A 46842-nucleotide genomic window follows, 5' to 3' on the forward strand; every position below is an offset into this window, starting at 1 on the left:
AGTGCCAGAACGTGGCCCAGCCTTCGTTCATCACCTGGGTCTGACGCTGTGGATAAAAATATTGCGCGATCTTGCGCACGATCCGCACGATTTCCCGCTGCCACGGTTCCAGTAGCGGCGCGTGTTTTTCGATGAAGTACAGGATGTTTTCCTGAGGTTCAGCGGGGAAGCGTGCATTGTCCTTGTCGCTGTACTTGTCCGCGCCTTTGGGAATGGTGCGCCACAGGTCGTTGATCTGTTTCTGCAGATGCTCTTCCCGATCCTTTTGCCGACGCCGTTCTTCTTCCGCGGAAATCGGATAAGGGCGTTTGTAGCGGTCGACGCCGTAGTTCATCAACGCGTGGCAGGAGTCGAGCAAGTCCTCCACGGCGTCGATGCCGTGGCGTTCCTCGCACTGCATGATGTACTGCTTGGCGAACACCAGGTAATCGATGATCGAACTGGCGTCAGTCCAGGTGCGGAACAGGTAATTGCCTTTGAAAAAGCTGTTGTGCCCATAGCAGGCATGCGCCACGACCAATGCCTGCATACAGATGGTGTTTTCTTCCATCAGGTAAGCAATACACGGATCGGAGTTGATCACGATCTCGTAGGCCAGCCCCATCTGCCCACGGCTGTAGGATTTTTCGGTGCTGAGGAAGTGCTTGCCGTAGGACCAATGGTGATAGCCCAACGGCATCCCGACAGAAGCGTAGGCGTCCATCATCTGTTCAGCGGTGATCACTTCGATCTGGTTAGGGTAAGTATCGAGGGCATACCGAGCCGCCAGGCGACTGATTTCCTTGTCGTAGGCCTGGATCAGCTCGAACGTCCATTCGGAGCCGGTGGAAATGGGTTGGCGCTTCTGCTCTTTGGCGGTCATGTCACTAACCTGCGCTGGAAGAGTTCACGGAAGACCGGGTAGATATCCCCGGCCGAGACCAGTTGCTGCTGGGCAAAAGTGTCAGAGAAGGCTTCGGCGATGCGTTCGTACTCGAACCACAGGGCCTGATGTTCGCGCGGGGTGATCTCAACGTAAGTGTAGTACTGCACGAACGGCATGATCTGGTTGATCAGAATGTCGCGGCAGATCGGTGAATCGTCGTTCCAGTTATCGCCGTCGGACGCCTGGGCGGCGTAGATATTCCATTCATTGCTCGGATAGCGCTCGGCCATGATCTCCTGCATCAGCTTCAAGGCACTGGAGACGATGGTGCCGCCGGTTTCGCGTGAATAGAAGAACTCTTCTTCATCCACTTCCCGGGCGCTGGTGTGGTGGCGGATGAACACGACGTCGATCTTGTCGTAGTTACGCTTGAGAAACAGGTACAGCAGGATGAAAAAGCGCTTGGCGATGTCCTTCGTCGCCTGGGTCATGGAGCCGGACACGTCCATCAGGCAGAACATCACGGCCTTCGAGCTGGGGTTGGGCTGCTTGATCAACAGGTTGTACTTGAGGTCGAACGTATCAAGAAACGGCACGCGATGAATCCGTGCGCTGAGTTTTTCTATTTCGGCTTCTATTTTCTGGATATCGCCGAAATTGTCCGGTTCTTCCTGCTTGAGTCGCAGCAGTTCCTCTTTGGCTTCACGCAGCTTGGCGCGGCTGCTGCCGGACAGGGCAATGCGCCGTGCATGGGCCGAGCGCAAGGTGCGAATGATGTTGATGCGCGATGGGTTGCCTTCGTTGCTGATCCCTGCGCGTACCGTTTTGAAGGTGTCGGTACCGGTCAGGTTGCGTTTGACCAGGTTCGGCAGCTCGAGGTCCTCGAACATGAATTCGAGGAATTCCTCCTGGGTGATCTGGAAGACAAACTCGTCCATCCCTTCGCCCGAGTTGCCTGCCTTGCCGGGGCCTCTGCCACCGCCCCCTCCGGGCGGGCGGGCAATGTGCTCGCCGCTGGTGAATTCCTTGTTGCCGGGGTGCACGACGGTTTGCTTGCCGCCACGGCCATGGTGAAGCACCGGCTCGTCGATATCGCGGCCGGGAATGCTGATCTGTTCGCCGTGTTCCATGTCGGTAATGGAGCGCCGGCTGACCGCCTCTTCGACAGCCTTTTTGATGTGATCACGGTAACGTCGCAGAAACCGCTGACGGTTCACCGTGCTCTTGTTCTTGCCATTGAGACGTCGGTCGATCACATAGCTCATAGGGCCCTCCGGGCGGCTTCAAGTTGTGAGCTACAAGCTGCAAGTAGAAGCTGCCCGGATATCAGGGCTTACGCGCTTTTTCTTGCCGCTTGTAGCTTATGGCTTGCCGCTGCGTCATTGCGATTTCCGGACCCGTAGGTACCATTCGGAAAGAAGCCGTACCTGTTTGTCGGTGTAGCCGCGCTCGACCATCCGTGTGACGAAGTCGTTGTGCTTCTGCTGGTCCTCTTTGCTGGCCTTGGCGTTGAAGCTGATGACCGGCAGCAGGTCCTCGGTGTTCGAGAACATTTTCTTCTCGATAACCACCCGCAGTTTTTCGTAACTGAGCCAGGTCGGGTTCTTGCCGTTGTTGTTGGCCCGGGCGCGCAGGACGAAGTTGACGATTTCGTTGCGGAAATCCTTCGGATTGCTGATGCCGGCCGGTTTTTCGATTTTCTCCAGTTCTTCGTTCAGGGCCACTCGGTTGAGGATTTCGCCGGTTTCCGGGTCGCGGTATTCCTGGTCCTGGATCCAGAAGTCGGCGTACAGCACGTAGCGATCGAAGATGTTCTGGCCGTATTCGCTGTACGATTCGAGGTAGGCGGTCTGGATCTCCTTGCCGATGAACTCGATGTAGCGCGGTGCCAGGTATTCCTTGAGGAAGCGCAGGTAGCGTTCGCGGGTTTCGGCCTGGAACTGTTCCTGTTCGATCTGTTGTTCCAGCACGTACAGCAAGTGCACCGGGTTGGCGGCGATTTCGTGCGGATCGAAGTTGAAGACCTTCGACAGGATCTTGAACGCGAATCGGGTCGAGAGACCGTTCATGCCTTCGTCGACACCGGCGTTGTCGCGGTATTCCTGGATCGACTTGGCCTTCGGATCAGTGTCCTTGAGGTTTTCACCGTCATACACGCGCATTTTCGAGTAGATGTTCGAGTTTTCCGGCTCCTTGAGGCGAGAGAGCACGGTGAACTGGGCGAGCATCTTCAAGGTATCGGGCGCGCAATGGGCCTTGGCCAGGGAACTGTTGAACAGCAGTTTGTCGTAGATCTTCACTTCGTCGCTGACCCGCAGGCAGTACGGTACTTTGACGATGTAGATCCGGTCGATGAACGCTTCGTTGTTCTTGTTGTTGCGGAAGGTGTGCCATTCCGATTCGTTGGAGTGGGCCAGCAGGATCCCGGTAAACGGAATCGCGCCGAGGCCTTCGGTACTGTTGTAGTTGCCTTCCTGGGTAGCCGTCAGCAATGGGTGCAGCACCTTGATCGGCGCCTTGAACATTTCGACGAATTCCATCAGGCCCTGGTTGGCCCGGCACAGTGCGCCCGAGTAGCTATAAGCGTCGGCGTCGTTCTGTGGGTATTCCTCCAGTTTGCGGATATCGACCTTGCCCACCAGTGCCGAGATGTCCTGGTTGTTCTCGTCTCCCGGCTCGGTTTTGGCCACGGCGATCTGATTGAGAATCGACGGATAGAGTTTCACTACGCGGAACTGGCTGATATCGCCGCCGAACTCGGCCAGGCGCTTGGTGGCCCATGGCGACATGATGGTGTTGAGGTAGCGCCGCGGAATGCCGAAGTCTTCTTCGAGGATCGCGCCATCTTCAGTGGCGTTGAACAGACCGAGGGGCGACTCGAATACCGGTGAGCCCTTGATCGCGTAGAAGGGCACTTTCTCGATCAGTTGTTTCAGCTTCTCGGCCAGGGACGATTTACCGCCACCGACGGGGCCGAGCAGATAGAGGATTTGTTTCTTCTCTTCCAGGCCCTGAGCCGCATGGCGGAAATACGACACGATCTGGTCGATGCATTCTTCCATCCCGTGGAAGTCTTCAAAGGCCGGATAGCGGCGGATCACCTTGTTGGAAAAGATTCGCGACAGTCTCGAGTTGGTCGAGGTGTCGAGCAGCTCCGGTTCTCCGATGGCCAGCAATAGACGCTCGGCTGCGGAGGCGTAGGCGCTGCGGTCCTGTTTGCACAGCTCAAGATACTCTTGCAGCGAGAGTTCTTCCTGGCGTGTGGACTCGAAGCGTTGTTGGAAGTGGCTAAAGATACTCATGACGTCACCTCGCTCGATACGTGGAGCCGACGCCGGATCACTCAGTCGATGCTGGCAGCAACCGAACAGGCGGTCGCTGTTTACCCCCCAGAACTCTAACGGAGCTGACTACTCCGAAAGCTACTCCCGATGACCCGCGCGCCGGTGTACCGGCTCTCCCCTGTTTTGGATGGCCTGCGCTTAAGGATAGTTGCTAATTCGGGAGGTAAAGGCGAGATACGCAATTAGTTGTGGCAGACCGTTCGTCTGCCACCGCGCGAGCCCACGGGGGGCGGGGGCTCGCAGGTTACAAAAAAATTATTCGGAGGTACCTTGCGCGGTTTCCTCAGGATACGTCGTACGCCACAGCTCAAAACCGCCGTCCATGCTGTAGACGTCGGAGAAGCCCTGGCTGATGAGGTAGGCGGCGGCACCCTGGCTGGAATTGCCGTGGTAGCAGACCACAACGGTCGGCGCGTCCAGGTCTGCACCCTGAATAAAGGCATGCAGGGAATGATTGTCCAGATGCTTCGAGCCGCTGATGTGCAGCGCGGCATAGGTTTGCGGATCGCGGACGTCGACCACCACTGCGCCTTGTTCGCGCAGGGCTTGTGCCTGTTCCGGGGGGATACGTTTGAATTCGCTCATGGCGGGCTCCTGTGGCTCGGCTGATAGCGCAGCCTAGCGCGGGGCGCTGGCTGGGGTTTGTTCGGTAAGGGGGGGAGTGACGGCGGGTTCACTGTGGCCCTGATCGTTGCATTGGCACTGCAGGCGCTCGAAGGTGTCGACGTTCATCAGGGTCATGGCTCCACCCCAGACACAACCGGTGTCGAGCGCGAAGATCCCCGGTTCGTCACAGTTGCCTTCGAGGGCCGCCCAGTGGCCGAAGATGATCTTCAGGCCCTTGGTCTTGCGTTCCTTGTACGTGAACCATGGCTTGTAGCCTGGTAGCGCTGTGCCGACGCCTTCCTTGCTCTTGAGGTCGAGTTTGCCCTCGCTGGTGCAGAAACGCATGCGGGTGAAATAGTTGGTGATGACGCGCAGGCGGGTCACGCCCTTGAGGTCGCTATCCCATTTTACCGGTTCGTTGCCGTACATGCCGTCGAGGTACGGGGCGATGCGGTTGTCGTCGCGCAGGGCCTCTTCAACTTCGGCGGCGCACTTCAAGGCTTTGCGCAATGACCACTGCGGTGGAATGCCGGCGTGCACCAGTGCGATATCGCGCTGTTCGTCGTAGTGCATGAGCTTTTGCTGGCGCAGCCACTCCAGCAGCTCCGCGCAATCTGGCGCTTCGAGGATCTCGCGCAGGGTGTCGGCTTTCTTCAGGCGTTCAATGTTGTACCCGGCGGCCAGCAGGTGCAGGTCATGGTTGCCCAGTACGCACACCAGCGATTCACGAATGCCATAGAGAAAGCGCAAGGTTGCCAGCGACTGCGGGCCGCGGTTGACCAGGTCGCCCACCAGCCAGAGACGATCCTTGGCCGGATCGAAAGCGACTTGCTCAAGCAGGCATTGCAGGGGCTCGAGGCAGCCCTGCAAGTCACCAACGACGTACGTTGCCATTAGTGCAAGGCTCCGGGCACCGCCAGGCGGAATGGAGCGATGACGGCGTCGAAATGCTTACCGTCGCCGGCAATCATCTGATAGGTGCCTTGCATGGTGCCGACCTTGGTGGTCATGACCGTGCCGCTGCTGTAGGTGTGGTTTTCGCCGACCAGGATCAGCGGCTGCAAGCCTACGACGCCCGCACCCTTGACCTCCTCGACATGCCCGTCACCGTCGGTGATGACCCAGTGCCGCGACAACAGTGTGGCCGGTAGCTTGCCGTTGTTGTGCACGGTAATGGTGTACGCAAAAGCAAAGCGGTTTTGCTCGGGTTGCGATTGTTCTGCCAGATAGCGGGTGACGACGCTGACGTCGACCTGATAAAGAGGATCGGACATGCAAGAGGCCTTAAAAACGAAGCGGGACGCGGGGCGTAGCTGATGGAGTTCAGTCTAGGCCAAGTACCGGGTAGTAAACCAGACATCGCGTCTGGCGTCCTACCCGATAACGCTCGTCACCTGTCAGTCGGCGGCGGGCGGGTTCAGGGCTTGCTCGCTGAGCTTGTCGGCCAGGCGCACGAAGGCGGCCAGGTCGAGTTGCTCGGGACGCAGGCTGCCATCGACGCCGGCGGCTTCGATCTCGGCATTGCTCAGCAGCAACTTGAGGGTGTTGCGCAGGGTCTTGCGGCGCTGGTTGAAGGCTTCGCGAACGACGCGCTCCAGCAATTTGTGGTCTTTGGCCGGATGCGGCAGTACCGCGTGAGGCACCAGGCGCACGATGGCCGAATCAACCTTGGGCGGCGGGTTGAACGCGCCCGGGCCGACGTTGAACAGATGTTCGACCCGGCAGTGGTACTGAACCATGATCGACAGGCGGCCCCAGTCACCGCCGCCAGGACCCGCCGCCATGCGCTCGACCACTTCTTTTTGCAGCATGAAGTGCATGTCGCGGATCAGGCTGGCGTTATGCAGCAGGTGAAAAATCAGCGGTGTAGAGATGTTGTACGGCAGGTTACCGACCACGCGCAGGCTGCCCGGCGCAGCATTCAGGCTGGTGAAGTCGAACTTCAGCGCATCACCCTGATGCAGGCTGAAGTTGCTTCGACTGGCGAACTGCTGATTGAGGATCGGGACCAGGTCCTTGTCCAGCTCCACCACGTCCAGTTGTGCGCCGCTGTTGAGCAGGCCTTGAGTCAGGGCACCCTGGCCCGGGCCGATTTCCAGTACGCGGTCTTCGGCCTTGGCATGGATGGAGCGCAGGATTCGGTCGATAACACCTGCATCGTGCAGGAAGTTCTGGCCAAAGCGTTTGCGCGCCTTGTGTTGGTAATGCTCGGTCATAAACGGGTCTCGGCCATCTGGTAGGCGGTTTCCAGGGCGACTTGCAGGCTGCCGGTGTCGATTTTTCCGCTGCCGGCCAGGTCCAGGGCGGTGCCGTGGTCGACCGAGGTGCGGATGATCGGCAAGCCGAGGGTCACATTGACTGCCGCGCCGAAGCCTTTGTATTTCAGCACGGGCAGGCCCTGGTCGTGGTACATCGCCAGCACTGCGTCGCAGTGCTCCAGATATTTGGGGGTAAACAGAGTGTCGGCGGGCAGGGGGCCACGAAGGTCCATGCCTTCACCGCGCAGGCGCTCTAATGTAGGTTCGATGATGTCGATTTCTTCATGGCCCAGGTGTCCGCCTTCACCGGCGTGCGGGTTAAGCCCGCAGACCAGGATGCGTGGCTGGGCGATGCCGAATTTTTCTTGCAGGTCGGCGTACAGAATTCGTGTGACCCGCTCCAGGCGCTCCGGTGTGATCGCATCGGCAATCTCGCGAAGGGGCAGGTGCGTGGTGACCAGCGCTACCCGCAGTCCACGCGTGGCCAGCATCATCACCACTTGGGCTGTATGGGTCAGGTCAGCGAGGAATTCCGTGTGGCCGGAAAAGGCGATCCCGGATTCGTTGATCACACCCTTGTGCACGGGGGCGGTGATCATTCCGGCGAAGTGCCCGTCCAGGCAGCCCTGACCGGCACGGGTCAGGGTTTCCAGGACGAAAGCGGCATTGGCCTTGTCCAGATGGCCGGCGATGACCGGCGCATTGAGCGGTGTGTCCCAGACATACAAACTGTTCGCAGGCGCAGGCACATCCGGCCAGCTGTCCGGCGTTACCGGCAGCAGATCGACAACCACACCCAGCTGCGCGGCCCGCTCAAGGAGCAGGTCGCGGCTGGTAATGGCAATCAGGGGATGTGGCTGGGCGTGCGAGGCGAGCAGCAGGCACAGGTCGGGACCTATGCCGGCCGGTTCGCCGGGTGTCAGCGCGAAACGCTTGGGTTTCACTGCGCTGCCTGGCTTGCACCAGGGAGTTTGATTTCTACGTACGCTTCGTCACGGATCTGACGCAGCCAGGTTTGCAGCTCTTCGTCGTATTTGCGGTTACGCAGTACGGTCATCGCCTGTTGCTCGCGAGCCTGGGCGGTGCTGTCGGTGGCGCGGCGGCCCAGCACTTCCAGAACATGCCAGCCGTATTGGGTTCTGAATGGCTTGGACAGCTGACCTTGCGGGGTCTTGGCCATCACTTCGCGGAACTCGGGCACCAGTGCGTTCGGGTCGATCCAGTTCAGGTCGCCGCCGTTGAGGGCAGAACCCGGATCTTCGGAGTAGCTTTTCGCCAGTTCGCTGAAGTCTTCACCGGCTTCGATACGGGAGTAGAGCGACTCGGCCAGGGCCTTGGTTTTCGCTTCGTCGCGAATCGGGCTTGGTTTGACCAGGATGTGGCGCACGTGCACCTCATCTCGCGTCTGGGTTGCACCGCCACGCTTGTCGAGAATCTTCAGGATGATGAAGCCACCCGGTGTGCGCATTGGCTGGGTAACTTCGCCCACCGACATGGTGCTCAACATGCGATCAAATGGAGGTGGCAATTGAGCGGCTTTACGCCAGCCCATGTCGCCGCCTTCCAGTGCAGTTTCGCTGGCAGACTTGGCGATGGCCAACTGACCGAAGTCAGCGCCTTGCTTGAGTTGCTGGTAAATCGCGTCAGCCTGTTTGGCAGCATTCTGAATCGCGTCGGAGTTGGCACTTTCCGGCGTAGGAATCAGGATGTTGGCCAGACGGAACTCCTCAGACAATTGCATCTTGCCAAGGTCGGAGGCGAGGAAGTTCTTCACTTCCTGTTCAGACACCTGGATGCGCTCGGCCACACGGCGTTGACGCACACGGCTGATGACCATTTCACGGCGAATCTGTTCACGGGCGTCGTCGTAAGACAGACCGTCGTGAGCCAGCGCGGCACGGAATTGATCGACCGACATGTTGTTACGCTGGGCAATGGTGCCCACCGCCTGGTTCAGTTCTTCATCGGTAATGCGGATGCCCGAACGTTCGCCGATCTGCAATTGCAGGTTTTCGACGATCAGACGCTCAAGCACCTGCTGCTCCAGCACGCTGGCTGGCGGCACGGCGGAGCCACGCTTGGCAATGGTTGCCTGAACTTCATGAACGCGTTGGTCCAGTTGGCTCTGCATGACCACGTCGTTGTCGACGATAGCCACCACTTTATCGATGGACTGTACGGCGGCATTAGCCGCGGTACCCAGGAACAGCGCGCCCAGCAGCAGCGGGCGCAGACAATCAGAAAGCTTGGTCTTCACGTTCACGATAACCTTGGATGCCTTTGTCGAGGAAGCTCTCTACTTTGGCGCCGGTGAGGCCGCCGAGACCTTTCAGAACGATTTGTAGGAAGACGCCATGGTCGCCTTTTTCGTTTTCCGGAGCTTGTTGGCTGAACTCGTCGTAATCAACGAAGTAACGGTTGATCACGCGCAGCTTCCAGCAGCAGTTGTCGTACTCGAAACCACCGAAGGCTTCCAGGGTCCGGTCGCGGTTGTAGTCATACTGCCAGCGGCTGATGAGGTTCCATTGCGGTACGATCGGCCAGATCACGGAGAAGTCGTGCTGCTGGATTTTGTAGTAATCCTTCACGTAGTTAGGCGTGCCAGGGGTGCCGTAGTCGCCGCCAAACTGCCATTGACCGGTGTTCTGGTTGTAGATCACCTGATCGTTACGATAGCGATAGCCGGCGTTGATGACCTTGTTCGGGTTGTCTTCAGGCTGGTAGTGGAACATCGCGCTACCCGAGCGAGGGCTGCGGCTGTCCGGGTCCCAGTTGTAGTCGGCTGTGGTGCGCCAGTCGCGGTTCCAGCGGTATTCGTATTCCAGTGCATATGGTGAAACATTGGCTTGTGCATCGGCGCGGGTTTTTGGATTGATACCCGGCAACTGGACTTCGCGGTCCTTGAAGTACATGGCCTGACCAATGCTGATGCGTTGGCGTTCGAAGCCGTCGTCTTCGATCCAGCGGTTAGTGATGCCCAGCGACAGTTTGTTCTCATCGCCGACACGGTCGGTGCCAGAGAAGCGGTTGTCACGGAACAGCGACGCATAGTTGAAGGTGTATTCGCTGGTATCGAATACCGGAATATCTTCCTGGTTCTCCTCGGGGACGTAGAGATAGAACAGGCGCGGTTCAAGGGTCTGGCGATAATTTTTGCCGAACCATTGGGTATTACGATCGAAGTACAGGCCGCTATCGATGCTGGCAATCGGCACGCCCATATTTTGGTTGCTGCCGAAGTTGCCATTGAAATTTTTGGTCCCGGCGGCAGCTGCGGCTTGATCCTGAGCGACGATTTGACCTTTGCCAATACTGTCCAGATCCAGTTGGTACTGGGTGTATTGATACTTGAGCGACGGTTTCAGGAAGCCATAAGTCCAGTTCAGCGGCAGGCTGACAACCGGCGCCAGGTTGAGGCGATCACCGGTGGCACGGGCCAGGCCTTGAATATTAGTGTCCAGGCGCGGGGACACATTGCCGTCCTGGTCAGTGTACGTGCCGTTTTTCAAGTCCCGATCAAACCGCACGACTTCGGTCTTATACGAAAAATCCAGCCCGCCCGGGTGATACGGCAGAGAGCCATTGAAGTTGATCTGCGGCAAGCGGTCGTATGGCGTAATGTTCGACACGGACGCCAGCTGATAAGCGTAAGCGCTCAACGATGCCGTGTAGTTATCGCCGCGATACACCGCTGCGCCCGACTGGTTAACGTAATCAGTGTGTTTCACACCAATCTGGTCTGTCTGCAGATCCTGGAAGTAGTAAGGGTCACTGATCTTGGTGTAATCGACCTGCGTGTAAACGCGAGAATCCAGACCGCCCTTGTGCTGCCAGTTATACATGTAGCGTTCTTTCTGGAAGTCGGTCTGCTTGTCGCGCTCATCGCTTTCGTCGTTGAGGTACGCCCCACCGAACTGACCTTCGCTGGACTTGGTCAGGTAGCGGAATTCGCCTTCCATCAACAAGCCATGCTTTTCCATGTAACGCGGGTACAACGTGGCATCGTAGTTCGGTGCCAGGTTGAAGTAATACGGGGTGACCAGCATGAAGCCGGTATCGCTGCCGGTGCCGATGGTCGGCGGCAGGAAGCCCGACTGGCGACGGTCGTCGATCGGGAAGTAGATGTACGGCGTGTACAGGACAGGAATGTCCTTGACCCGCAGTGTCACGTTGGTCGCGGTGCCGAAGCCGGTCGCCGGGTTCAGGGTGATGTTGTTACCCTTGAGCTGCCAGGCGTTGCTGTTCGGTTCGCACGTGGTGTACGTACCATCCTTGAGGCGGATGATCGCGTTTTCGGCACGCTTGGCGTACAGCGCGTTACCGCGGATACGGGATTTGTGCATCACGTATTCGGCGTTGTCGACCTTGGCTTCACCGGTGTCGAGCTGCACGTCGGCGTGGTCGCCGACGATCAGTGCGCCGTTGTCGCGGATGCGTACGTCGCCAGTGAGTTCGGCGCGGCTTTCGGCCTGATACAGGCTGGCCTCGTCGGACTCGACCTGCATGCTGCCCTGACGCAATACGACGTCACCGGCCAGTGTGCCGATCTGATCTTCGGTGTTGTAGCGCGAGGCCTTGGCGCCGATAAAGGTCGGTGCGTCACTTTTATTCGTCTTGTCATTCATGCCAGGACGAATCGGTTCGATATAGGAACCAGAGCAATAAGGACCGGTTTCGGCCAGTTGCGCGGCAGTGAGGTTCTCGCGTGGAACCCAGTCGAGGTGACTGTAGTCTGCACTACGCGACTTCATGCCGCGGCCCTTGGACTCGGTAACGAGTACAGGCTTGGCTTCGGTGCTTTCGCTGGAACCGCTCTCAGCTGCCGCTTCGCCAGTGGCGGAGACGGCGCTGCCCTCATGGACAGGGCGCGGTGGCAATGCCGCCGCGGGCGATTTTGGCGCACAGTTCCAGGCACCCGAAGCAGAGACTGAGCAGTCATACTGTTCCGCGGCGACCACGAATGAAGTGGCTAGGGGTTGCAGGGCCAGCAGACTGCCGGTAACCAACAACGGAAATTTTTTACGAAACGCGGGGGATTTCAATGCCATCTTATTAGTCCGGGCTTCCTGCGTGCCATCTGCCCGCGGTGTGGGCCGCACGCCTCTCGATGGTCTGAAAAAGATGCTGGATAATAAAGCATGACCCGCTTGACGGCTAGCGCCGTCGGAGACCCTTGCAATGCCTGACCAAGATGTACGTTTGCAACACCTGAAAGTTTGGCTCGATGAGCAGTTGGCGATTCTCTTTGCAGAACAGGGCTGGGGCGCCGTACCCCCGGCCACGTTGACCGCGGCCAGTAGCGACGCGAGTTTTCGGCGCTATTTCCGCTGGGAAGGCGAGGGCAAAAGTTTCATTGTGATGGACGCGCCACCGCCCCAGGAAAACTGCAAACCCTTCGTGGATATCGCTTTTTTGCTGGCGAAATCCGGAATAAATGTGCCGAAAATTTATGCCGAAGACCTCGAGCGCGGTTTTCTTTTGCTCAATGACCTGGGCAACAAGACTTATCTCGACGTGATCGACAGCGAAAATGCCGACGATTTGTTCAACGATGCCCTGCAAGCACTGCTGGCTTTTCAGCAGTTGCCGATGGTTGCGCCATTGCCGAGTTATGACGTCGCACTGTTGCGTCGCGAGCTGGAACTGTTCCCGGACTGGTACGTGAAACACGCGTTGGGCATCGAGTTCGACGCGGCGCAGAAAATGCTTTGGCAAAACGTCACCGATCTGTTGATCGACAGCGCCCTGGCCCAGCCCAAAGTCTTGGTGCATCGCGACTATATGCCACGCAACCTGATGCTCAGCGAACCGAATCCGGGCGTACTGGATTTCCAGGACGCGGTGTACGGTCCTGTGACCTACGACGTGACCTGCCTGTTCAAGGACGCCTTCCTCAGCTGGCCTGAAGAGCGTGTGCGTGGCTGGCTCGAAACTTACTGGCAGCAAGCCGGCGCCCTCGATATTCCGGTTCAGCCGGACTTCGAAGAGTTCCTGCGAGCCAGCGACCTGATGGGCGTGCAGCGTCATCTGAAAGTCATCGGCATCTTCGCCCGCATCTGCCATCGCGACGGCAAGCCGCGCTACCTCGCCGACGTGCCGCGCTTCTTTGCCTATATAGATGCCGTGATCGCCCGCCGTCCTGAACTGGCCGAGCTGGATGTGTTGCTGCTGAGTCTGCGTGCCGGAGCGAATGCATGAAGGCAATGATTCTGGCGGCCGGCAAGGGCGAGCGCATGCGCCCGTTGACCCTGACCACCCCCAAACCGCTGGTTCGCGCCGGCGGCGTGCCATTGATCGAGTACCACCTGCGCGCCCTCGCGGCGGCCGGGTTCACCGAGATCGTGATCAACCACGCCTGGCTCGGTCAGCAGATCGAAGATTATCTGGGCGACGGTTCGCGCTATGGCGTCAGCATTCAGTACTCGCCGGAAGGCGAGCCCCTGGAAACCGGCGGCGGGATTTTCCGCGCATTGCCGTTGCTGGGGGACGAGGCCTTTGTGGTGGTCAATGGTGACATCTGGACCGACTACGATTTCAGCGTGCTGCATCAGCCCATCAACGGGCTGGCTCACCTGGTGCTGGCGGATAACCCGGCCCATCACCCGACGGGCGATTTCACGTTGCTCGACGGGCATGTGCACGACGGTCGGCCGGAGACGACGACCCTGACGTACAGCGGCATCGCAGTGCTGCATCCGCACCTGTTCGACGGCTGTTCGGACGGAGCCTTCAAGCTTGCACCGCTGTTGCGTAAGGCCATGGCCGATGGGCAAGTGACGGGTGAACGCCTGAAAGGTCAATGGGTGGATGTCGGTACGCACCAACGCCTGGCTGACGTTGAAACCCTGATAGAAGCGAGCCGCTGAGATGCTGTGGCCAGGGACTCTGATCGGAGCCGGAGCAGGCTTTGCCATCGCCAGCATTCCGGGGGCCATGCTCGGCGCCTTGTTGGGGCAGGCGCTGGATCGGCGCTTGCACCTGCAAAGCGTTGGGCACTTGCTTGAAAAGCTCGGCGGTCGTCCGATGCTGCGCAATGACGAGCTGCTATTCGTGTTGTTGGGGCGCTTGGCCAAGAGTGACGGGCGAGTAGTGGATGGCCATATTCAGCAGGCCCGCCAGGAAATGCGTGCTCTGGAGATGACAGATTCGGCGCAACGTCGTGCCATTGCCGCGTTCAATCGCGGCAAGTCCGGCAATGACCGGTTACGCGGCTATCTGCGACGCTTGAGTGCTCAGCCGCATGCGGCGGAAGGTGTATTGCGCGCCTGTTGGCGGATGGTCTGGGCCGATGGTCGTGCCGGCAGTCATGAGCGCGAGCTGATCGCCCAGTGGGGTAAGTGGCTGGGCTGGACGCCGCATCAGGTTCAGGCGCTGGCCGCCGATTATGAGCAGCACAAGCGGCCGCAAGTCAGCAGCGCGATCACCTATCAGGATGCGTTGCGGCTGTTGGGGGTGTCTGCAACCAGCGAGCCGGCGCAGATCAAACGCGCTTATCGACGCCTTCTGAGTCGACATCACCCGGACAAGATCGCCGGCAGCGGGGCGACGGCGTTGCAGGTACGTGAGGCAACGGACAAGACGCGTGAATTGCATGCGGCTTATACGTTGATTCGTGAGCGGCGGGATTTTCGGTAGCAGGAAAGAGATCTGTCGCCCGTTATGCCCTCATCGCGGGCAAGCCACACTCCCACAGGTTTTATGTCGATAGCAAAAGTTGCGTGCGACTCAAATCCTGTGGGAGCGTGGCTTGCCCGCGATGAGGGCACTGCGGTCTATCAGTCCGCCACGTTCTGCGGATTCAACCAGCCGCGCACCCGGCGCACCAATTGCTCCTGCTCAGCCTTGGCATTCCCCGGTAACGCCTTGAGTGCCACCTGACTGAACGCCGACGACTTCAACCGTTTGCTGGCCTGCAGGCGTTCCAGCGCCGCTTTGCGATCCAGCGGCTTATCCACATAGAAAAGGTCCGCAGTCGGCAGCTTTAAAGTCGGCGTCAGTTCGGCCAGTTCAGGCTTTGCTGTCACCGGTGTCTGGGCCGCGACCATCACAAACTTTTCCACTTGCGAGGGCTGTCTCTCGCTCAGATAACGCGCTGCCCAGTAAGCGCCCGTGCCATGGCCCAGCACGACAATGCTGCGAGCACTTTGCTGTTCGGCATAAGCGATGGCGGCGTCGATGCGCGCGAAGATGCGCTCGGCGTCGGCCTTGGCCTGATCTTCGGTTGTTTCGGCGACGGCCTTGTCAGCCACTTCCGCTTCACCACCGGCGGCCTGCTCGATAGGCGCCGCGGTGGTGGAGTCCTTGCTGGCGGTCTCCGGCGCTTTGGGCGCCGGCGCGACTTCGACGATGCGTGGCGCAATGGCGTCGCTTTGCAGGTCCGGCAAGGTGATACTCAGGCTGCTCCATTTGGCGTCCGGCAATTGACGGCGCAAAGGACCGATTGCTTGCGGCCAGTCAACAGTTTCACCAGCGCCCGGGATGATAATCACCGTGCCCTTTGGCTCGGGGGTGTTGGCCGGCTTCCACAGGGCGAGAAAAGTATCGGTGCCGGCTTGCAGCTGTTGCTGTTCCTGAGCGGGGACTTTTCGCTCAAGTGCTGTCGCTTCTTCCTGACTACGCTCAGGCAGTGGCTGGCGTTCGACCGGTTTTTCTTCTGCGGGTTTTTCTGCCGTGGCAGGGGCCGGGTCGGCGGCCTCGACAGAAAAGGCACAAGGCAAGATCAGCGACAGGCACAATGCTGGCAGTGCCAGGCGGTAGACAGGGGGCATCGGATATTCCAGGCCAGAAGTGATTCCGGCAGCCTAATGGGTTAGTCAGTGTTTGTCAGTGTGTGAGATTTCGATGATGCGTTTACGCTGCCTGTGGGTTATCGGCTGCTTGTGGTTTCCCTTGATGGGGTGGGCGGCTTCCGCGCCGCCGGGGCATGCCGCGGCCTTGTCACCCGAGCAACAACAATGGCTCGCAGCCCATGACGAATTGCGCGTCGGCGTGGTGTTGCAGGCGCCTTATGCTCAATACGATCGCCGCTTGCAGCGTTTGTCCGGGGTCAACGTCGAGCTGATGAAATGGTTGGCCAGTGCGCTCAAGGTCGAGCTCAGCTGGAGAAATTTCCCGGACGTCGCGCAACTGGAAGACGCCGCGCGCGAGGGGGAAATCGACATCGCCGTGGGCCTGACGCAAACCCCGGCCGGTTTGCGCCTGTGGCAATTTACCGACCCGTACATGCGGGTTCCGCAACTGGTGGTCAGTGATGAAAAAGGCACCGGTGTCGTGGAACTGGAGAAGCTCGACAGCCAGACCCGCGTCGCGGTGCGCATGCCCAGCGCGACCGCCGATTATCTGCGCAGCAACTATCCCCATCTGAACCTGCAAGGCGTGCCCATCGAGCGTCAGGCGCTGCAACTGTTGCTCAGTCAACAGGCGGGTTACGCCGTGGTCGACGAGGCGCAACTGGGGCGTTTGTCCGCCGAACCGGAGTTCGCCGGCCTGGTCGTGGTGGGCGACATCGGCCTGCCACAATTGCTGCGCGTGGCTACTCGCCGGGATTGGCCGGAACTGGCGAGTATCGTCGGAAGCGCGCTACGGGCAATCCCGGCCAAGGACCTGGAACAACTGCACAACCAATGGCTACAACCCAAGTACCCGCGACTCACCGAGTCCCCCGGTTTCTGGCAAAACCTATGCCTGCTGTTTGCCGTCATGCTGTTGAGCAGCATGGCCATCGTGTTTTGGCAGCGGCGGCAACAGCACAGTCTGGAGGGACGTCTGTTGGCTGCGCGTGAAGACATTGCGTTGCGCGAGGCCAGCGAAGAGGCGTTGCGCCTGACGCAGTTTTCCATCGATCAGAGCACCGTCGGCATTCTCTGGGTCAACTGGGACAGCCATGTGCGCTACGCCAACCGTGCCGCCGAAAACATGCTCGGCTACGCTCCGGGCGGGATCATCGACCGGCCGCTGATTGACTTCGAACCCGGCCTGCACATGGACCGCTGGTTGAATCTGTGGAAGCGCGCACGGGCCAGTGACGAAGGGCCGCAAAGCTTCGAAACCCACTGCGTGCGGGCCGATGGCAGTATTTTGCCGACGGATGTCTCGTTGAGCTTCATGCGCTTTCGTGATGGCGAATACCTGGTGGTCTACCTCAACGACGTTACCGAACGCCGCCGCGCGCTGGCCGCTTTGCAGGAAAGCGAGGCGCGTTTGCAGGGGATCGCGGCCAACGTTCCGGGACTGGTCTTTCGCCTGGAGCGCGCACCGGTGACGGGGCAGATCGACTTTGCCTACATCAGTGAAGGCAGTGAAACCCTGGTGGGGTACTCACCGGCCACCCTGGCCCATCGCGACAAAGGCCTGCGCAGTCTGGTGCACCCGGACGACAAGGCCAGCTATCACCAGACGCAGGACCATGCGCTGGACACTGACAGTGACTGGTCGTGGCAAGGACGGATCCTGACCCGTTCGGGCGAACAACGCTGGGCCGAGATCAAGGCCATCACCCGTAAGCTCGAAGATGGCGCCTACGTCTGGGACGGGATCGTCTGGGACATCAGCGAGAGCAAGCGTATTGAGCTGGAACTGGCCAGCTCCCGCGAACAGTTGCGTGAATTGTCGGCTCACCTGGAAAGTGTGCGCGAAGAAGAAAAGGCGCGCATCGCCAGGGAGGTTCATGACGAGCTGGGCCAGATGCTGACCGTGCTCAAACTGGAAACGTCGATGTGCGAACTGGCCTACGCGCAACTCGACCCGGGCCTGCACGAACGCTTGAACAGCATGAAGCGCTTGATCGCTCAGTTGTTCCAGTTGGTGCGCGACGTGGCCACGGCGCTGCGACCACCGATTCTCGATGCCGGCATCGCTTCCGCCATCGAGTGGCAGGCCCGGCGTTTCGAGGCGCGCACGCAGATTCCGTGTCTGGTGCAGGTGCCGGAGAATCTGCCGGTGCTTAGCGATGCCAAGGCGATTGGCTTGTTCCGGATCCTTCAGGAAGCCCTGACCAATGTCATGCGCCATGCCCAGGCGCATACTGTTGAACTGTCGCTGGCGCTGGAAGGCGACGAGTTGTGCCTGACCGTCAGTGATGATGGCGTAGGATTTGTTGCCGCGACGGGCAGGCCGACCTCCTTCGGGGTGGTGGGCATGCGTGAGCGGGTGTTGATCATGGGTGGGCGGTTGTCGCTTGAGAGTGAACCGGGGGAGGGTACGACCCTGAGTGTGCGGGTGCCGCTGGATGCAGTCTGATGGTTTTTGTGGTGTTTTAGCTTGCTCGCGATACATCTTGGCTCTGAAATAAAAAGAATGGAGAAGAACGTGATCCGTGTACTGGTAGCCGAAGACCACACCATCGTCCGTGAAGGCATCAAGCAGTTGATCGGCCTGGCCAAGGATTTGCTGGTGGTGGGGGAGGCGAGCAATGGTGAACAGTTGCTCGAAACCTTGCGGCATGTGCCGTGCGAGGTGGTATTGCTCGACATCTCCATGCCAGGCGTGAATGGCCTGGAGGCGATTCCGCGGATTCGTGCGCTGAACAATCCGCCCGCCATCCTCGTGTTGTCGATGCACGACGAAGCGCAAATGGCCGCGCGGGCGTTGAAGGTCGGCGCTGCCGGTTACGCGACCAAGGACAGTGATCCGGCGCTGCTGCTAACTGCGATTCGTAAAGTGGCGGCAGGTGGGCGCTACATCGACCCGGACCTCGCCGACCGCATGGTGTTCGAAGTCGGCCTGACCGATTCGCGGCCGTTGCATTCATTGCTGTCGGAACGCGAGTTTTCGGTGTTCGAACGCCTGGCCCAGGGCGTCAACGTCAATGACATCGCCCAGCAACTGGCCCTGAGCAGCAAAACCATCAGCACCCACAAGGCGCGGTTGATGCAGAAGCTCAACATTACATCCCTGGCGGAACTGGTGAAGTACGCGATGGAGCACAAACTCCTCTAAAAGCCCTGTGCTCCTACAACGGGTGAAGCGTCGCCATATCCATTTGCGACATGCCTGGAGCCCCGCCTCTTCCTGTTCTTGCGGCTTGTAGCTGAAAGCTTGCAGCTGCATTTGTCAAAACGCGCCATCCTTGTAGGGCGATCCCTACCCCAAACCTTCCATACGGCTGAGGCGATTCTCTCCTGCGCCCCGATTTGCGTGGTCGGCAGGGTCCACTAGGCTTAGTCCCACAGCAGTCATCAATAACAAAGGTGTGGGTATGAGCCAGGTCGATTCAAGCGCAGGGGCCAGTGACATTCTGGTCAGCTTTCGTGGAGTGCAGAAAAGCTACGACGGCGAGAACCTGATCGTCAAAGACCTCAACCTGGACATTCGCAAAGGCGAATTCCTCACCTTGCTCGGGCCGTCCGGTTCCGGCAAGACCACCAGCCTGATGATGCTCGCCGGTTTCGAAACACCGACCGCAGGCGAAATCCTGCTGGCCGGGCGTTCCATCAACAACGTGCCGCCACACAAGCGTGACATCGGCATGGTGTTCCAGAACTACGCGTTGTTCCCGCACATGACCGTCGCCGAGAACCTCGCGTTCCCGCTGACCGTGCGCGGCCTGAACAAAAGCGACGTCAGCGACAAGGTCAAAAAAGTCCTGAGCATGGTCCAGCTCGACGCCTTTGCTCAGCGTTATCCGGCACAACTGTCCGGCGGTCAGCAACAGCGTGTAGCGCTGGCCCGTGCCTTGGTGTTCGAACCGCAGCTGGTGTTGATGGACGAACCCCTTGGTGCACTCGACAAACAACTGCGCGAACACATGCAGATGGAGATCAAACACCTGCATCAGCGCCTCGGCGTGACCGTGGTTTACGTGACCCACGACCAGGGCGAAGCCCTGACCATGTCCGACCGGGTAGCGGTGTTCCACCAGGGCGAGATCCAGCAGATCGCACCGCCGCGCACCCTTTACGAAGAACCGAAAAACACCTTCGTCGCCAACTTCATCGGCGAGAACAACCGCCTTAACGGCCGCCTGCACAGTCAGACCGGTGATCGCTGCATCGTTGAACTGAGTCGCGGCGAAAAAGTTGAAGCGCTGGCGGTCAACGTCGGCAAGACCGGTGAGCCGGTCACGCTGTCGATTCGTCCCGAGCGCATCAGCCTCAACGGTTCAAGCGAGTCATGCGTCAACCGCTTCTCAGGGAGGGTGGCGGAATTCATCTATCTGGGCGATCACGTCCGGGTTCGCCTGGAAGTCTGCGGCAAGACCGACTTCTTCGTGAAACAACCGATTGCCGAGCTTGATCCCGCGCTGGCTGTCGGCGACGTGGTACCGCTTGGCTGGCAGGTCGAACACGTTCGCGCGCTCGACCCACTTCTAGAGGCGCACTAACGCCCCCGCAATACCAACACCAACCCTGCACGTGGAGAGAACAATAAATGTTGAGATCCCTGAAATTCACCGCCCTGGTCATGGGCATGATCGGTGCGGCACACGCGATGGCGGCGGGTCCGGACCTGACTGTGGTGTCCTTTGGCGGGGCGAACAAGGCGGCGCAGGTCAAAGCCTTCTACGCACCGTGGGAAGCGGCAGGCAACGGCAAGATCGTGGCGGGCGAGTACAACGGCGAAATGGCCAAGGTCAAAGCCATGGTCGACACCAAGAGCGTGTCTTGGGACCTGGTAGAAGTTGAATCGCCAGAACTGTCCCGTGGTTGCGACGAAGACATGTTCGAGCAGCTGGATCCGAAGCTGTTCGGCAAAACCGAAGACTACGTCAAAGGTGCTATCCAGCCGTGCGGCGTGGGTTTCTTCGTGTGGTCGACCGTGCTGGCCTACAACGCCGACAAACTGGCTTCCGCGCCAACCAGCTGGGTGGATTTCTGGGACACCAAGAAATTCCCGGGCAAGCGTGGCCTGCGTAAAGGCGCCAAGTACACCCTGGAATTCGCTCTGATGGCCGACGGCGTTGCGCCCAAAGACGTCTACAAAGTACTGGCCGGCAAGGATGGTCAGGACCGCGCATTCAAGAAGCTCGATGAGCTGAAGCCCAATATCCAGTGGTGGGAAGCCGGTGCACAACCGCCGCAGTACCTCGCTTCCGGTGACGTGGTCATGAGCTCGGCCTACAACGGCCGGATCGCTGCCGTGCAGAAAGAAAGCAACCTGAAAGTCGTGTGGAACGGCGGCATCTATGACTTCGACGCATGGGCGATTCCAAAAGGCCTGGACAAGACACGCGCTGAAGCGGCGAAGAAATTCATCGCTTTCTCGGTGATGCCGCAGCAGCAGAAGACCTACTCGGAAAACATCGCTTACGGCCCGGCCAACACCCAAGCCGTACCGTTGCTGTCCAAGGATGTCCTGAAAGACATGCCGACCACCCCGGAAAACATCGCCAACCAGGTGCAGATCGACGTCAGCTTCTGGGCTGACAACGGCGAGCAACTGGAACAGCGCTTCAATTCCTGGGCTGCGAAGTAAGCGAGTCGCACAGGACGACGGTTCGCCGGATGATCGTTCCCACGCTCTGCGTGGGAATGCCGCCCGGGACGCTCCGCGTCCCTGTGACGCAGAGCGTCACTGGATGCGTTCCCATGCAGAGCGTGGGAACGATCAGTACTAAAAGTTCGAGGCGGTGTTTACCGCCTCTGTAACGATCAAAGATTTCCGGAGTACGCCATGGCCACCGCCATTCCCCTGAACGCGGGCACTGACCCCACCTTGAAGCAGCGACTCCGGCACGCCGAGCGGGTCAACCGCTGGAAAGCCCAGGCCTTGATCGCGCCGCTGGTGCTGTTTCTGTTGCTGGTGTTCCTGGTGCCGATCGTGGCGCTGCTCTACAAAAGCGTGGGCAACCCGGAAGTGGTCGGCGGTATGCCACGCACCGTGTCCGCCATCGCCAGTTGGGACGGCCGAGGCCTGCCCGCTGAACCGGTTTACAAAGCGGCCAGCGAAGACCTCGCCGAAGCCCGCAAGAATCAAACCCTGGGCGATTTGTCCAAGCGCCTGAACATGGAACTGGCCGGCTACCGCAGCCTGCTGACCAAAACCGCCCGCGCCTTGCCGTTTGCCACCGAGCCGGCCTCTTATAAAGAAGCACTGGAAGGTCTCGACGAACGCTGGGGCGACCCGGCCTACTGGCAAGCGGTGCGCCGCAACGCCAGCAGCATCACGCCTTTCTACCTGTTGGCGGCGGTCGATCATCGTATCGATGACCTCGGTGAAATCGCCCCGGCCACACCTGACCAGGCGATCTATCTCGACATCTTCGCCCGGACCTTCTGGATGGGCCTGATCATTACGGTGATCTGCCTGCTGCTCGCGTATCCATTGGCTTACCTGCTGGCGAACCTGCCATCGCGTCAAAGCAACCTGTTGATGATTCTGGTCCTGTTGCCGTTCTGGACCTCGATCCTGGTGCGCGTCGCCGCGTGGATCGTGTTGCTGCAATCGGGCGGGCTGATCAACAGCGGCCTGATGGCCATGGGCATCATCGATAAACCGCTGGAACTGGTGTTCAACCGCACCGGGGTCTACATCTCCATGGTGCACATTCTGCTGCCGTTCATGATCCTGCCGATCTACAGCGTCATGAAAGGCATCTCGCCGACGTACATGCGCGCAGCGATTTCCCTCGGCTGCCACCCGTTCGCCAGCTTTTGGCGGGTGTACTTCCCGCAGACCTATGCCGGTGTCGGCGCCGGTTGCCTGTTGGTGTTCATCCTCGCCATCGGCTACTACATCACCCCGGCGTTGCTGGGCAGCCCGAACGATCAGATGGTCAGCTACTTCGTCGCCTTCTACACCAACACCAGCATCAACTGGGGCATGGCGACCGCACTCGGTGGGCTTCTGCTGCTGGCGACCGTGGTGCTTTATCTGATTTACAGCTGGCTGGTGGGCGCCAGTCGCCTGCGCCTGAGCTAAGGGGAGAACGAAATGCTGAGTCCTTATATGTCGCCCGTTGAGCGGGTGTGGTTCTACAGCTTGCGGATTCTCTGCGGCTTGATCCTGTTGTTTCTGATTCTGCCGGTGCTGGTGATCATTCCGCTGTCGTTCAACTCGGGCAGTTTCCTCGTGTACCCGCTGCAAGGTTTCTCGCTGCACTGGTACCAGGACTTCTTTGCCTCGGCCGAATGGATGCGTGCATTGAAGAACAGCATCATTGTCGCCCCGGCGGCGACGGTGCTGGCGATGGTCTTCGGGACGCTGGCGGCGATTGGCCTGACCCGCGGTGATTTTCCCGGCAAGGCGCTGGTCATGGCGCTGGTGATTTCGCCGATGGTGGTGCCGGTGGTGATTATCGGTGTGGCGAGTTACCTGTTCTTTGCCCCGCTGGGGTTGGGCAACAGCTTCTTCTCGCTGATCGTGGTGCACGCGGTGCTGGGTGTGCCGTTTGTGATCATCACGGTGTCGGCGACCTTGCAGGGGTTCAACCATAATCTGGTGCGCGCCGCGGCAAGCCTGGGTGCTTCGCCACTGACCGCGTTTCGCCGGGTGACGTTGCCGCTGATTGCGCCGGGCGTGATTTCGGGGGCGCTGTTTGCCTTCGCGACGTCGTTCGATGAAGTGGTGGTGACGTTGTTCCTCGCCGGCCCCGAGCAAGCGACCTTGCCACGGCAGATGTTCAGCGGGATCCGCGAAAACCTCAGCCCGACCATCGCCGCCGCAGCGACATTGCTGATCGCCTTCTCGGTGATCCTGTTGCTGACCCTGGAATGGCTGCGCGGTCGCAGCGAAAAACTGCGCACCGCCCAGGTCTAACGCCACACACCATCCCCTGTGGGAGCGAGCTTGCTCGCGATAGCGGACTATCAGTCGACATCAATGTTGAATGTTAGTCAGTCATCGCGAGCAAGCTCGCTCCCACATTGGTTTTGTGCGGTGTTCGAGATCGTTGGTCATTCACGACCCGAATAGCAGACAAACCCCAATCCCCAGCTACTATTGTGCCCAGCTCCCCTATCTATAAGAGGCTGCGCACGATGAGTCTTTCCTCTTTCAAAATCGCTCACAAACTGATCACCGGCGCAGGTGCCATCGAGCAGCTCGCCGCTGAACTGACCCGTCTGGATGTCGACAACCCGCTGATCGTCACCGATGCCGCGCTGGTCAAGTCCGGCACGGTCGAATTGGCGCTGGCGCAGCTGGGGGGCCGGTCCTACGAGATATTCGACCGGGTGCTGCCAGACCCGGAAATTGCCATCGTCGAAGACTGCATGCGGGTATACCGCGACGGCGGGCATGACGGCTTGATCGGTCTGGGCGGCGGCAGTGCCATCGACATCGCCAAGAGCGTGGCGGCGTATGCCGGTTACCACGGTGCGCTGGAAGATTTGTTCGGCATCGATCAGGTGCCGCGCAAGGGGCCGCCGCTGATCGCGATCCCGACTACTGCCGGCACCGGTTCGGAAGTCACCAACGTGGCGATCCTTTCCGACAAGGTCGCGCAGCTGAAAAAAGGCATCGTCAGCGACTATCTATTGCCAGACGTGGCGCTGGTCAGTCCGCAAATGACCCTGACCTGTCCGCGCAGTGTCACCGCCGCCAGTGGCGTCGACGCGCTGGTGCACGCCATCGAATCCTACCTGTCCGTCAACGCCTCGCCGATTACCGACGCCCTGGCCATCGGCGCCATCAAGCTGATCGCCAAGGCGTTGCCCAAGGCCTATGCCAATCCGTCCAACCTGCAAGCGCGCGAAGACATGGCCACCGCCAGCCTGATGGCGGGCATGGCGTTCGGCAATGCCGGGGTCGGCGCGGTGCATGCGTTGGCGTATCCACTGGGCGGACGTTTCAACATTGCACATGGTGTCAGCAACGCCTTGTTGCTGCCCTATGTCATGACCTGGAACAAGATGGCCTGTGTCGAGCGCATGCAGGATATTGCCGAGGCCATGGGGGTGAAGACCGCTCATTTGAGCGCCAACGAAGCGGCGGACAAAGCCGTGGAGGCGATGACGGCTCTGTGCACTGCGGTAGAAATCCCGTTGGGCCTGCGCAGTTTCGGTGTTCCCGAAGATGCGATCCCGGCCATGGCCGCAGAAGCGGCGGGGATCGAGCGCCTGATGCGCAATAATCCTCGCAAATTGAGCGCCGTCGATATCGAGAAGATCTACCGGGCGGCGTACTAGAGCGCTGCCAGCGCAAATTGATCGAAGGCAGCCCCAATCATCGCGGTCACAGTGCGCGCGCCAAACTATGAGGTATACAATGCGCGCCATCGTGATTCTGCTCAAAAAAGGTGCGTCATGCAGCCCTTCGTCATTGCTCCGTCGATTCTCTCCGCCGACTTCGCCCGCCTGGGTGAAGAAGTGGACAACGTCCTGGCCGCCGGTGCCGACTTCGTGCACTTCGATGTCATGGACAACCACTATGTGCCGAACCTGACCATCGGCCCGATGGTGTGCGCGGCGCTGCGCAAGTACGGCGTGACCGCGCCGATCGACGCGCACCTGATGGTCAGCCCGGTGGACCGCATCGTCGGTGACTTCATCGAAGCCGGCGCGACCTACATCACCTTCCACCCGGAGGCCTCACAGCACGTCGACCGTTCCCTGCAACTGATCCGCGAGGGCGGTTGCAAATCGGGCCTGGTGTTCAACCCGGCAACCCCGCTGAGTGTGCTCGAATACGTGATGGACAAGGTCGACATGATCTTGCTGATGAGCGTCAACCCAGGCTTCGGCGGGCAGAAATTCATCCCCGGCACCCTCGACAAGCTGCGCCAGGCGCGCGCCTTGATCGACGCCTCGGGGCGTGACATCCGCCTGGAAATCGACGGTGGCGTCAATGTGAACAACATTCGTGAAATCGCTGCGGCGGGCGCGGACACCTTCGTCGCAGGGTCGGCGATTTTCAACGCGCCGAACTATCAGGAAGTGATCGAGAAGATGCGTGCCGAACTGGCGCTGGCTCGCCCATGAGTGGTTTTGAGCAGCTGTTCCCGGGGCGTCTGCCGCGGCTGGTGATGTTCGATCTGGATGGCACGTTGATCGATTCGGTCCCGGACCTCGCAGCGGCTGTGGATCACATGCTGCTCAAGCTGGGCCGCAAACCCGCGGGCCTCGAGTCGGTACGGGAATGGGTCGGTAACGGCGCGCCGGTATTGGTGCGTCGTGCGCTGGCGGGTGACATCGAGCACTCGACGGTTGATGACGTCGAGGCTGAACACGCGCTGGAGATTTTCATGCAGGCCTATGGCGCGAGCCATGAGCTGACCGTGGTTTACCCCGGTGTGCGTGACACCCTCAAGTGGCTGAATAAACAAGGCGTGGAAATGGCGCTGATCACCAACAAGCCGGAACGCTTCGTCGCGCCGCTGCTGGATCAGATGAAAATCGGCCGCTACTTCAAATGGATCATCGGCGGCGATACCTTGCCGCAGAAGAAACCTGACCCGGCCGCGCTGTTTTTCGTGATGAAAATGGCCAACATTCCGGCCTCGCAGTCCTTGTTCGTCGGCGATTCGCGCAGCGATGTGCTGGCGGCGAAAGCGGCAGGGGTCAAGTGTGTGGCGCTCAGTTATGGCTACAACCATGGCCGGCCGATTGCCGAAGAGTCGCCGGCGCTGGTGATCGACGATCTGCGCAAGCTAATTCCCGGTTGCCTGGATCCGGCCGCTGAGATAACGTTGCCCGACGCTGTTCAACCCCCTGCTGGAAACGCCATCGTGGTGGTCACTCGCAAACTCTGGATGAAAGTCATCAAGGCCCTGGCCCGCTGGCGTTGGCGCGCCTGACTTGTTCCTGGCCGGCCTACCGGCGCGTTTGCATACCTGACTGTTAGACCCTCAAGCCACGAGGCTACCCCATGATCCGCGAAGAATTCCTGCGTTTGGCCGCTGCCGGCTACAACCGCATCCCGCTTGCCTGCGAAACCCTGGCTGACTTCGACACGCCGCTGTCGATCTACCTGAAACTGGCCGACGAGCCGAACTCCTACCTGCTGGAATCGGTTCAGGGCGGGGAGAAGTGGGGCCGTTACTCGATCATCGGCCTGCCATGCCGCACCGTGCTGCGCGTGCATGACCATCACGTCAGCGTGACCGTCGACGGCATCGAGACCGAAAGCCACGACGTGGAAGACCCGCTGGCGTTCGTCGAAACCTTCAAGGCCCGCTACAACGTGCCGACCATCGCCGGTCTGCCGCGCTTCAACGGCGGCCTGGTGGGGTACTTCGGTTATGACTGCGTGCGGTATGTGGAGAAGCGTCTGGGCAAATGCCCGAACCCGGATCCACTGGGCGTGCCGGACATTCTGCTGATGGTCTCCGACGCGGTGGTGGTGTTCGACAACCTCGCCGGCAAGATGCACGCGATTGTGCTGGCCGACCCGGCGCAAGACGGTGCATTCGAGCATGGCCTGGAACGTCTGGAAGAACTGCTGGAAAAACTTCGCCAGCCGATCACGCCGCGCCGTGGCCTGGATTTCAGCAAACAGCAGTCGGCTGATCCGGTGTTCCGTTCGAGTTTCACCCAGGACGATTACGAAAAAGCCGTCGACACTATCAAGGAATACATCCTGGCCGGCGACTGCATGCAGGTCGTGCCGTCCCAGCGCATGTCGATCGACTTCAAGGCTGCACCGATCGATCTGTACCGGGCGCTGCGTTGCTTCAACCCGACGCCTTATATGTACTTCTTCAACTTCGGCGACTTCCATGTCGTCGGCAGTTCGCCGGAAGTGCTGGTGCGGGTCGAAGACAACCTGATCACCGTGCGCCCGATTGCCGGCACCCGTCCACGCGGGGCCAACGAAGAGGCCGACCTGGCGCTGGAAAAAGACCTGCTGTCCGACGACAAGGAGATCGCCGAGCACTTGATGCTGATCGACCTGGGCCGTAACGACACCGGTCGGGTCTCGGAAATCGGTTCGGTGAAACTCACCGAGAAAATGGTCATCGAGCGTTATTCCAACGTGATGCACATCGTGTCCAACGTCACCGGGCAGTTGAAGGCCGGGCTGACGGCGATGGACGCGCTGCGGGCGATCCTGCCGGCGGGCACGTTGTCCGGTGCGCCGAAGATTCGTGCGATGGAAATCATCGACGAACTGGAACCGGTAAAACGTGGCGTCTACGGCGGCGCGGTCGGTTACTTTGCCTGGAACGGCAACATGGACACCGCGATTGCGATTCGCACGGCGGTAATCAAGAACGGCGAACTGCACGTGCAGGCCGGTGGCGGCATCGTGGCCGACTCGGTACCGGCGCTGGAGTGGGAAGAAACCCTGAACAAACGCCGCGCGATGTTCCGCGCCGTGGCCCTGGCCGAACAAACCCCGGACACCTGAGTCCACGCAATACTTCCCTGTAGGAGTGAGCCTGCTCGCGATGAGGCCAGCACAGCCAACATAGATGTCGCCTGGCCTATCGCCATCGCGAGCAGGCTCACTCCTACAAGGGGGCGTGCGAACACCCAAAAAAAAACGCGGCGCCTGTGAAGGCGCCGCGTTTTTTATGGCCGATCGAGTTAGAAGTCCAACGCAACCCCTAAATTAATCCCTTGCTGGGTAAAGTCGTCATCCTTGCGAATGTTATAGCTGGCGCGCAGTGCCAGTTCCTTGGTGAGGTTGTGGCTCACCCCCAGGTTCACCCGGTTCAGGTTGGTTTGCGGGGTGTAGCCTTCCAGCGTGAACTGGTTGTTTGGCAGGGTGTTGAGGTTGATCGCCACGTCCTGGGTATCGTCGTTGTACTCACGCTCGTGAGCCATTTCACCGAATACCTGGGTTTGTGGGGTGATCTGGTATTTGCCCTGCAAACCGATGCCGAGGCGGCGGGAAATACTGTCCTGGTCGCCATAGGTCAGCGCTGTGGAATCATTGCCGTCCTCTGAATAACCATCGACTTTGACCTTGGAGAAGTCGGCGCTGACAAACGGCGACAGGTGCCAAGGGCTGCTGGCCTGTTGGGCGATGTCATAGCCGATGCGGGCGCTGAAGGCTTCGACGAAGCCACTGGTGTCGCCTTTCTCGCTGCGCTCGTTGGCGCCCAGCTGGAATTTACGCTTGAGGCTGTCGTAGTCCAGATGCCCGGCGGTCAACGCCATGTCAGCCCATATACGATTTTGTTGGTATTGGGCGAATGCGGTGCCCAGGTAAGTGTTGAGCTTGTAGTCGGAGTCGTTCGTCCCGGCTTCGAGTTTCTGGTTATAGAAACCGGCCGCTACGCCCACGCGCCAGGCATCGTCGAGGCGATAGCTGCCGCCGATGTTCAGGTTGTAACCATTGCCGTCGGCGCTGACGACGCTGTCCTGACCATCAAAGTCCTGATGCTGGCCACCGCCGGAAACAATGGCGCGCCATTGGCCGACGCCTTGCCAGTTTTCCCAATCGGCCAGCCATTGGTTGCGCAGTTCATCCTGGTGTGCGCGCAAGGTGCCTTGGGCCATTTGCGGCAGCAGCGTCAGCTCCCACGGCGCCGACAACAGCGAATACGCGTAATCGGCAATCAGGCGTTGCCCGGCTTCGGTCGGGTGCACCGAGTCGTTGTAGATCAGCTTGGTCGGGTCGGGGGTGGCGCTGTTGATGCCGTAACGGGTGTTCTCGGTGCAGCCGCTACCGCTGAAGCAGGTCGCGGTCAGGTTCTGGTCCGTCGCCAAGCCGAACTGCGCCGGATTGGCGAACGCCTCATTGAGCAACACCGGAATGTTCAGCGGGATCACTTCGGCATTGATGTTCTGCAGTCTGCTCACCAGCTCCGTGTTGAACTGGGCGCTGAGCTGTGAGGTGAACGCTTGCAGCGGGCTGCCGTTGATTGCCGGCGTCAGGCCGATGTCGGGCAGCAGCCAGACCATGATGTATTTGGCACCGGCGGTTTGCAGCGTCTGCACGCTGTTGGCCAGTCGATCGGCGGCGGCGCTGGCCTGGGGCAGGCTGGTCACGCGCCCTTGCAGGAAGTCGTTGCCGCCACCCGACAGGTAATACAGCGCGTTCGGGTCAGCCCGGAAGTTGTTCGATGGCAAGTATCCGGCACGGGTGCGATCGCCGGTGGCGGACGTGCTAGTGATCGAATCGAGAATCTGATCGGTGCGATAACCGCCGACGGCCCAGTTGTTGCCATCGGGCTGGCCATTGCTGGCGCGCACCGCCGAAGACGATGAAGCGGTCTGGTCCGCGGTGTACCCCAGTTTGCCACCGAGAATCTGCGTGGAGTTGAGCGAGCGGACTTCGCCGCTGCCATCCAGATAAACCGGTCCCGTCCGGTTGGTATACCGCTGAGTCGCTCCGGCAGGCCCGCCGGTGTCGGCAAAGGTGCCGGCATCGTTGAGGCTGTCGCCGAAGACGACGAAATGGGTGTACGGATTCGGTGCGGCGTACGCTTGAGCGCAGGCCATGGCGAGCAAGCATCCTGCGAGCGGTACAAACAACGTCTGTTTGATCATGAGCAAGTCCGTTTATTTATTGTTTTAGGAGAACAAAACGACAGTACCAAAAACGTCCGGCCTTTTGCCATCCGTCGCGAAGCCTTTGAGAGTTTCGCGAGCAGCAGCCCCGGCCATATTGCACGCTCTGCCCAGCTAAGTTACTGTGCCGAGACGTATGAATGAGACCTTCCCCGTGTTGATCATCAGTAAACTCCTGGATCAAGTCATCAAGGCACACGCCCGCTGGCGTTGGCGCGCCTGAATTCTTTTGCCGGTTCCGCCGGACCTGTACCGCTTTGCCTTCTTTACCCGTTTGAAATGCCGCTTTGCTGGCGCTACTCCGGCACCTGACAAAGCGCAGCGCTCTGCGGGTCAATCATTCGAAGGCTGTCTTTAAAGTCAGTGAATTCAAGAGGTTCAAAAACGCCATGTTGCTGATGATCGATAACTACGACTCCTTTACCTACAACGTTGTGCAGTACCTCGGTGAGCTCGGCTCCCAGGTCAAAGTCGTGCGCAACGATGAACTGACCATCGCTGAAATCGAAGCCCTCAACCCAGAGCGCATCGTGGTGTCCCCCGGTCCTTGCACCCCGACCGAAGCCGGGATATCGATTGAAGCGATCAAGCATTTCGCCGGCAAGCTGCCGATTCTTGGCGTCTGCCTCGGCCACCAGTCCATCGGCCAGGCCTTTGGTGGTGATGTGGTGCGCGCCCGTCAAGTGATGCACGGTAAGACTAGCCCGGTATTCCACGAGGACAAGGGCGTATTTGAAGGCCTGAATCGTCCATTGACGGTCACCCGCTACCATTCGCTGATCGTCAAGCGTGAAACCTTGCCCGACTGCCTGGAGCTGACCGCCTGGACCCAGCTTGAAGACGGCTCGGTCGACGAGATCATGGGCCTGCGCCACAAAACCCTGAACATCGAAGGCGTGCAGTTCCACCCTGAGTCGATCCTGACCGAGCAGGGCCACGAACTGTTCGCTAACTTCCTCAAACAAACCGGCGGCACGCGCTAAGGACCTTTCATGAATATCAAGACAGCCCTGGGCCGTATCGTCGATCACCTCGACCTCAGCACCGATGAAATGCGTGATGTGATGCGCGAAATCATGACCGGCCAATGCACAGATGCGCAGATCGGCGCATTCATGATGGCCATGCGCATGAAGAGCGAGAGCATCGACGAAATCGTCGGCGCCGTGTCGGTCATGCGCGAGCTGGCGGACAAGGTCGAACTCAAGACCCTCGACAGCGTCGTCGACGTGGTCGGCACCGGCGGTGACGGTGCCAACATTTTCAACGTGTCGACCGCTTCTGCTTTCGTGGTTGCGGCGGCCGGTTGCACCGTGGCCAAGCACGGTAACCGTGCGGTCTCGGGCAAAAGCGGCAGCGCCGATCTGCTGGAAGCGGCGGGGATCTACCTGAACCTGACTCCGGTTCAAGTCGCGCGTTGCATTGACAACGTCGGCATCGGTTTCATGTTCGCCCAGACTCACCACAGCGCCATGAAGTACGCCGCCGGTCCGCGCAAGGATCTAGGCCTGCGTACCTTGTTCAACATGCTCGGCCCGCTTACGAATCCGGCCGGTGTGAAACATCAGGTGGTGGGCGTGTTCAACCAGGCGCTGTGCCGGCCATTGGCCGAAGTCCTGCAGCGATTGGGCAGCAAGCACGTGCTGGTGGTGCATTCGAAAGATGGCCTGGACGAATTCAGCCTGGCCGCGCCGACCTTCGTGGCGGAATTGAAGAACGACCAGATCAGCGAGTATTGGGTCGAGCCTGAAGACCTGGGCATGAAGAGCCAGAGCCTGCATGGCCTGGCCGTGGAAAGCCCGGCGGCCTCGCTGGAATTGATTCGCGATGCGTTGGGCAAACGCAAAACCGAAAGCGGTCTGAAAGCCGCCGAAATGATCATGCTCAATGCCGGTGCCGCCCTGTATGCCGCTGACCATGCCACCAGTTTGAAAGAGGGCGTTGCCTTGGCGCACGACGCGCTGCACACCGGTCTTGCTCGGGAGAAACTCGAGGAGTTGGGTGCATTTACCGCGGTATTTCGAGTGGAGAATGAGGGATGAGTGTACCGACGGTTCTGGAAAACATTCTGGCGCGCAAGGTCCAGGAAGTCGCCGAGCGTAGCGCTCGTGTGAGCCTGGCCGAGCTGGAAAGTCTGGCCAAGGCGGCCGATGCACCCCGTGGTTTCGCCCAGGCATTGTTGGCGCAGGCCAAGCGCAAGCAACCGGCGGTGATTGCCGAAATCAAGAAAGCTTCGCCGAGCAAGGGCGTGATCCGCGAGAACTTCGTTCCTGCCGACATCGCCGAAAGCTACGAGAAGGGCGGCGCGACGTGTTTGTCGGTGCTGACCGATATCGATTACTTCCAGGGCGCCGATGCGTATCTGCAACAAGCCCGGGCGGCGTGCAAACTGCCGGTGATCCGCAAGGATTTCATGATCGATCCTTATCAGATCGTCGAAGCCCGTGCGCTGGGCGCCGATTGCGTGTTGTTGATCGTCTCCGCACTGGATGACGTGAAAATGGCCGAGCTGGCTGCCGTGGCAAAAGGTGTCGGCCTCGATGTGCTGGTAGAAGTTCACGACGGCGACGAGCTGGAGCGGGCCTTGAAAACCCTCGACACTCCGCTGGTTGGCATCAACAACCGCAACCTGCACACGTTCGATGTCAGCCTGGAAACCACCCTCGACCTGTTGCCGCGCATCCCTCGTGATCGCCTGGTGATTACCGAAAGCGGCATCCTCAACCGTGCGGATGTCGAATTGATGGAAATCAGCGACGTGTATGCGTTCCTGGTCGGCGAAGCGTTCATGCGTGCCGAAAGCCCGGGGACCGAGTTGCAGCGACTGTTCTTTCCGGAGCGCGGTACTGCGGTGAGTGGTTCTACACTCGACTGATTACACGCAGACCGAGTCGACCCTATCGCGAGCAAGCTCGGCTCCTGCAGGAGAACCCATGTAGGAGCCGAGCTTGCTGGCGATGGCGGCATAAATAGCACCTCAGACTTCAAGTCCAACGGAATGCCTTATGACCTCAATCGTCTCTTTGACTGTCGAAGCCGGCCTGCAAGCCGAACAAGACTTGCTGGCAGCGGTCTGCACCGGAGATTCGGAATTAGGCCTGCTGTTCTGGCAACCCAATGACCGCGCCCTGGTCATGCCCCGACGCCTGAACCGCTTATCCGGTTTCGAAGCTGCGTGCGAAGTCTCGGCCGCTGCCGGTTGGCCCGTGCTCTTGCGTGAAACCGGCGGTGAGCCCGTGCCGCAATCGGCATCCACCCTCAACATCGCATTGGTCTACGCACCGCCACGCAGCGAAGGCGACCAAAACCGCATCGAAACCGCCTATCACCGACTCTGCGATCCTATCTGCCAGTTGTTGGATGAGCTGGGCGGCGTGTCGTCCCTCGGCGAAATCGAAGGTGCGTTCTGCGATGGCCGTTTCAACGTCAACCTTGATGGCCGCAAGATGGTCGGCACAGCACAGCGTTGGCGCCAGAGCAAGGGCGGCACGCGTCCGGTCGGATTGGTGCATGGTGCGTTGTTGCTGGATAATGAGCGGGAATCGATGGTTGCGGCGGTCAATCGTTTCAATGAAGCCTGCGGCCTGGAACAGCGGGTTCGCGCCGAAAGCCACATCGCCCTGCATGAGAAGTTCGCCGCGCCCGATGCACTCGGGCGGCTCGACGCGCTTTATCGCCAATTGCTGGCAGACCTGTTCAAGGCTTAGCGCGTACCGAAGACCACCATGGTCTTGCCTTTGACGTCCACCAGGTTGCGTTCCTCCAGATCCTTGAGCACGCGGCCGACCATTTCACGCGAGCAACCGACAATCCGTCCGATTTCCTGGCGGGTCACTTTGATCTGCATGCCGTCCGGGTGAGTCATCGCATCCGGCTGCTTGCACAGTTCCAGCAGGCAACGAGCGACGCGTCCGGTCACATCGAAGAACGCCAGGTCGCCGACCTTGCGCGTGGTATTGCGCAGACGTTGTGCGATTTGTCCGCTGAGGACGTAAAGAATGTCTGGGTCTTGCTGGGACAGCTCGCGGAATTTCGCGTAGCTGATTTCCGCGACTTCGCATTCGATCTTCGCGCGCACCCAGGCGCTGCGTGCCTGTTCCAGGCCAGCCTGTTCGAACAGACCCAACTCACCGAAAAAGTCCCCGGCGTTCAGGTAGGCGATGATCATTTCACGACCATCGTCGTCCTCGATCAGGATCGTGACCGAGCCTTTGATGATGAAAAACAGGGTTTCCGAGCGATCACCCGCGCAAATGATGTTGCTCTTGGCCGCATAGCGACGGCGTTGGCAATGCATCAACAGCTTGTCGAGGTTTTTGATTTTGGGTATTGGGGTAATAGCAACCATGGTTGTATCCCGAAAAGACGTCACGGTGTGTGTTTGGTTTTCTTATGAGCTGCTGACTAGGGTCGAGGCAAAGCTGGCTATGCGCCAGCGAATTGGCGTCAGCTTAACAGACACTTCCTGCAATATTTGAGAATTTACCTACGGCTTGGACACCTGCGTCCTAGGAAGGTGAAACGCTGTCAATCAGGGGCCCTGTGCTAAGCTGGCGTCCCTTTTTTAGACAGTGGAGTCTTGGCGATGAAGGCACGCATCCAATGGGCTGGCGAAGCCATGTTCCTCGGTGAATCCGGCAGCGGTCATGTCGTGGTCATGGACGGTCCGCCCGATGCCGGCGGTCGCAACCTGGGTGTCCGGCCGATGGAAATGCTCCTGCTGGGTGTCGGCGGTTGCAGCAATTTCGACGTGGTCAGCATCCTCAAGAAGTCCCGTCAGGCCGTTGAAAGCTGCGAAGCCTTCCTTGAAGCCGAGCGTGCGACCGAGGACCCGAAGGTCTTCACCAAGATTCACATGCACTTCGTGGTCAAGGGCCGCGGGCTGAAAGAAGCCCAGGTCAAGCGCGCCATTGAGCTGTCGGCGGAGAAGTATTGCTCGGCCTCGATCATGTTGGGCGCCGCTGGCGTGGCGATTACCCACGACTACGAGATCATCGAACTCGGTTGAGCCGACATTCAACTATCATAAAAGCGGTGCAGACTCTGGCGAACCCAAGCTGACGTCTGCATAATGCGCCACTTTTTTCAGGGTAGTGGTCCGTCAACCGACAGGCCGCGCCCCCGAACTGACAACCAAAATCGCCATCGCGAAGAGGTGTTAACCGTCCTACGCAGGTGCGTTGTTCGCATTTGACGGGCATGCTTGATCACGCGGCCAGGCCGCAATACATAGAGAGTTTTTAACGGTGAAAAGCAAACTCAAGCTCCACGGGTTCAATAACCTGACAAAGACCTTGAGCTTCAACATCTATGACATCTGCTACGCGGAAACCCCGCAAGACCAACAGGCTTACGTTGAGTACATCAATAAAGAGTACAACGCGAAACGCCTGACGCAGATCCTCACGGAAGTTGTCGATATCATTGGTGCCAACATCCTGAACATTGCCAGTCAGGACTACGAACCACAGGGCGCCAGCGTCACGATTCTGATCTCTGAAGAGCCGGTAACCCCGACCGACAGCCAGATCGAAGAGTCCCCGGGCCCGCTGCCTGAAATTATCCTGGCCCACCTCGACAAGAGCCACATCACGGTGCACACCTACCCGGAAATCCATCCGGTGGACGGTATTGCGACTTTCCGTGTGGACATTGACGTGTCGACCTGTGGTGTCATCTCACCGTTGAAAGCACTCAACTTCCTGATTCACCAGTTCGATTCGGACATCGTGACCGTGGATTATCGTGTGCGCGGTTTCACCCGTGACGTTGAAGGCAAAAAGCACTTCATCGACCACGAGATCAATTCGATCCAGAACTACCTGTCCGACGACACCCGCGACGCGTACCAGATGACGGACGTGAACGTGTACCAGGAAAACCTGTTCCACACCAAAATGCTGTTGAAGAACTTCGAACTGGATAACTACCTGTTCGGTGACGCCACCAGCAACCTGTCCTCTGAGCAACGTGCCCAGGTGACTGAGCGTGTGAAGCACGAAATGCTCGAAATCTTCTACGCACGCAATATGGCGTAAGATTCTCGAACACAAAAAAGGCGACTCCCTCACGGCAGTCGCCTTTTTTATGGCTGAAACGAAGAACCCTGTAGGAGCGAGCCTGCTCGCGATAGGGCCCTCCGGGGCAGTGCATCTATCAGATCCGATAAGTACTCTTGGTCATCACCTTGGCCAACAAACTCATCCCGAACTTCACTGGTGCCGGAAAACGGAACCCGCCCGCATCCAGCGCACTCTCAGCGTGATGTTCTTCATCAATACGCATCTGCTCAAGAATCGCCCGGGACTTTTCGTCCTCCGCCGGCAATTGCTCCAGGTGTTCATTCAAGTGCTTGCACACTTGATGTTCAGTAGCGGCAACAAAACCGAGGCTGACTTTGTCGCTGATCAACCCGGCCACTGCGCCAATCCCGAAGGACATGCCGTAGAACAGCGGGTTAAGAATGCTGGTATGGCTGCCCAACTGATGAATGCGTTGCTCGCACCAGACCAGATGGTCGATTTCTTCTTCGGCAGCATGTTCCATGGCGGCGCGCACATGCGGGAGCTTGGCGGTCAGGGCTTGCCCTTGATACAACGCCTGGGCGCAGACTTCACCGGTATGGTTGATGCGCATCAGGCCGGCAACGTGCCGGGTGTCCTCATCGCTCAATTTTGCATCGGGCTGGACGATGGCCGGCGACGGGCGGTAAGGCTGGCCACTGAAGGGCAGCAGGGTGCGCATGGCGGCATCGGCTTGCAGCAGAAGACGGTCAATCGGCGAGTAGTGACGTTGGGTAGTCATGCTGACCTCCGGGAAAAATCTCGGCGGCCAGTTTAACCCAATCGGCCGGGGAAGGTTTGAGCTGGGTCATGCGGGAGTGGCTGGCCACTCCCCTGGAACAGCCGGCAATCAGCCCGGCGGCCAGTGCATCTGACGCTGACCCAGTACGTGCATATGAATGTGATAGACAGTCTGCCCACCTTCTTCATTGCAGTTCATGACAACGCGGAAACCTTTTTCGCAACCCAGTTCCAGCGCCAGACGCTGTGCGGTGAACAGAATATGCCCGGCCAGCGCCTTGTCGTCCTCGGTGAGTTCGTTAAGGGTGCGCACCGGTTTCTTTGGGATCACCAAAAAATGCACAGGTGCCTGTGGGGCGATATCGTGGAAGGCCAGTACCTGGTCGTCCTCGTAAATGATCTTGGCCGGGATTTCCCGGTTGATGATCTTGGTGAACAGAGTATCCACAGCTGTTTTCTCCGTTGTTTTGGCTGGCCTGAGTGTACCCATGGTTTTACCGAAGGACCATTCAGCGTGGGCAGTAAACCTTGTTGACCATGCCGGCAATTGTCCGATTCAGCCAGCGCGAGCCGAGCCGTGGCAGGAAAGCGCGCCAGCGGTTGCGTCGGCCGGGGATGATGATGGCGCGATTTTTCTCCAGGGCGCGTACGGTATAGAGCGCCACTTCTTCAGGACTCATGAGCATTTTGCTGTTGGTCAGTTTGCCCGTGTCCAATTGCGCGGTACGGAAGAAACCGGTGCGCGTCGGGCCGGGGCACAGCACCGAGACCTTGACCGCGCATTTCTTCAGTTCGACGCGCAAGCCTTCGGAAAAATGCAGCACGTACGCCTTGCTCGCGTAGTAGGTACTCATCCACGGGCCGGGAAGGAACGCAGCGACCGAGGCGACATTGAGGATCTGCCCGCCACCCTGCAAGGCCATGGAATTTCCGATGGCGTGGCAGAGGCGGGTGAGCGCCAGGATGTTCACTTCGATCAGGTCCTGCTCGGTCATCCAGTCTTGAGCGAGAAAGGGACCGCAGGTGCCCATGCCGGCGCAGTTGACCAGCAGATCAATCTGCCGGTCACCTTCCTCCAGTTCCAGCAGAAAGCCCGACAGGCGTAGTGGCTCGCCAAGGTCACAGGCACGGAACAGCACTTCCACGCCAAAACGTTGAGTCAGTTCAATCGCAATACTTTCCAGCTGATCACGCTGTCGGGCCACCAGAATCAGGCTGCGGCCACGGCGGGCCAGCGCTTCGGCCATCGCCAGGCCGATACCGCTGGAAGCGCCAGTGATCAGAGCGTAACGGGTCATGCAGTTCTCCATCGCAACAGCTCCGCGCCGCGACGCAGGTGTCACGGGCGGGGAGCGCTGTTTATTCTTTCGCAGAGTCTACAGGGGCCGGGGCTTCTTCGGCTTCATCGTCTGCAGAATCCGGTGCGGGTTCGGCTGCTTCGGCTGCTTCGGCCGGTTCGACTTCAACGTCTTCGGTGGTCACCGAGCCGCTGTCGTAGCTGCTTGTCGTGGTGCTTTCGTATTCTTCCTGAATCGCACTGTAACCGCCGGCCAGAGCTCCCACGATGACGATGGCGATAAACACAACCCACAACGAAGAAAGCACTTTGACCGCCGTGGTATTGGGCGGAGGTGGCGGGCCGTAGCGGTTGGCGATGTTGGTGCCTGGGGCGACCATAATCACCAGCGGGAAGAAACTGCCTACGAACGGGACGAGGTTCAACAGCCATAGCCAGCCGGACCAGCCGATGTCGTGCAAGCGTTGAACACTGAACTGGATACTGACGACCGCCACTGCAATGAACAGAATGAACGCGACCAGACCGCCGATGATCAAGCCTGCCGTCGAATCGGCACTGATAATCGCGAACGCCAGGATGGCCAGGACCGAACCGACGGCGAGCAAGACAAGGGTCAGGGCCATCGTCCACGCCAGATAACGCAAGCGCCCGATGCGACCTTCGACACTGAACGGCTTAAGTGTGGCGAACGCCGGCAGGCTTTCGCCGACGCTGGCCTGAGGCGGAGCGTAGGGGGAGGCTGGTTCGGCGAAGACAGGCTGGGGCCTGGCGGGAGCGTGTTCGTGCGCGTCGGCCAGGTTCAGCTCGATAGATGACTCGCTTTCGATCCGTGCATTGATGCCGGTTTTCGTCAGCGCCTGCAGGTAAATTTGTGCGTCGACGTGCGACAGATCCTGCTTGAGCGTGACGGTCTTGCCGGTGAACAGCCGTTCAACCGCAGCGACTTCGCTTTTGTACAGCGCGGCGAGATTCTGCTTGGCGGTCGTGAGGTCGACGCCTGGCAGCAGAGCGCCGTCGAATACGATCTTGAAACGGTTTTCGCTCATTGCGAGGCATCCTTGTCGCGAGTGTTTGAGTTAGAAGTGTTGCAGCTACAGAGTGTAAGGCCAGCCGGGTTGGGCTGGCCAAAACTTTCCTCTCAGCGCGGCCAGCGTTTTGGCAGCTGTGCCGCCAGATCCAGTGCCTTGCGGTATTCCGCGTCCAGCCGTGCGACCAATTGATCGACACTCGGCAAATCATCGATTTCCCCAACGCCCTGACCCGCAGACCACACGGTTTTCCAGGCTTTGGCTTCGTCGCTGACCGGTTTCAGTTTGGAACCGAAGTTGACCTCACCCTTGTTTTGCAAGGCCGCCATGTCGAAACCGGCGGCTTCCAGGCTTTGGCGCATGAAACTTGCCGGTATGCCGGACACCGCAGGAGTATGGACGATGTCCGCCGCCCTGGAAGTCAGCAACATTTCTTTGTATGCGTCAGGCGCATGACTTTCAGTGGTGCCGATAAATCGCGTACCGAAGTAGGCCAAATCCGCACCGAGCAATTGTGCCGCGAGAATCTCGTGGCCATGGTTCAGGCAGCCGGCCAGCAACAGCGTCTTGTCGAAGAACTGACGAATTTCGGCAATCAGCGAGAACGGACTCCAGGTGCCAGCGTGGCCACCGGCGCCCGCAGCCACGGCGATCAACCCGTCCACACCAGCCTCGGCGGCTTTTTCCGCGTGGCGGCGAGTCGTCACGTCGTGGAACACCAGGCCACCATAGCTGTGCACGGCGTCGACCACTTCTTTCACCGCGCCGAGACTGGTAATCACAATCGGCACTTTGTGCTCGATGCAGATCGCCAGGTCCGCTTGCAGGCGTGGGTTGCTGTTGTGGACGATCAGGTTGACCGCATAAGGGGCCGGGTTCTCCAGTATCGCCAGGCCTGCCTCGATCTCTTCCAGCCAGGCCTTGAACCCGCTGCTCTCGCGCTGGTTGAGCGCGGGGAAACTGCCCACCACGCCATTACGGCAGCAGGCGAGCACCAATTGCGGATTGGAAATCAGGAACATCGGCGCAGCCACGACCGGCAGACGCAAACGTTGTTCGAGCAGAGCGGGCAGCGACATTGGAAGTACCCCGGAAAGTGGTGCGTATTAAAGTTAGAACGGCCGAACGACGACCAGAATGACGATAGCCAGCAATATCAGAACCGGGACTTCATTGAACCAGCGATAAAAGACATGGCTGCGGGTGTTTTCGCCACGGGCAAAGCGCTTCACCTGCGCACCGCACATGTGGTGGTAGCCGATCAGGATCACCACCAGGGTCAGTTTGGCGTGAATCCATGCGCCTTGACTGAAGATGCTCGGATTGAGGGCGATCAGCGCAATGCCGAAGATCAGGGTGGCGATCATCGCCGGGCCCATGATGCCTCGGTACAGCTTGCGCTCCATGACGCTGAAGCGTTCCTTGCTGACCGTGTCCTCACTCTGTGCGTGATAGACGAACAGGCGCGGCAGGTAGAACAGGCCGGCAAACCAGCAGACCATGCTGACGATATGAAACGCTTTGAGCCACAAATAGAGCATTTTTAGTTATTCCCAGGTTCACGGTAGCCCGGATAGTAGAGGCTTGAGCGGCCGCACGTCACCTTGCCGGTTGTCGCAGGACGATACGCACCCTATTATCGACGGCTTTCCAGTGGGTTCGTTGAGGGCAGGTTTATGGTCAAGGTCGGTATCGTCGGCGGCACGGGTTACACCGGTGTCGAACTGCTGCGTCTGTTGGCACAGCATCCGCAAGCTGAAGTGGTAGTGATCACTTCCCGATCCGAGGCTGGCCTGGCCGTGGCCGACATGTACCCGAACCTGCGAGGCCATTACGACGGCCTGGCGTTCAGCGTTCCGGACATCAAGACATTGGGTGCTTGCGACGTGGTGTTCTTTGCCACACCACACGGCGTTGCCCATGCGTTGGCGGGCGAACTGCTGGCAGCCGGGACCAAGGTCATCGACCTGTCAGCGGACTTTCGTCTGCAGGACTCTGTTGAGTGGGCCAAGTGGTACGGCCAGCCGCACGGTGCTCCGGAACTGCTGGAAGAGGCGGTTTACGGTTTGCCGGAAGTCAATCGTGAACAGATCAAGGAGGCTCGCCTGATCGCGGTGCCAGGTTGCTACCCGACCGCTACGCAATTGGGTTTCCTGCCACTGCTCGAAGCGGGCCTGGCGGATACCACGCGCTTGATCGCTGACTGCAAATCCGGTGTCAGCGGAGCGGGTCGTGGCGCCTCTGTAGGATCGCTGTACTCCGAAACGTCGGAAAGCATGAAGGCTTATTCGGTGAAAGGTCACCGTCACTTGCCGGAAATCCGCCAAGGGCTGCGTCGTGCAGCAGGCAAGGACGTCGGCCTGACCTTCGTTCCGCACCTGACGCCAATGATTCGCGGCATTCACTCGACGCTTTACGCAACCGTCGTGGATCGCTCGGTCGATCTGCAAGCGTTGTTTGAAAAGCGCTACGCCAATGAACCGTTCGTCGATGTAATGCCAGCCGGCAGCCACCCGGAAACCCGCAGCGTGCGCGGGGCCAATGTCTGCCGTATTGCCGTGCATCGTCCGCAAGATGGCGACCTGGTCGTCGTGCTGTCTGTGATCGACAACCTGGTCAAAGGCGCGTCGGGTCAGGCGGTGCAGAACATGAACATTCTGTTCGGCCTGGACGAGCGCTTCGGCTTATCCCACGCCGGCATGCTGCCGTAAGGCGCAATCGCGGAGAGCAAAAAGGCCCATTGAATGGGCCTTTTTGCATTCTGGTCGGACAGTTTGCTTGATTGATATACCGTAACAATAGTTGACCGATTTTCTAGGAGAAGCGGATAATGCGCGTCATCACGCATTATGGCGGCGTAACGCCGGGAGATAGTCAGCATGAGCGTCGAATCCTTCACCCCCACGGCTTTGCAATTCACCCACGGTGCCGCGCACAAGGTGAAGAGCCTGGTCGATGAAGAGGGGAATGATCGCTTGAAGCTGCGCGTATTCGTTACGGGCGGCGGTTGTTCAGGTTTTCAGTACGGCTTCACCTTCGATGAAGAAGTGGCCGATGACGACACCATCGTCGAGCGCGAGGGCGTGAGCCTGGTCGTGGACCCGATGAGCTTCCAGTACCTGGCAGGCGCCGAGGTGGATTATCAGGAAGGTCTGGAAGGTTCGCGTTTCGTGATCAAGAACCCGAACGCCAGCACTACCTGTGGCTGCGGTTCTTCATTCTCGATCTGATCGCACCTTCAGCACACTGTAAAACGCCGCAGGACCTTATGGGTTATGCGGCGTTTTGCTGTCTGGGGTTTATGCGGGGTAGATCGCACCGAGTACGCGCTGGCCGCGGGCGCCGGTGACGCTTGGGCGGTTGGCGGCGATGCCTTCGAGGCAGCAATGGGCCAGCCAGGCGAAAGCCATGGCTTCAACCCAGTCGGGGTCTACACCGTGAGTGGCGGTGCTGCTGACTTGCGCATTCGGCAGCAAGCCGGCCAAGCGCTTCATCAGCGTCGTATTGTGCGCGCCGCCGCCGCAGACCAGCAGTTCTTGAGTGTTCGACTGGGCGTGTTGCAGTGACTCAGCGATGGTCAGCGCGGTGAGTTCGAGCAGCGTGGCTTGCACGTCTTCGGCGGCGAAGGTCGGTAGCTTCGACAAATGCTGTGTCAGCCAGGGCAGGTTGAACACTTCGCGGCCAGTACTTTTTGGGCCTTTGGTCACGAAGAAGGGATCGCTGAGCAATTCATTGAGCAGATCCGGTTCGACGTTGCCGCTGGCGGCCCATTGGCCGTCACGATCGAAGTTGTCGCCGCGCTGCTGGTGAATCCAGGCATCCAGCAGCACATTGCCCGGACCGCAGTCGAAACCCGCAACCGGTTTGCCGGGTTCAATCAGGCTAAGGTTGCTGAATCCGCCCACATTCAACACCGCGCGATGACCTGCGCTTTCATCAAACAAGGCTTCGTGGAAGGCGGGAACCAGCGGAGCACCTTGCCCGCCTGCGGCCACATCGCGGCTGCGGAAGTCACTGACTACGGTGATGCCGGTCAACTCGGTCAGCAGGGCGGGGTTGCCGATCTGCACGGTAAAGCCGCGCGCCGGTTCGTGGCGAATGGTCTGGCCGTGGCTGCCAATCGCGCGAATGTCTTCGGGCTTCAGGTTTTGTTGATCGAGCAGGGAGTGAATGCCCTGGGCGGCCAGTCTTACCCAGTTTTGTTGGGCGATGGCGGAGCGGGCAATCTCGTCCGGGCCGCTGGCGCACAAGCCAAGCAGCTCGGTGCGCAGGGACTCCGGCATGGGAATGTAGTGCGTGGCGATCAGTTTGATCGCCGGGGAGAGCTCAACCAGCGCGATGTCCAGGCCATCGAGACTGGTTCCGGACATCACACCAATATAGAGCGTCATGGCTTAGCGCTTGCTCGAAGCTAGCAGGGTAGCCTTCTCTTGATCCATGCGCGCCATCAGCGGCTGGCTCTGCGCGAGGAAGCGCGAGCGTTCAGCCTTGGCGATCGGATCGGCCATTGGCAACTTCTGGCCCAGTGGATCGACGTGAACGCCGTTGACCTGGAACTCATAGTGCAAGTGCGGGCCGGTGGAGAGCCCGGTGGTGCCGATGAAGCCGATGACCTGGCCCTGTTTAACTGTGCCTCCAGTCTTCACGCCTTTGGCGAAGCCTTGCATGTGGCCATACAGCGTGGTGTAGGTGGCGCCGTGCTGGATGATCACGGTGTTGCCATAGCCGCCGCGGCGACCGGCCAACAATACTTTACCGTCGCCGGCAGCCTTGATTGGCGTGCCCCGTGGTGCTGCATAGTCAACGCCTTTGTGGGCGCGAATTTTGTTCAGGATCGGGTGCTTGCGGCCCATGGAGAATTTCGAACTGATGCGGGCGAAATCAACCGGGGTACGGATGAACGCTTTGCGCATGCTGTTGCCGTCAGCCGTGTAGTAGCTGCTGTTGCCTTGTTTGTTGATGTAACGCACAGCGGTGTAGGTCTTGCCGCGGTTGGTGAAACGTGCGGAAAGGATCGGGCCGTTGCCGACAGGCTTGCCGTTGACGACTTTTTGCTCGTAGATCACATCGAACTCGTCACCCTGGCGAATATCCTGGGCGAAGTCGACGTCGTAGCCAAACACGCTGGCCATGTCCATGGTCAGGCTGTGGGACAGTCCGGCGCGAGCGGCGGATTGCGACAACGAGCTGTTGATGACGCCGTGAACGTAGGCGGAACGCACGGTGGGCTTGGCAGTGATGCGGTTGAACACATAACCCTTGTCATTCTTGGTCAGGGTAATGCTTTCGACGTCGCTGATCTTACTGTGCAGGTTGGTCAACTGGCCTTTAGGGTCCAGTTCGAATTCGAGCTTCTGCCCATGTTTAAGCTGACTGAACTGCTTGACTTGCTTGTCGCTGGCGAGGATTTCATGCACCGCAGCGGCCGGGAGGCCAACTTTCTCAAACAGTGTGGAGAGCGTATCGCCTTTGGAGACGATCACTTCCCTATGGTTTGGAGCCTTCTTTTCTTCGACCACAGGAGCGGCCTGAGCGGTTTCCTGCGGTTCTTCGGCGGCGTTTTCGATCTGCGCGAAAGGGGAGGCTACGGGTTCATTTGTGGCTTGAGCAGCCTCTGCAGCGTCTTGTTCTTGTGACAGTTGATCAGCAGGGGTTTCCAGTTCAAGACTCAGGGTGGTCTTTTTGGCTTCAACATCGCTGGAAGGGAATACCAGAAGCGCCAGGCTCAGCAGAGCGGCGATGCCACTTGCTGCGAGCAGGTGGGTCTTCGGGTAAAGCGGTGGCGCTTTAGACGATTCTTTGGTCATAAGTGATTTTTGACTTTGAAAAAAGATGAATTGGAAAAGATGAATGACATGATGAAGATGAAATAACTGTATAAAATATAACCAAATCATCTCTGAAGCAAGTCCGCGGACACTCTGCCGGCGGATTGGCGTCATTGCGCCGGCCAAACTTTGTATTTGACGCGTGATCTTGTATGGTTGGTCCCCTTTGAATTCGAGCCTTGCGGGTCTGTTATGAAGTCGGTTGAAGAGCAGCTAGCGCTGATTAAACGTGGTGCGGAAGAACTGTTGGTCGAGTCCGAGCTGATCGAGAAGCTCAAACGTGGCCAACCGCTACGTATTAAGGCTGGCTTCGATCCGACTGCGCCGGATTTGCACCTGGGTCACACCGTGCTTATTAATAAGCTGCGCCAGTTCCAGGAACTGGGGCATCAGGTGATCTTCCTTATCGGTGACTTCACCGGAATGATTGGTGATCCGAGCGGGAGGAGTGCGACTCGTCCGCCGCTTACCCGTGAGCAGGTCCTCGAGAATGCCGAGACCTACAAGACCCAGGTCTTCAAGATTCTTGATCCGGCTAAAACCGAAGTTGCGTTCAACTCCACCTGGATGGATCAGATGGGGCCGGCCGACTTCATTCGCCTGACTTCGCAGTACACGGTCGCGCGCATGCTCGAGCGCGACGATTTCGACAAGCGCTATACAACCAATCAGCCCATCGCGATTCATGAGTTCCTCTATCCGCTGGTTCAGGGTTATGACTCGGTCGCGCTGCGTGCAGATGTCGAGTTGGGCGGTACCGATCAGAAGTTCAACCTGTTGATGGGGCGCGAGCTTCAGCGCGGGTACGGTCAAGAGCCGCAGTGCATTCTGACTATGCCGTTGCTCGAAGGCCTGGATGGCGTGAAGAAGATGTCCAAGTCTCTGGGCAATTACGTCGGTATCCAGGAAGCGCCGGGTGTCATGTACAGCAAGCTGGTTTCCATTCCGGATGCACTGATGTGGCGTTACTTCGAATTGCTCAGCTTCCGCTCCATGGAAGAGATCAATGTATTCCGTGCCGATGTCGAGGCTGGTGCGAACCCGCGCGACATCAAGATCAAGCTGGCTGAAGAGATCGTTGCGCGTTTCCATGGAGAGGAGGCTGCGGCCAATGCTCACCGTGGAGCAGGCAATCGTATGAAGGAAGGTGAGCTGCCGGATGATCTGCCTGAGATCGAATTGACTGCTGCTGAAGATATGCCGATTGCGGCTGTTCTTAATAAGGCAGGTTTGGTGAAGAATTCGGCGGTGGCGCGTGACCTGTTGAATGCTGGCGGTGTACGTATAGATGGTGAGGTGGTTGATCGCACCTTTATATACGTACTGGGCGCGACGCACGTTTGTCAGGCCGGTAAGAAGTCATTTGCGCGTATTACGCTGAAATCCGAGTAAAGCTGCAAATCATTGCTTGACGGCAGATTCTGGATGTCTATAATTCGCCCCACTTCCGGCGCAGTCGAAACGGAAAACTCCT

43 protein-coding genes (1 of these 43 running past the window's edge) are annotated in these 46842 nt (G+C 59.2%); 22 read left to right on the plus strand and 21 right to left on the minus strand.

All coding sequences use genetic code 11. The features are described 5' to 3' along the window. The 10 genes from SB725_RS03445 to SB725_RS03490 form a co-directional block, all read right to left on the minus strand. A protein-coding gene (locus tag SB725_RS03445; protein ID WP_027926724.1) for a SpoVR family protein crosses the window boundary here: on the minus strand, window positions 1-862 show its 5' portion. It extends 701 nt beyond the left edge of the window; 862 of the gene's 1563 nt are visible here — the first part of the coding sequence; it begins with the start codon at window positions 860-862; its stop codon lies beyond the left edge, outside the window. Then, window positions 859-2130: a YeaH/YhbH family protein gene (locus SB725_RS03450; RefSeq protein ID WP_007947798.1), complete on the minus strand. Its 1272-nt coding sequence runs from the start codon at window positions 2128-2130 to the stop codon at window positions 859-861. The genes SB725_RS03445 and SB725_RS03450 overlap by 4 nt, the downstream gene beginning before the upstream one ends. A 114-nt stretch (window positions 2131-2244) precedes the next feature. Further along, window positions 2245-4167 (minus strand): PrkA family serine protein kinase, encoded by a 1923-nt coding sequence (locus SB725_RS03455; RefSeq protein ID WP_010467160.1) that lies wholly within the window; start codon window positions 4165-4167, stop codon window positions 2245-2247. Window positions 4168-4464: 297 nt separating this feature from the next. Further along, on the minus strand, window positions 4465-4794 hold the full coding sequence (gene glpE / locus SB725_RS03460; RefSeq protein ID WP_410921271.1) for a thiosulfate sulfurtransferase GlpE: 330 nt from the start codon (window positions 4792-4794) through the stop codon (window positions 4465-4467). Between the two features lie 33 nt (window positions 4795-4827). Then, complete coding sequence (locus tag SB725_RS03465; protein WP_027926726.1) at window positions 4828-5709, minus strand: symmetrical bis(5'-nucleosyl)-tetraphosphatase; 882 nt, start codon at window positions 5707-5709, stop codon at window positions 4828-4830. After that, window positions 5709-6089 (minus strand): Co2+/Mg2+ efflux protein ApaG, encoded by a 381-nt coding sequence (apaG, locus tag SB725_RS03470; protein WP_027926727.1) that lies wholly within the window; start codon window positions 6087-6089, stop codon window positions 5709-5711. The genes SB725_RS03465 and apaG overlap by 1 nt, the downstream gene beginning before the upstream one ends. A 123-nt stretch (window positions 6090-6212) precedes the next feature. Then, entirely contained in the window at window positions 6213-7031 is an 819-nt protein-coding gene (gene rsmA, locus SB725_RS03475; protein WP_027926728.1) for a 16S rRNA (adenine(1518)-N(6)/adenine(1519)-N(6))-dimethyltransferase RsmA, read from the minus strand. Next, window positions 7028-8017 carry a 4-hydroxythreonine-4-phosphate dehydrogenase PdxA gene (pdxA, locus tag SB725_RS03480; RefSeq protein ID WP_410921273.1) on the minus strand — a complete coding sequence of 330 codons (990 nt, stop codon included), beginning with the start codon at window positions 8015-8017 and terminating at the stop codon, window positions 7028-7030. The genes rsmA and pdxA overlap by 4 nt, the downstream gene beginning before the upstream one ends. Next, window positions 8014-9336, minus strand: a complete 1323-nt coding sequence (surA, locus tag SB725_RS03485) for a peptidylprolyl isomerase SurA (protein WP_027926730.1) — start codon at window positions 9334-9336, stop codon at window positions 8014-8016. The genes pdxA and surA overlap by 4 nt, the downstream gene beginning before the upstream one ends. Continuing rightward, window positions 9311-12121: an LPS-assembly protein LptD gene (locus SB725_RS03490; protein WP_027926731.1), complete on the minus strand. Its 2811-nt coding sequence runs from the start codon at window positions 12119-12121 to the stop codon at window positions 9311-9313. Before SB725_RS03490 ends, surA begins: the two co-directional genes overlap by 26 nt. Before the next feature lie 130 nt (window positions 12122-12251). On the opposite strand from SB725_RS03490, the gene SB725_RS03495 reads away from it, so the two are divergent. From SB725_RS03495 to SB725_RS03505, 3 genes are read left to right on the plus strand one after another with little or no spacing between them, the layout of a single operon-like run. Further along, on the plus strand, window positions 12252-13271 hold the full coding sequence (locus SB725_RS03495; protein WP_027926732.1) for an aminoglycoside phosphotransferase family protein: 1020 nt from the start codon (window positions 12252-12254) through the stop codon (window positions 13269-13271). Further along, complete coding sequence (murU, locus tag SB725_RS03500) at window positions 13268-13939, plus strand: N-acetylmuramate alpha-1-phosphate uridylyltransferase MurU (protein WP_027926733.1); 672 nt, start codon at window positions 13268-13270, stop codon at window positions 13937-13939. Before SB725_RS03495 ends, murU begins: the two co-directional genes overlap by 4 nt. Before the next feature lies 1 nt (window position 13940). Continuing rightward, window positions 13941-14708, plus strand: a complete 768-nt coding sequence (locus SB725_RS03505) for a TerB family tellurite resistance protein (protein ID WP_027926734.1) — start codon at window positions 13941-13943, stop codon at window positions 14706-14708. A gap of 140 nt (window positions 14709-14848) precedes the next feature. Here the strand turns inward: SB725_RS03505 and SB725_RS03510 are convergent, their stop codons facing one another. Further along, on the minus strand, window positions 14849-15841 hold the full coding sequence (locus tag SB725_RS03510) for an alpha/beta hydrolase family protein (RefSeq protein WP_194940401.1): 993 nt from the start codon (window positions 15839-15841) through the stop codon (window positions 14849-14851). A 73-nt stretch (window positions 15842-15914) separates the two neighbouring features. On the opposite strand from SB725_RS03510, the gene SB725_RS03515 reads away from it, so the two are divergent. The 10 genes from SB725_RS03515 to trpE all read left to right on the plus strand — a co-directional run bounded on the left by SB725_RS03515 (window position 15915) and on the right by trpE (window position 28298). Next, complete coding sequence (locus SB725_RS03515) at window positions 15915-18311, plus strand: PAS domain S-box protein (protein ID WP_027926736.1); 2397 nt, start codon at window positions 15915-15917, stop codon at window positions 18309-18311. A gap of 57 nt (window positions 18312-18368) precedes the next feature. Continuing rightward, window positions 18369-19010 carry a response regulator transcription factor gene (locus tag SB725_RS03520; RefSeq protein ID WP_172825925.1) on the plus strand — a complete coding sequence of 214 codons (642 nt, stop codon included), beginning with the start codon at window positions 18369-18371 and terminating at the stop codon, window positions 19008-19010. Window positions 19011-19269: 259 nt separating this feature from the next. Continuing rightward, window positions 19270-20394 (plus strand): ABC transporter ATP-binding protein, encoded by a 1125-nt coding sequence (locus SB725_RS03525; RefSeq protein WP_027926738.1) that lies wholly within the window; start codon window positions 19270-19272, stop codon window positions 20392-20394. A gap of 47 nt (window positions 20395-20441) precedes the next feature. Next, window positions 20442-21485 (plus strand): ABC transporter substrate-binding protein, encoded by a 1044-nt coding sequence (locus SB725_RS03530; protein WP_027926739.1) that lies wholly within the window; start codon window positions 20442-20444, stop codon window positions 21483-21485. 198 nt (window positions 21486-21683) lie between these two features. Continuing rightward, window positions 21684-22931: an ABC transporter permease gene (locus SB725_RS03535; RefSeq protein WP_027926740.1), complete on the plus strand. Its 1248-nt coding sequence runs from the start codon at window positions 21684-21686 to the stop codon at window positions 22929-22931. A 12-nt stretch (window positions 22932-22943) separates the two neighbouring features. After that, a complete protein-coding gene (locus SB725_RS03540) occupies window positions 22944-23768 on the plus strand; it encodes an ABC transporter permease (RefSeq protein ID WP_027926741.1) in 825 nt (274 codons plus the stop codon). Window positions 23769-23989: 221 nt separating this feature from the next. After that, window positions 23990-25138 carry an iron-containing alcohol dehydrogenase gene (locus SB725_RS03545; protein ID WP_059182079.1) on the plus strand — a complete coding sequence of 383 codons (1149 nt, stop codon included), beginning with the start codon at window positions 23990-23992 and terminating at the stop codon, window positions 25136-25138. Window positions 25139-25255: 117 nt separating this feature from the next. Next, window positions 25256-25930: a ribulose-phosphate 3-epimerase gene (gene rpe, locus SB725_RS03550; RefSeq protein ID WP_027926743.1), complete on the plus strand. Its 675-nt coding sequence runs from the start codon at window positions 25256-25258 to the stop codon at window positions 25928-25930. Further along, entirely contained in the window at window positions 25927-26745 is an 819-nt protein-coding gene (locus SB725_RS03555; protein WP_027926744.1) for a phosphoglycolate phosphatase, read from the plus strand. The genes rpe and SB725_RS03555 overlap by 4 nt, the downstream gene beginning before the upstream one ends. A 71-nt stretch (window positions 26746-26816) precedes the next feature. Continuing rightward, a complete protein-coding gene (trpE, locus tag SB725_RS03560; RefSeq protein ID WP_027926745.1) occupies window positions 26817-28298 on the plus strand; it encodes an anthranilate synthase component I in 1482 nt (493 codons plus the stop codon). A gap of 179 nt (window positions 28299-28477) precedes the next feature. Here trpE and estP read toward each other — a convergent pair whose 3' ends face one another. Further along, entirely contained in the window at window positions 28478-30388 is a 1911-nt protein-coding gene (gene estP, locus SB725_RS03565) for an esterase EstP (protein ID WP_027926746.1), read from the minus strand. 410 nt (window positions 30389-30798) lie between these two features. Here estP and SB725_RS03570 point away from each other — a divergent pair, with 410 nt between their 5' ends. The 4 genes from SB725_RS03570 (at window position 30799) to SB725_RS03585 (ending at window position 34116) form a co-directional block, all read left to right on the plus strand. After that, complete coding sequence (locus SB725_RS03570) at window positions 30799-31392, plus strand: aminodeoxychorismate/anthranilate synthase component II (RefSeq protein WP_007906885.1); 594 nt, start codon at window positions 30799-30801, stop codon at window positions 31390-31392. Window positions 31393-31401: 9 nt separating this feature from the next. Then, window positions 31402-32451, plus strand: coding sequence for an anthranilate phosphoribosyltransferase (gene trpD, locus SB725_RS03575; RefSeq protein WP_027926747.1), 1050 nt, complete (start codon window positions 31402-31404; stop codon window positions 32449-32451). Further along, window positions 32448-33284: an indole-3-glycerol phosphate synthase TrpC gene (gene trpC, locus SB725_RS03580; RefSeq protein ID WP_027926748.1), complete on the plus strand. Its 837-nt coding sequence runs from the start codon at window positions 32448-32450 to the stop codon at window positions 33282-33284. The genes trpD and trpC overlap by 4 nt, the downstream gene beginning before the upstream one ends. A gap of 130 nt (window positions 33285-33414) precedes the next feature. Beyond that, window positions 33415-34116, plus strand: a complete 702-nt coding sequence (locus SB725_RS03585) for a biotin/lipoate A/B protein ligase family protein (protein WP_027926749.1) — start codon at window positions 33415-33417, stop codon at window positions 34114-34116. On the opposite strand, the gene crp is transcribed toward SB725_RS03585, so the two are convergent. Beyond that, on the minus strand, window positions 34113-34757 hold the full coding sequence (gene crp / locus SB725_RS03590; protein ID WP_027926750.1) for a cAMP-activated global transcriptional regulator CRP: 645 nt from the start codon (window positions 34755-34757) through the stop codon (window positions 34113-34115). The genes SB725_RS03585 and crp overlap by 4 nt on opposite strands. A 237-nt stretch (window positions 34758-34994) precedes the next feature. Here crp and SB725_RS03595 point away from each other — a divergent pair, with 237 nt between their 5' ends. Together SB725_RS03595 and speD are read left to right on the plus strand one after the other, a co-directional pair. After that, window positions 34995-35417: an OsmC family protein gene (locus SB725_RS03595; protein ID WP_007941657.1), complete on the plus strand. Its 423-nt coding sequence runs from the start codon at window positions 34995-34997 to the stop codon at window positions 35415-35417. Window positions 35418-35655: 238 nt separating this feature from the next. Continuing rightward, window positions 35656-36447 carry an adenosylmethionine decarboxylase gene (speD, locus tag SB725_RS03600; RefSeq protein ID WP_027926751.1) on the plus strand — a complete coding sequence of 264 codons (792 nt, stop codon included), beginning with the start codon at window positions 35656-35658 and terminating at the stop codon, window positions 36445-36447. Window positions 36448-36565: 118 nt separating this feature from the next. Here speD and coq7 read toward each other — a convergent pair whose 3' ends face one another. The 6 genes from coq7 to hemJ all read right to left on the minus strand — a co-directional run bounded on the left by coq7 (window position 36566) and on the right by hemJ (window position 41081). Continuing rightward, window positions 36566-37213, minus strand: a complete 648-nt coding sequence (gene coq7, locus SB725_RS03605; protein ID WP_027926752.1) for a 2-polyprenyl-3-methyl-6-methoxy-1,4-benzoquinone monooxygenase — start codon at window positions 37211-37213, stop codon at window positions 36566-36568. A gap of 108 nt (window positions 37214-37321) precedes the next feature. Further along, window positions 37322-37660, minus strand: coding sequence for a histidine triad nucleotide-binding protein (locus SB725_RS03610; RefSeq protein ID WP_027926753.1), 339 nt, complete (start codon window positions 37658-37660; stop codon window positions 37322-37324). 61 nt (window positions 37661-37721) lie between these two features. Continuing rightward, window positions 37722-38510, minus strand: coding sequence for an SDR family NAD(P)-dependent oxidoreductase (locus tag SB725_RS03615; protein WP_027926754.1), 789 nt, complete (start codon window positions 38508-38510; stop codon window positions 37722-37724). A gap of 61 nt (window positions 38511-38571) precedes the next feature. Further along, window positions 38572-39558, minus strand: coding sequence for a DUF805 domain-containing protein (locus SB725_RS03620; protein WP_410921279.1), 987 nt, complete (start codon window positions 39556-39558; stop codon window positions 38572-38574). Between the two features lie 92 nt (window positions 39559-39650). Then, complete coding sequence (locus SB725_RS03625; protein WP_027926756.1) at window positions 39651-40619, minus strand: NAD(P)H-dependent flavin oxidoreductase; 969 nt, start codon at window positions 40617-40619, stop codon at window positions 39651-39653. Window positions 40620-40652: 33 nt separating this feature from the next. Continuing rightward, the gene (gene hemJ, locus SB725_RS03630) at window positions 40653-41081 is read right to left on the minus strand and encodes a protoporphyrinogen oxidase HemJ (RefSeq protein WP_027926757.1); all 429 of its coding nucleotides are present in this window, start codon (window positions 41079-41081) and stop codon (window positions 40653-40655) included. Between the two features lie 135 nt (window positions 41082-41216). Between hemJ and argC the strand changes: the two genes are divergently transcribed. Then, window positions 41217-42251 (plus strand): N-acetyl-gamma-glutamyl-phosphate reductase, encoded by a 1035-nt coding sequence (gene argC, locus SB725_RS03635; RefSeq protein WP_027926758.1) that lies wholly within the window; start codon window positions 41217-41219, stop codon window positions 42249-42251. Between the two features lie 168 nt (window positions 42252-42419). Next, a complete protein-coding gene (gene erpA, locus SB725_RS03640; RefSeq protein ID WP_007947969.1) occupies window positions 42420-42770 on the plus strand; it encodes an iron-sulfur cluster insertion protein ErpA in 351 nt (116 codons plus the stop codon). Window positions 42771-42839: 69 nt separating this feature from the next. Here erpA and SB725_RS03645 read toward each other — a convergent pair whose 3' ends face one another. Both SB725_RS03645 and SB725_RS03650 read right to left on the minus strand, forming a co-directional pair. Next, complete coding sequence (locus SB725_RS03645) at window positions 42840-43931, minus strand: anhydro-N-acetylmuramic acid kinase (RefSeq protein WP_027926759.1); 1092 nt, start codon at window positions 43929-43931, stop codon at window positions 42840-42842. Window positions 43932-43934: 3 nt separating this feature from the next. Continuing rightward, complete coding sequence (locus tag SB725_RS03650) at window positions 43935-45347, minus strand: peptidoglycan DD-metalloendopeptidase family protein (RefSeq protein ID WP_410921282.1); 1413 nt, start codon at window positions 45345-45347, stop codon at window positions 43935-43937. Between the two features lie 213 nt (window positions 45348-45560). Here SB725_RS03650 and tyrS point away from each other — a divergent pair, with 213 nt between their 5' ends. Continuing rightward, window positions 45561-46760 (plus strand): tyrosine--tRNA ligase, encoded by a 1200-nt coding sequence (gene tyrS, locus SB725_RS03655; RefSeq protein ID WP_410921283.1) that lies wholly within the window; start codon window positions 45561-45563, stop codon window positions 46758-46760. Window positions 46761-46842 lie beyond the last annotated feature (82 nt).

The sequence above is a fragment of the Pseudomonas sp. SIMBA_041 genome (assembly GCF_046535095.1).
Classification (GTDB): Bacteria; Pseudomonadota; Gammaproteobacteria; order Pseudomonadales; family Pseudomonadaceae; genus Aquipseudomonas; species Aquipseudomonas mucoides.

What these genes read in the sequence shown, in the direction of transcription:
- SB725_RS03450 (WP_007947798.1), bottom strand. Translation starts at nt 2,130, where the DNA reads ATGAGCTATGTGATCGACCGACGTCTCAATGGCAAGAACAAGAGCACG.
- SB725_RS03455 (WP_010467160.1), bottom strand. Translation starts at nt 4,167, where the DNA reads ATGAGTATCTTTAGCCACTTCCAACAACGCTTCGAGTCCACACGCCAG.
- glpE (WP_410921271.1), bottom strand. Translation starts at nt 4,794, where the DNA reads ATGAGCGAATTCAAACGTATCCCCCCGGAACAGGCACAAGCCCTGCGC.
- SB725_RS03465 (WP_027926726.1), bottom strand. Translation starts at nt 5,709, where the DNA reads ATGGCAACGTACGTCGTTGGTGACTTGCAGGGCTGCCTCGAGCCCCTG.
- apaG (WP_027926727.1), bottom strand. Translation starts at nt 6,089, where the DNA reads ATGTCCGATCCTCTTTATCAGGTCGACGTCAGCGTCGTCACCCGCTAT.
- rsmA (WP_027926728.1), bottom strand. Translation starts at nt 7,031, where the DNA reads ATGACCGAGCATTACCAACACAAGGCGCGCAAACGCTTTGGCCAGAAC.
- SB725_RS03490 (WP_027926731.1), bottom strand. Translation starts at nt 12,121, where the DNA reads ATGGCATTGAAATCCCCCGCGTTTCGTAAAAAATTTCCGTTGTTGGTT.
- SB725_RS03495 (WP_027926732.1), top strand. Translation starts at nt 12,252, where the DNA reads ATGCCTGACCAAGATGTACGTTTGCAACACCTGAAAGTTTGGCTCGAT.
- murU (WP_027926733.1), top strand. Translation starts at nt 13,268, where the DNA reads ATGAAGGCAATGATTCTGGCGGCCGGCAAGGGCGAGCGCATGCGCCCG.
- SB725_RS03505 (WP_027926734.1), top strand. Translation starts at nt 13,941, where the DNA reads ATGCTGTGGCCAGGGACTCTGATCGGAGCCGGAGCAGGCTTTGCCATC.
- SB725_RS03510 (WP_194940401.1), bottom strand. Translation starts at nt 15,841, where the DNA reads ATGCCCCCTGTCTACCGCCTGGCACTGCCAGCATTGTGCCTGTCGCTG.
- SB725_RS03515 (WP_027926736.1), top strand. Translation starts at nt 15,915, where the DNA reads ATGATGCGTTTACGCTGCCTGTGGGTTATCGGCTGCTTGTGGTTTCCC.
- SB725_RS03520 (WP_172825925.1), top strand. Translation starts at nt 18,369, where the DNA reads ATGGAGAAGAACGTGATCCGTGTACTGGTAGCCGAAGACCACACCATC.
- SB725_RS03525 (WP_027926738.1), top strand. Translation starts at nt 19,270, where the DNA reads ATGAGCCAGGTCGATTCAAGCGCAGGGGCCAGTGACATTCTGGTCAGC.
- SB725_RS03530 (WP_027926739.1), top strand. Translation starts at nt 20,442, where the DNA reads ATGTTGAGATCCCTGAAATTCACCGCCCTGGTCATGGGCATGATCGGT.
- SB725_RS03535 (WP_027926740.1), top strand. Translation starts at nt 21,684, where the DNA reads ATGGCCACCGCCATTCCCCTGAACGCGGGCACTGACCCCACCTTGAAG.
- SB725_RS03540 (WP_027926741.1), top strand. Translation starts at nt 22,944, where the DNA reads ATGCTGAGTCCTTATATGTCGCCCGTTGAGCGGGTGTGGTTCTACAGC.
- SB725_RS03545 (WP_059182079.1), top strand. Translation starts at nt 23,990, where the DNA reads ATGAGTCTTTCCTCTTTCAAAATCGCTCACAAACTGATCACCGGCGCA.
- rpe (WP_027926743.1), top strand. Translation starts at nt 25,256, where the DNA reads ATGCAGCCCTTCGTCATTGCTCCGTCGATTCTCTCCGCCGACTTCGCC.
- SB725_RS03555 (WP_027926744.1), top strand. Translation starts at nt 25,927, where the DNA reads ATGAGTGGTTTTGAGCAGCTGTTCCCGGGGCGTCTGCCGCGGCTGGTG.
- trpE (WP_027926745.1), top strand. Translation starts at nt 26,817, where the DNA reads ATGATCCGCGAAGAATTCCTGCGTTTGGCCGCTGCCGGCTACAACCGC.
- estP (WP_027926746.1), bottom strand. Translation starts at nt 30,388, where the DNA reads ATGATCAAACAGACGTTGTTTGTACCGCTCGCAGGATGCTTGCTCGCC.
- SB725_RS03570 (WP_007906885.1), top strand. Translation starts at nt 30,799, where the DNA reads ATGTTGCTGATGATCGATAACTACGACTCCTTTACCTACAACGTTGTG.
- trpD (WP_027926747.1), top strand. Translation starts at nt 31,402, where the DNA reads ATGAATATCAAGACAGCCCTGGGCCGTATCGTCGATCACCTCGACCTC.
- trpC (WP_027926748.1), top strand. Translation starts at nt 32,448, where the DNA reads ATGAGTGTACCGACGGTTCTGGAAAACATTCTGGCGCGCAAGGTCCAG.
- SB725_RS03585 (WP_027926749.1), top strand. Translation starts at nt 33,415, where the DNA reads ATGACCTCAATCGTCTCTTTGACTGTCGAAGCCGGCCTGCAAGCCGAA.
- crp (WP_027926750.1), bottom strand. Translation starts at nt 34,757, where the DNA reads ATGGTTGCTATTACCCCAATACCCAAAATCAAAAACCTCGACAAGCTG.
- SB725_RS03595 (WP_007941657.1), top strand. Translation starts at nt 34,995, where the DNA reads ATGAAGGCACGCATCCAATGGGCTGGCGAAGCCATGTTCCTCGGTGAA.
- coq7 (WP_027926752.1), bottom strand. Translation starts at nt 37,213, where the DNA reads ATGACTACCCAACGTCACTACTCGCCGATTGACCGTCTTCTGCTGCAA.
- SB725_RS03615 (WP_027926754.1), bottom strand. Translation starts at nt 38,510, where the DNA reads ATGACCCGTTACGCTCTGATCACTGGCGCTTCCAGCGGTATCGGCCTG.
- SB725_RS03620 (WP_410921279.1), bottom strand. Translation starts at nt 39,558, where the DNA reads ATGAGCGAAAACCGTTTCAAGATCGTATTCGACGGCGCTCTGCTGCCA.
- SB725_RS03625 (WP_027926756.1), bottom strand. Translation starts at nt 40,619, where the DNA reads ATGTCGCTGCCCGCTCTGCTCGAACAACGTTTGCGTCTGCCGGTCGTG.
- hemJ (WP_027926757.1), bottom strand. Translation starts at nt 41,081, where the DNA reads ATGCTCTATTTGTGGCTCAAAGCGTTTCATATCGTCAGCATGGTCTGC.
- argC (WP_027926758.1), top strand. Translation starts at nt 41,217, where the DNA reads ATGGTCAAGGTCGGTATCGTCGGCGGCACGGGTTACACCGGTGTCGAA.
- erpA (WP_007947969.1), top strand. Translation starts at nt 42,420, where the DNA reads ATGAGCGTCGAATCCTTCACCCCCACGGCTTTGCAATTCACCCACGGT.
- SB725_RS03645 (WP_027926759.1), bottom strand. Translation starts at nt 43,931, where the DNA reads ATGACGCTCTATATTGGTGTGATGTCCGGAACCAGTCTCGATGGCCTG.
- SB725_RS03650 (WP_410921282.1), bottom strand. Translation starts at nt 45,347, where the DNA reads ATGACCAAAGAATCGTCTAAAGCGCCACCGCTTTACCCGAAGACCCAC.
- tyrS (WP_410921283.1), top strand. Translation starts at nt 45,561, where the DNA reads ATGAAGTCGGTTGAAGAGCAGCTAGCGCTGATTAAACGTGGTGCGGAA.